At 68.3% G+C, this 47,971-nt stretch carries 37 protein-coding genes and 5 pseudogenes; 25 read left to right on the top strand and 17 right to left on the bottom strand.

The window, feature by feature from the left end:
- Positions 1 to 161 (bottom strand): ATP-binding cassette domain-containing protein (locus AC1DWC_RS22190; RefSeq protein ID WP_477911531.1); only part of this gene is annotated, 161 nt, incomplete at its 3' end.
- A 1,183-nt stretch (positions 162 to 1,344) separates the two neighbouring features.
- Here AC1DWC_RS22190 and AC1DWC_RS22185 point away from each other — a divergent pair.
- The 4 genes and pseudogenes from AC1DWC_RS22185 to AC1DWC_RS22170 all read left to right on the top strand — a co-directional run bounded on the left by AC1DWC_RS22185 (position 1,345) and on the right by AC1DWC_RS22170 (position 6,226).
- Positions 1,345 to 2,861: pseudogene (locus AC1DWC_RS22185) on the top strand (MFS transporter).
- A 198-nt stretch (positions 2,862 to 3,059) separates the two neighbouring features.
- Positions 3,060 to 3,923: an alpha/beta fold hydrolase gene (locus AC1DWC_RS22180; RefSeq protein WP_072846139.1), complete on the top strand. Its 864-nt coding sequence runs from the start codon at positions 3,060 to 3,062 to the stop codon at positions 3,921 to 3,923.
- A gap of 207 nt (positions 3,924 to 4,130) precedes the next feature.
- Positions 4,131 to 4,823, top strand: coding sequence for a PaaI family thioesterase (locus AC1DWC_RS22175; protein ID WP_477911521.1), 693 nt, complete (start codon positions 4,131 to 4,133; stop codon positions 4,821 to 4,823).
- 230 nt (positions 4,824 to 5,053) lie between these two features.
- Positions 5,054 to 6,226, top strand: coding sequence for an NADH:flavin oxidoreductase (locus AC1DWC_RS22170; protein WP_477911519.1), 1,173 nt, complete (start codon positions 5,054 to 5,056; stop codon positions 6,224 to 6,226).
- Between the two features lie 3 nt (positions 6,227 to 6,229).
- Here the strand turns inward: AC1DWC_RS22170 and AC1DWC_RS22165 are convergent, their stop codons facing one another.
- The 3 genes from AC1DWC_RS22165 to AC1DWC_RS22155 are packed head-to-tail and all read right to left on the bottom strand — an operon-like array spanning position 6,230 to position 8,693.
- Positions 6,230 to 6,907, bottom strand: a complete 678-nt coding sequence (locus tag AC1DWC_RS22165; RefSeq protein WP_477911517.1) for an SDR family oxidoreductase — start codon at positions 6,905 to 6,907, stop codon at positions 6,230 to 6,232.
- A gap of 47 nt (positions 6,908 to 6,954) precedes the next feature.
- Positions 6,955 to 7,716, bottom strand: a complete 762-nt coding sequence (locus tag AC1DWC_RS22160) for an ABC transporter permease (RefSeq protein ID WP_072846125.1) — start codon at positions 7,714 to 7,716, stop codon at positions 6,955 to 6,957.
- A complete protein-coding gene (locus AC1DWC_RS22155) occupies positions 7,713 to 8,693 on the bottom strand; it encodes an ATP-binding cassette domain-containing protein (RefSeq protein WP_477911515.1) in 981 nt (326 codons plus the stop codon). Before AC1DWC_RS22155 ends, AC1DWC_RS22160 begins: the two co-directional genes overlap by 4 nt.
- A gap of 384 nt (positions 8,694 to 9,077) precedes the next feature.
- On the opposite strand from AC1DWC_RS22155, the gene AC1DWC_RS22150 reads away from it, so the two are divergent.
- The 3 genes from AC1DWC_RS22150 (at position 9,078) to AC1DWC_RS22140 (ending at position 11,670) form a co-directional block, all read left to right on the top strand.
- Positions 9,078 to 9,404, top strand: coding sequence for a hypothetical protein (locus AC1DWC_RS22150; protein ID WP_477911513.1), 327 nt, complete (start codon positions 9,078 to 9,080; stop codon positions 9,402 to 9,404).
- A 102-nt stretch (positions 9,405 to 9,506) separates the two neighbouring features.
- Complete coding sequence (gene ggh, locus AC1DWC_RS22145; protein WP_477911511.1) at positions 9,507 to 10,844, top strand: glucosylglycerate hydrolase; 1,338 nt, start codon at positions 9,507 to 9,509, stop codon at positions 10,842 to 10,844.
- 76 nt (positions 10,845 to 10,920) lie between these two features.
- Positions 10,921 to 11,670, top strand: a complete 750-nt coding sequence (locus AC1DWC_RS22140) for a glycoside hydrolase family 25 protein (RefSeq protein WP_477843617.1) — start codon at positions 10,921 to 10,923, stop codon at positions 11,668 to 11,670.
- A 4-nt stretch (positions 11,671 to 11,674) separates the two neighbouring features.
- On the opposite strand, the gene AC1DWC_RS22135 is transcribed toward AC1DWC_RS22140, so the two are convergent.
- From AC1DWC_RS22135 to AC1DWC_RS22115, 5 genes are all read right to left on the bottom strand, one after another.
- Positions 11,675 to 11,854: a hypothetical protein gene (locus tag AC1DWC_RS22135; protein ID WP_477911509.1), complete on the bottom strand. Its 180-nt coding sequence runs from the start codon at positions 11,852 to 11,854 to the stop codon at positions 11,675 to 11,677.
- A gap of 24 nt (positions 11,855 to 11,878) precedes the next feature.
- Positions 11,879 to 13,957: a PhoX family protein gene (locus AC1DWC_RS22130; protein WP_477911507.1), complete on the bottom strand. Its 2,079-nt coding sequence runs from the start codon at positions 13,955 to 13,957 to the stop codon at positions 11,879 to 11,881.
- Between the two features lie 125 nt (positions 13,958 to 14,082).
- Positions 14,083 to 14,823, bottom strand: a complete 741-nt coding sequence (locus AC1DWC_RS22125) for an amino acid ABC transporter ATP-binding protein (RefSeq protein ID WP_477911505.1) — start codon at positions 14,821 to 14,823, stop codon at positions 14,083 to 14,085.
- A 3-nt stretch (positions 14,824 to 14,826) separates the two neighbouring features.
- Positions 14,827 to 16,569 (bottom strand): ABC transporter substrate-binding protein/permease, encoded by a 1,743-nt coding sequence (locus tag AC1DWC_RS22120; RefSeq protein WP_477911529.1) that lies wholly within the window; start codon positions 16,567 to 16,569, stop codon positions 14,827 to 14,829.
- Positions 16,570 to 16,643: 74 nt separating this feature from the next.
- Positions 16,644 to 17,438 (bottom strand): LLM class F420-dependent oxidoreductase, encoded by a 795-nt coding sequence (locus tag AC1DWC_RS22115; RefSeq protein WP_477911503.1) that lies wholly within the window; start codon positions 17,436 to 17,438, stop codon positions 16,644 to 16,646.
- 287 nt (positions 17,439 to 17,725) lie between these two features.
- Here AC1DWC_RS22115 and AC1DWC_RS22110 point away from each other — a divergent pair, with 287 nt between their 5' ends.
- The 7 genes from AC1DWC_RS22110 to AC1DWC_RS22080 all read left to right on the top strand — a co-directional run bounded on the left by AC1DWC_RS22110 (position 17,726) and on the right by AC1DWC_RS22080 (position 25,299).
- A complete protein-coding gene (locus AC1DWC_RS22110) occupies positions 17,726 to 18,799 on the top strand; it encodes an ABC transporter ATP-binding protein (RefSeq protein ID WP_477843606.1) in 1,074 nt (357 codons plus the stop codon).
- A 136-nt stretch (positions 18,800 to 18,935) separates the two neighbouring features.
- Positions 18,936 to 20,222, top strand: a complete 1,287-nt coding sequence (locus AC1DWC_RS22105) for an ABC transporter substrate-binding protein (protein ID WP_072846115.1) — start codon at positions 18,936 to 18,938, stop codon at positions 20,220 to 20,222.
- Positions 20,223 to 20,292: 70 nt separating this feature from the next.
- On the top strand, positions 20,293 to 21,303 hold the full coding sequence (locus AC1DWC_RS22100) for a carbohydrate ABC transporter permease (protein WP_477911527.1): 1,011 nt from the start codon (positions 20,293 to 20,295) through the stop codon (positions 21,301 to 21,303).
- Entirely contained in the window at positions 21,303 to 22,247 is a 945-nt protein-coding gene (locus AC1DWC_RS22095) for a carbohydrate ABC transporter permease (RefSeq protein WP_477911525.1), read from the top strand. Before AC1DWC_RS22100 ends, AC1DWC_RS22095 begins: the two co-directional genes overlap by 1 nt.
- Positions 22,248 to 22,260: 13 nt before the next feature.
- Complete coding sequence (locus AC1DWC_RS22090) at positions 22,261 to 22,449, top strand: hypothetical protein (RefSeq protein ID WP_477843600.1); 189 nt, start codon at positions 22,261 to 22,263, stop codon at positions 22,447 to 22,449.
- Positions 22,450 to 22,747: 298 nt separating this feature from the next.
- Positions 22,748 to 23,170, top strand: a complete 423-nt coding sequence (locus tag AC1DWC_RS22085) for a hypothetical protein (RefSeq protein WP_477911501.1) — start codon at positions 22,748 to 22,750, stop codon at positions 23,168 to 23,170.
- Positions 23,170 to 25,299: a transglycosylase domain-containing protein gene (locus AC1DWC_RS22080; RefSeq protein WP_477911499.1), complete on the top strand. Its 2,130-nt coding sequence runs from the start codon at positions 23,170 to 23,172 to the stop codon at positions 25,297 to 25,299. The genes AC1DWC_RS22085 and AC1DWC_RS22080 overlap by 1 nt, the downstream gene beginning before the upstream one ends.
- Positions 25,300 to 25,390: 91 nt before the next feature.
- Here the strand turns inward: AC1DWC_RS22080 and abc-f are convergent, their stop codons facing one another.
- The 3 genes from abc-f to AC1DWC_RS22065 all read right to left on the bottom strand — a co-directional run bounded on the left by abc-f (position 25,391) and on the right by AC1DWC_RS22065 (position 28,975).
- Entirely contained in the window at positions 25,391 to 27,037 is a 1,647-nt protein-coding gene (abc-f, locus tag AC1DWC_RS22075; RefSeq protein WP_477911497.1) for a ribosomal protection-like ABC-F family protein, read from the bottom strand.
- Positions 27,038 to 27,324: 287 nt separating this feature from the next.
- A complete protein-coding gene (locus AC1DWC_RS22070) occupies positions 27,325 to 28,422 on the bottom strand; it encodes an inositol-3-phosphate synthase (RefSeq protein WP_477843592.1) in 1,098 nt (365 codons plus the stop codon).
- A complete protein-coding gene (locus AC1DWC_RS22065; RefSeq protein WP_072846135.1) occupies positions 28,415 to 28,975 on the bottom strand; it encodes a PadR family transcriptional regulator in 561 nt (186 codons plus the stop codon). Before AC1DWC_RS22065 ends, AC1DWC_RS22070 begins: the two co-directional genes overlap by 8 nt.
- A 368-nt stretch (positions 28,976 to 29,343) precedes the next feature.
- On the opposite strand from AC1DWC_RS22065, the gene AC1DWC_RS22060 reads away from it, so the two are divergent.
- The 3 genes from AC1DWC_RS22060 (at position 29,344) to AC1DWC_RS22050 (ending at position 34,129) form a co-directional block, all read left to right on the top strand.
- Positions 29,344 to 29,769, top strand: a complete 426-nt coding sequence (locus AC1DWC_RS22060) for a DUF5318 domain-containing protein (protein WP_477843589.1) — start codon at positions 29,344 to 29,346, stop codon at positions 29,767 to 29,769.
- A 527-nt stretch (positions 29,770 to 30,296) separates the two neighbouring features.
- A complete protein-coding gene (locus AC1DWC_RS22055; protein WP_477911523.1) occupies positions 30,297 to 32,468 on the top strand; it encodes a transglycosylase domain-containing protein in 2,172 nt (723 codons plus the stop codon).
- A 47-nt stretch (positions 32,469 to 32,515) separates the two neighbouring features.
- Positions 32,516 to 34,129: a glycosyltransferase family 87 protein gene (locus AC1DWC_RS22050; RefSeq protein WP_477911495.1), complete on the top strand. Its 1,614-nt coding sequence runs from the start codon at positions 32,516 to 32,518 to the stop codon at positions 34,127 to 34,129.
- Between the two features lie 13 nt (positions 34,130 to 34,142).
- Here the strand turns inward: AC1DWC_RS22050 and AC1DWC_RS22045 are convergent, their stop codons facing one another.
- Complete coding sequence (locus AC1DWC_RS22045; RefSeq protein WP_477911493.1) at positions 34,143 to 35,546, bottom strand: glycosyltransferase 87 family protein; 1,404 nt, start codon at positions 35,544 to 35,546, stop codon at positions 34,143 to 34,145.
- Positions 35,547 to 35,731: 185 nt separating this feature from the next.
- On the opposite strand from AC1DWC_RS22045, the gene rpsF reads away from it, so the two are divergent.
- From rpsF to dnaB, 5 genes are all read left to right on the top strand, one after another.
- Positions 35,732 to 36,019 (top strand): 30S ribosomal protein S6, encoded by a 288-nt coding sequence (gene rpsF, locus AC1DWC_RS22040; protein WP_072846106.1) that lies wholly within the window; start codon positions 35,732 to 35,734, stop codon positions 36,017 to 36,019.
- A 65-nt stretch (positions 36,020 to 36,084) separates the two neighbouring features.
- Entirely contained in the window at positions 36,085 to 36,609 is a 525-nt protein-coding gene (locus AC1DWC_RS22035; RefSeq protein ID WP_072846105.1) for a single-stranded DNA-binding protein, read from the top strand.
- A gap of 63 nt (positions 36,610 to 36,672) precedes the next feature.
- Positions 36,673 to 36,915 (top strand): 30S ribosomal protein S18, encoded by a 243-nt coding sequence (gene rpsR, locus AC1DWC_RS22030; RefSeq protein ID WP_072846104.1) that lies wholly within the window; start codon positions 36,673 to 36,675, stop codon positions 36,913 to 36,915.
- Positions 36,916 to 36,928: 13 nt separating this feature from the next.
- On the top strand, positions 36,929 to 37,384 hold the full coding sequence (rplI, locus tag AC1DWC_RS22025; protein WP_072846103.1) for a 50S ribosomal protein L9: 456 nt from the start codon (positions 36,929 to 36,931) through the stop codon (positions 37,382 to 37,384).
- A gap of 567 nt (positions 37,385 to 37,951) precedes the next feature.
- Positions 37,952 to 39,343 (top strand): replicative DNA helicase, encoded by a 1,392-nt coding sequence (gene dnaB / locus AC1DWC_RS22020; RefSeq protein ID WP_072846102.1) that lies wholly within the window; start codon positions 37,952 to 37,954, stop codon positions 39,341 to 39,343.
- 165 nt (positions 39,344 to 39,508) lie between these two features.
- Here dnaB and AC1DWC_RS22015 read toward each other — a convergent pair whose 3' ends face one another.
- A complete protein-coding gene (locus tag AC1DWC_RS22015; protein ID WP_477911491.1) occupies positions 39,509 to 40,303 on the bottom strand; it encodes a bactofilin family protein in 795 nt (264 codons plus the stop codon).
- 589 nt (positions 40,304 to 40,892) lie between these two features.
- On the opposite strand from AC1DWC_RS22015, the pseudogene AC1DWC_RS22010 reads away from it, so the two are divergent.
- Positions 40,893 to 41,948, top strand: a pseudogene (locus AC1DWC_RS22010) (IS256 family transposase); the annotation flags it as partial.
- A gap of 13 nt (positions 41,949 to 41,961) precedes the next feature.
- Here AC1DWC_RS22010 and AC1DWC_RS22005 read toward each other — a convergent pair.
- From AC1DWC_RS22005 to AC1DWC_RS21995, 3 genes and pseudogenes are all read right to left on the bottom strand, one after another.
- A pseudogene (locus AC1DWC_RS22005) lies at positions 41,962 to 42,249 on the bottom strand (integrase core domain-containing protein); the annotation flags it as partial.
- A gap of 4 nt (positions 42,250 to 42,253) precedes the next feature.
- Positions 42,254 to 43,666 (bottom strand): IS30 family transposase, encoded by a 1,413-nt coding sequence (locus tag AC1DWC_RS22000; protein ID WP_477911489.1) that lies wholly within the window; start codon positions 43,664 to 43,666, stop codon positions 42,254 to 42,256.
- Between the two features lie 64 nt (positions 43,667 to 43,730).
- Positions 43,731 to 44,605 (bottom strand): annotated as a pseudogene (locus AC1DWC_RS21995) (IS3 family transposase); the annotation flags it as partial.
- A 31-nt stretch (positions 44,606 to 44,636) separates the two neighbouring features.
- Between AC1DWC_RS21995 and AC1DWC_RS21990 the strand changes: the two are divergent.
- Both AC1DWC_RS21990 and AC1DWC_RS21985 read left to right on the top strand, forming a co-directional pair.
- Positions 44,637 to 44,867: pseudogene (locus tag AC1DWC_RS21990) on the top strand (IS256 family transposase); the annotation flags it as partial.
- A gap of 1,164 nt (positions 44,868 to 46,031) precedes the next feature.
- Entirely contained in the window at positions 46,032 to 46,679 is a 648-nt protein-coding gene (locus tag AC1DWC_RS21985) for a flavin reductase family protein (protein WP_174914123.1), read from the top strand.
- Positions 46,680 to 47,971 lie beyond the last annotated feature (1,292 nt).

The following is a 47,971-nucleotide window of genomic DNA, read 5'->3' as shown; positions in this document are numbered from 1 at the left end:
TCGCCCTCGCCGGCGAGGATGCGCAGGGTGGTGGTCTTTCCGGCGCCGTTGCGGCCGACGAGACCGATGCGGTCGCCGGACTGGACGCGCAGGGCGGGGCCGGGCGCGGAGAGGAGGGTCCGCACACCGGCACGAACTTCGAGGTCGGTAGCGGTAATCAATGAAATCTCCTGTAAGAAAGTGTATTTGCCACGGCGCGCGGACGCAGCGCACCATCTCGTGGACCGGGCCTGGCGGTCCGTCCGCGAACGGTGCGGATGTTCGTGTCCGCGTCATGAAGCGGGAAGGCCGGATACGACTCGGTCGTTTCCGGAAGGGCGCGTCGCGACGGCTACCGCCGAATCCTCGTACCGTTCTCCGCCGGCCGGGCGCCGCAGATCACGGGATCGACCAAAGGACGGAGTACGGCCGCGTTTACGAGCCGTTGAATGCATGCACCGTCGCGAACAGTGCTGAGAATGGGTTCTAGCGCTGCGTTCTCTGTACCCAGATCAGGCCGGCGGGAAGCCGGCCTCGGGTCTTCGCAATGGAGCGGACATGCATGACGACGGACAATACGAGATGGCGCCCACCCTGTCAAAGGGTGCGGCAACGGTCCCGGCGGCGTGGTGGACGCAACGGGCAGCGCGACGAACGAGTCGGGTTGCACCTCATCGCGGTGGGTGAACACCGTTCGCGACTTCACCGACGAACGGCAGTTCGACATCGAACAGTGCACTCGTCACGGTCGCAGCGTTCGATCGTGTTGTGGACGAATCAGCCAGCGGTTCAAAGAATTTCACGCCTTCGCTGGCCACCGATTGGGTGACCGGCGCCGCGATCGCACTCGACGGCGGCGCACACAGGCGTCGGGCACACGTGGCCTGCGGCGGGTGTTCGGTGACGAGCCCGTAGTCGCACTGCTCGCCGGCGGGATGGCACCTCCCCGGCGGGTCTGCGGTACCTCGACCGCGCCCGGTGTCCGCCTGACTGCCTCTGGTCCCGGACCCGAGCTCATGGCCGGGTCGGCAGGAATGTGCTACCCGGTCCCCGGCGCGAAACTTGCCGCGTCTGCCGGGTGAGGTTCGGGAATCGCGGTTCCCGCGAGTCGGGTTCGCCCGTTTTGAACCTTCTCCCCGGGCAATCTTCCCGCTCACCGGAACGATGTCTGTTCTCACAGTTTGAGGTGTCCTGTGATGTGGCTTACATATTCGATCCTGACAGCTCGGATATGTCGCACCATCCACGTCGTCCGCGCCGACCCTGCCGGATGGCCCTATCCGTGCCCGAATCACATTGGGCCTGAGATTCATTGGTATCCCGGAAGGACCCACCACGATGGTCACTACCCGTTCCGGCGGCGAGATGTCGCCGCCTCCCGGCGCTCACGGTCCCGCGGCCGCCGCTGAAAAGTGGACGCCGCGCCTGATCTTCTCGCTCGCATCGATCGTGCTGCTGCTCGAGATGCTCGCGGTCAGCTACATGATGATCTCGATGGCCCTGCCGGCGATCTCGGCGCACTACCAGACGACTCAGGGTGCCTGGATGCTGACGTCGTTCCTGCTTCTGGGTGCGGTGGCCGCGCCGCTTGTCGGCAAGCTCGCCGACATGTACGGCAAGCGCCGCCTCCTGCTGGCGTGCGTCGCGATCGCCGCGCTCGGTTCGTTCCTCTGCGCGATCGCCGGCAGTTACGCGGTACTGATCGTCGGCCGGGCGTTGTCCGGCATGCTCGTGCCCTGCCTGTTCCTGAGCTACTCGCTGATCCGTGACGTGTTCCCGCCGAAGACCATCGCGCTCGCGGTCAGCATCGCGACCAGCGGCATGGGGCTGATCGCGATTCCCGCGCCGTTCCTCACGGGCTGGCTGATCGACAACCACGGCTTCCGCAGCATCTTCTGGTTCTTCGTGATCGGGCTCGTTGTGCTCGGCGCGATGATCGTTGCGTCCACCGACGAGTCGTCGGTGCGACTGCGGTCCCGTCTCGACCTCCTCGGTGCCGTGCTGTTGGGCGCGGGTATCGCCGGCATCCTCGTGGCCGTGAGCTTCGGGCCCGCCTGGGGCTGGACGAGCGGATCCACCCTCGCCTACCTCATCGGGGCGTGGTGCTCCTGCTGGCGTGGATCGCCTCGGCGAAGGTGGTGCGCGAGCCGCTGATCGACCTGGACGTGCTCGGCAAGCGGCCGGTGCTCCTGACCACGATCGGTGCCGGATTCGTCTACGGCTCGAGTGGGCTCTTCACGATCCTGCTCCCGATGATGGCGATGACCCCCGCCGTGCTCGGCCTCGGCTACGGATTCGGTGTGAGCGCAGAGGGATTCGCGATCTTCCAGGCGCCGATCGGCGGAATGGTCGTGATCGGTGGCCTGATCGTGGGCATGCTGGTCGGGCGCAATGTGCGTCCGCGACTGCTGCTGGTCACCGGTCTGCTGCTGATGGCGGCCGCGTTCGCGGCGGTCGCGATGGTGCACGACGACAAGGCGCTGCTCATCGCGTTCGCAGGCGTGTTCGGCCTCGGCATGGGCCTGGGCTACGCCTCGATCCCGAACCTGCTCATCGAGGCGGTGCCCCCGCAGCTGCAGGCATCCACCGCGAGCATCGTGGGTGTGTTCCAGAGCGTGTTCCCGGCGGTCCTGCCAGTGATCGCGTTCACGGTGATGAACAACTCGTACATCGCCCCGATCCCGCTGGAGATGACGCAGGGCGCGATCCTCTACACGGACAAGGGCTTCCAGGTCGCCTTCCTGATCGGTGCCGTCGGTGCGGTCATCGGCGCGGTGGTCGCGTTGATGCTTCCGCGCAAGATCCGGCAGCTGCAGGTTCCCGGTGCGGCGCAGAGCGCGCCGGACGCTACCGACGAGGGCGCAGCGATCTTCGCTCACTAGGCGTACAGGGTCGGCCGTGTGAAAGGTGCGCGGCCGACCCTGTGGCATCCGACGGACGAGAGAAGCGGGCAACTGCCTGTCCCGTGCCGCGCCAGGTTTCCATCCACTGACCGGAACGGCATCTGGGATGCGGCCCACCGAGATGGCACGTTGGTCGGAAAAGGCGGATCCGGCCGCAATCGAAGAGTGAGGCGAATGATGACATCGGACCTGAGCTACGAGGGAACCCTGCGGGAGATCTCCACCGAGGCAGGCGTCCTGCGCTACCACGAGGCGGGAGACGGGCCGCCGTTGCTGCTGCTGCACGGCTCGGGACCGGGCGTGACAGGTTGGCGCAACTTCCGGGGCAACCTCGGGGTGTTCGCCGAGCACTTCCGATGCCTGGTGCTGGAGTTCCCCGGATTCGGCGTCAGCGACGACTTCGGCGGCCACCCCATGGTCACCGCGCTGGACTCGGTGGTGAAGTTCGTCGACGCTCTCGGCCTCGACAGCGTCGACATCATCGGCAACTCGATGGGCGGCGGGGTCGCGATCAGCTATGCGATCAACCACCCGGAGAAGGTGCGTCGCCTGGTCACGATCGGCGGCATCGGCAAGGCCATATTCAGCCCCGGCCCCGGTGAGGGCATCAAGCTACTGCAGGAGTTCACCGAGGCGCCGACCCGTGAGCGCCTGATCCAGTGGCTGTACTCGATGGTCTACGACCCCGAGATGGTGACCGAGGAGCTGATCGAGGAGCGCTGGACTCAGGCCACCGATCCCGCGACCCTCGACAGCGCCCGCCGGATGTACGGCAAGGCCGCCTTCGCGCAGATGGTGAAGATGATGGACGCCTCCGATGCGCCGCCGCCGTGGGCGATGATGCACAAGGTGAAGGCGCCGACCCTGCTCACCTGGGGTCGTGACGACCGCGTCAGCCCGCTGGACATGTCACTGGTTCCCATGCGGACCATTCCGAAGGCGGAGCTGCATGTGTTTCCCAACTGCGGGCACTGGGCGATGATCGAGCAGAAGGAAGCATTCGAGGCTACCGTCCTGAGCTTCCTGCTCCGGAAGGACTAGGTCCCACGCCCGCTCGGCACCGTCGGCGCGGGCCACGACGGGAACCAGCGGCTCACGCGAGGTGCAGTGAGCCGCGGGTTCCCGTCGGTCGTTGGGGCCGCGGCCGTCGTCGGTACCGTATGTAGAGTGCATATCGCACCTGTATCGCCGGGCACCAGGGCCGATGCCCTACTGCCCGGTGTCGACTTCCCGCACCAGTGAGGCCCAGTGACCGAATCGATCGCCCGCCAACAGTCGCTCTACGTTCAGGACGGGCTCTCGGACGAGGAGATCGACCGACAGTCCGAGTTGTACGGACCGCTGACCGACAGTGTCCGGGACCTGATCGAGATCGCGCTGCTGACCGAGGTCGAGGACGAGGCCGACCTGCGGGCCGCGCAGGAGCACCTCGAGGCGGCCAAGCAGATCCTGCGTAAGCGCATGAACCCCGGACCGTACGGGGTTCGCTGGGGCGCCTCCGGTCAGAAGCGGGCGTGGGGAAACGCCGCCGCCGGGCTGCGCAACGCGGTCGCGCCGCCGGTGGTGCTGCAGCACGATCCGGACGGGCGCGCGTGGTGCGACCTCCACCTGGGGTCGCAGTACGAGGGTCCCGCCGGGTTGACGCACGGCGGTGTGTCCGCGCTCATCCTCGACCAGGTCCTCGGCTCGGCCGCGGAGTTCGGCGGGGCCCCGGGAATGACCGGCACCCTGACCCTGCGCTACCGCCGACCCACCCCGCTCGGCGCGTTGCACGCAGAGGCGCGGATCGATCGCATCGAGGGGGTCAAGACCATCGTGGTCGGCCATCTCGCCGCCGCCGACGGCGTCTGCGTGGAGGCCGAGGGAGTCTTCATCCTGCCGAAGTGGGCGCGAAGCCCGCGTCCCTCGACGATCGCTGAGCCGGCGCCGGACGGTTTCTGAGGACGCGCCTGCCCGCCGGGGTGCCCTGCGACGGGCAGGGTCTACCGCGATCGGGCCAGGCAGAATCCGATCCTCCCTGAAATTTCCTCTGTACCAATCGATCTAGTCGATGTCGCGGTACCGGTAGGCGGTGCTCCCCACCGTGCGTGCCTCCCGCTCAGCGGCCGGTTCCGGATCCGGGCGGGCCGTTCACGTCCTACCATCGGCCAAATCGAATCGGAGGATGACCCGTGACCAGTCCCGACGTACTCGCCCCAGCATCGCTCGGCCCAATCACCCTGCGCAACCGCATCATCAAGTCCGCGACCTTCGAGGGCAAGACGCCCGACGCGCTGGTCACCGACGAGCTCATCGAGTTCCACCGCCGGCCGTCCGCGGGCGGGGTGGGCATGTCCACGGTGGCCTACTGCGCGGTCGCGCCGGAGGGCCGGACCGAGCGCGGCCAGCTGTGGATGCGTGACGAGGCGGTGCCCGGTCTGCGCCGGCTCACCGATGCCATCCACGCGGAGGGTGCGGCGGCGTCCGCACAGCTCGGTCACGCGGGACCGGTCGCGAACGGCAAGTCCAACGGGCTGCCGGCGTTGGCGCCGTCGCCGTCCTTCAACCCGATGTCGATGCGCCGCATCCACACCGCGACGGTCGCGGACATCGAGCGGATCACCGCCGCGCACGGCACCGCAGCGAAGATCGCCGTCGAGTCCGGGTTCGACGCCGTCGAGATCCACTTCGGCCACAACTACTTCGCGAGCTCGTTCCTGAGCCCCAAGCTCAACCACCGCAAGGACGCCTACGGGGGCTCGCTGGAGAACCGGGCCCGGGTGGTCCTGGAGACGGCCCGGACGGTCCGCGAGGCGGTGGGCGGCCGTGTGGCGATCCTCGCCAAGCTCAACATGGACGACGGGGTGCCCGGCGGGTTCCGGGTCGACGAGGCCATCCAGGTGGCCAAGTGGCTCGAGGCCGATGGCAGCCTCGACGCCCTGGAGCTGACCATGGGCAGCTCGCTGCTCAACCCGATGTACCTGTTCAAGGGCGACGCCCCGATCAAGGAGTTCGCCGCGGTGATGCCCCAGCCCGCGCGTCTCGGCGTGAAACTGATCGGCAAGAAGTTCCTGCGCGCCTACCCCTACCAGCCGCTGTTCATGCTCGACCAGGCCCGGCAGGTCCGGGCCGCGGTGAACCTGCCGCTGGTGCTGCTCGGCGGCGTCACCGACCGTGACGGCATGGACACCGCGATGGCCGAGGGCTTCGAGTTCGTCGCGATGGCGCGGGCACTGCTGATGGAACCGGACCTCGTCAACCGGATCGCCGCCGACGCGCGGACGCGGTCGCGCTGCACGCACTGCAACCAGTGCATGCCGACCATCTTCACCGGCGCTCGCTGCGTCCTCGTCGAGGGCCGGTAACCGCTACCGCCCGGTGGGCCGCAGCACGATCTCGGTGGGATGCCCGTCGGGTGCGGTGTCGATCGCGGCGTGCACGGCGCGGGCCACGGTCTCCGGGGAGAGGAACTGGTCCGCGTCGAACGTCCCGCCCTCGCCCTCGACGATCGCGCGCTGCATGTCGGTGGCGATCCGGCCCGGGTGGATCGAGGTGACTCGAATTTTCGGCTCCTCGAGCCGGAGGGCGTCGCCGAACGCGCGGAGCGCGAACTTGCTGGCGGCGTAGGGACCCCATCCGGCGTTGGCGCGCAGTCCCGCACCGGAGTTGATCAGCACCACGTGGCCGCCCGCCTTGCGCAGCGCCGGCAGCAGCAGCCGGGTCAGCTCCGCGACCGCGATGACGTTGGCCTCCATGGTGTTCCGCCACACCTCGGCGGGAGTGTCCGCGACGGTGCCCAGGTCGGCGACGCCGGCGTTGTGCACCAGCACGTCCAGCCGGTCGATGCCCTTGACGGCCTCGGCGACCGCGGCGTGGTCGGTCAGGTCCGCCGGGAACGGCTTCGCGTCCTCGATCTCCGTGAGGATCTCCTTCAGGGCGTCCTCTTTGCGCGCGCCGAGCAGGAGGTTGTGGCCAGCGGCCAGCTCGCGGGCAATGGCGGAGCCGAGGCCGCGGCTGGCCCCGGTGATCAAAGCAGTCGGTCGCATGTTGTCGAGGTTATCGGAGGGTGGTGTCGGACCTCACAGCCGACCGCTCAGGCGTTCTCCTTCGCGAAGGTACGGGCACCGATCAGGCCCAGAACCAGTGCCAGGGTGAGGGTGATCGCGGTCCCGACATAGACGTCGGAGGAGCCGAAGTCGCCGCGGAAGAGTGCGCGGGCCGCGTCGACCGTGTGCGAGAGCGGGTTCAGCCTGGCCAGGGTCTGCAGCCAGCCCGGTCCCAGCGTCATCGGCAGCAGGATGCCGGAGAGCAGCAGCAGCGGCACCGACACCATGTTCAGCACCGAGGCCAGCGAGTCCTCGGAACGGGTCGCCAGCGCCAGTGCGTACGACGCCGACGACATGCCGGCCGCGATGATCGCGACCAGGATCAGCGTCAGCACGAAACCGAGCACGTTGGGCCGCAGATCGAAGAACACCACCGCGACCAGCACCAGGATGGTGGCCTGCACCATCAGCACCACCATGTCCTTGAGCACCCGGCCGAGCAACAGGGCACCGCGGCTGGCCGGGGTGACGCGCTGCCGTTCGATGATCCCCGCCCGCAGTTCGTAGACCATGGCGAAGCCGACGAACATCGAGCCGAACAGGCCGATCTGCATGATCAGGCCGGGAGTGAACACCAGCCACGGGTCGGTGCCCGCGCCGAGGCCGGCGCCGACGCCCTCGAGCAGCGGGCCGAACAGCACCAGGTACAGCACCGGCTGACTCAGCCCGATCAGCACCCACAGCGGGTTGCGCAGGTTCGAGCGCAGGTGGGCCCAGAAGATCAGGCCGGTCTCGTCGAGAAATCTCATGGCTGGTCTCCATCCCGGAGCGAGCGGCCCGTGACGGTGAGGAACACGTCGTCGAGGCTGGGGCGTTTGACGGTGAGCGAGCCGGGCACGATCCCGGCGGCCTGCAGCGCGTGCAGCAGCGGCACCACGGCGGCGTCGCCCTTCTCCACCGTGAGGTGCACCAGGTGCCCCTCGGTGAACTGGGAGCGCAGCTCGAGGGTGTCGGCCGCCACCTGCACCGCGCGGGCGGCGTCCTCGGCCCCGATCTCGAGGCTGATCACATCGCCGGAGATGCGGCGCTTGAGCTCGTCGGGGGTGCCCTCGGCGACGATCTCGCCGTGGTCCATCACCAGGATCCGGTCGCACAGGGCGTCGGCCTCGTCGAGGTAGTGGGTGGTCAGCACGATGGTGGTGCCGGCGGCCTGCAGCGACCGGATGTGGTCCCACAGGTTGGCCCGGCTCTGCGGGTCCAGACCGGTGGTCGGCTCGTCGAGGTAGATGAGGTTGGGCTGGTGCACCAGGCCCAGCGCGATGTCCACCCGCCGGCGTTGGCCGCCGGAGAGTTGCTTGCACTTGCGCCCGCCGAGGCCGTCGAGGTCCAGCGTGGTCAGCAGCGACTCCGCGTTCGCGATCGCCTGACGTTTGCTCAGCCCGAACAGCCGAGCCTGCAGCACCAGTTCCTCGATGACGAGTTCCTCGTCGTTCGTGGAGCCGCCCTGCGCGACGTACCCGATCCGGGACCGGACCAGGCGTGGGTCTCGGCGCAGGTCGGCCCCTGACACGACGGCATCCCCGGCGGTCGGCTCGATGAGCGTGCTGATCATCCGCAGCGTGGTGGTCTTGCCGGCCCCGTTCGGGCCGAGCAGGCCCAGGATCTCACCCGGACGCACCTCGAAGTCGATGCCCTTGACCGCCTGCACGGGGCCGGTCTTGGTCTGGAAGGTGCGCGCGAGTCCCCTGACACTGATCATCGCGGTCGTGGTGGTGGGTGGGCTCATTCTCCTGACGATAAGCAGACCCACCGACATCCGCAGGGTGTCCGCGAGTGCGGCGACGTCTCGGCGAGTCGACCGGTCGATCGACTGCGTGCGGGCGCGGGATGTCCATACACTGGACCCTGCGGTGAGATGTGCATCACAAATGCCTGCATTCTCCGACGCGCCTGGGCGTGGCCGTGGCCAGCGCCGGGAGCGGCATTGACCGACATCTGGGGCCCGCACGAGTGCGGGGCGGACCGGAGAGGGGGCGACCGCCGAGATCGGCCGACACCAGCATCGTCGGCTACATTCTAGTTACGCATCTCGTGCCATCTCGACGTTCCGAGCGGCCGGCGACCAACCTTCCGCCCGGAACGGCCTATGAAGGAAGGAAGTGTCGCGAGCATGAAGACCGACAACGGAAGCAAGGCCTCGGGGGCCAAATCAGAGGGCACGACGGACACCGGCAAGGGCGGCGCCCCGAAGACTGCCGCAGGCAAGGCCGAGCCGGCCCTCGCGGTCGGAGACAAGGTGCTGACCAGCGCGGATCCCGGTCCGAGCGGGAAAGCGTCCAAGGACGAGCCCGGCGTCATCGTCGACGACTTCGCGGCCACTCTGGTCGAGGGAGCCGACTACGGGCGGGACTGGGCGCTGGCCCGTCGGTGGGCCATCCAACTCGACAACGGCCGGCTGGTGTTCCGCAGCACCGACGAGCTGCGTCGCGCCGGCTGACCCCGGCCACGTCCGGCGGGTGACAGGAGCCGGACCCCCGACAGACCCGCCCGGCAGCGCGTCCGGCGGGCGAACTTTCGTGTGTGGTCGCAGACTGGGTGGATGGCCGACCCCGGATTCACCCCGACCCAACTCTCGGCCCGGGCCGCCTACCTGCTGCGCGGCAACGACCTCGGGACGATGACCAGCGCCGCGCCGCGGCTGTACCCGCACATGTGGAGCTGGGACGCCGCCTTCGTCGCGGTCGGGCTGGCCCCGCTCAGTGTTGAACGCGCCGTCGTCGAACTCGACACGCTGCTCTCGGCGCAGTGGCACAACGGGATGATCCCGCACATCGTCTTCGCCGAGGGCGTCGACGGCTACTTCCCCGGCCCCGACCGTTGGGCCTGCACCGACCTCGCCTCCGCGGCGCCGCCGGGCGTGCGGACCTCGGGGATCACCCAGCCACCCGTGCACGCGATCGCGGTGCAGCGGATCCTCGACCACTCGCGCAGGCACGGCCGCAGCACCCGGGCGGTGGCCGAGGAGTTCCTGGACCGTCGCTGGACCGACCTGGTGCGCTGGCACCGTTGGCTGGCCGAGTCCCGTGACCCGGCGGGCGTCGGCCGGATCACGCTCTACCACGGGTGGGAGTCCGGGATGGACAACTCGCCGCGGTGGGACGCCGCCTACGCGAACGTGGTGCCCGGACCCGTCCCGCCCTACCGCCGGGCGGACACCGACGTGGTCACGGACCCGTCGCAGCGGCCCAGCAACGCCGAGTACGACCGCTACCTGTGGCTGCTCGAGGAGATGAAGCAGGCCCGCTACGACGACGCCGGGCTGGTGTCGGCAATGAGCTTCGCCGTCGAGGACGTGTTCGTCAGCGCCGTGTTCGCCCTCGCCTGCGACGTCCTGGCCACCATCGGCGAGGAGCACGCGGCGCCGAAGTCCGACGTCCGAGACCTGCACGAGTGGTCGGCACGGTTTCGTAACGGCGTGGTGGCGACCGCGGACCCGCGCACCGGCGCCGCGCGCGACCACGACCTGCGGACCGGGCGGTGGATCGGCACCGAGACCCTGGCGATGTTCGCGCCGCTGCTCTGCGGTGGGCTCGGCCGCGACGCGGAACGTGCGCTGCTGCGGACCTTCGAGGGCCCGCGGTTCTCGGGACACCCGGACCTGCGGTTCGCGGTGCCGCCGTCGACGTCGCCGGTCTCCGGCGACTTCCGGTCCCGGGAGTACTGGCGCGGCCCGGTGTGGCCGGTGATGACGTGGCTGTTCTCCTGGGCCTTCGCCCGTCGGGGCTGGGCCGAGCGGTCCCGGCACCTGCGCGCGGAGGGGCTGCGGCAGGCCAGCGACGGCAGCTTCGCCGAGTACTACGAACCCTTCACCGGCGAACCGCTCGGCAGCATGCAGCAGTCGTGGACGGCCGCGGCGGTCCTGGACTGGCTGGGCTGACCGGGTTCGTGTCGGGACCCGGAACGGGTCCGCTCGATACCGTGCCGAACGTCACGTCACGGTTTAGTCTCGGATCATGACACCGAAGAGCCGAGCTCGTGTCCGAACCGTGGCCCGTCTGGCGCCGGTGCTGCTCGCCGGTGTGATGGCGTTCGCGGCACCCGGTGTGGTCAACGCGAACCCGGTGAACGGCCCCGATGTGGCGTCGTGGCAGCACCCGGGCGGGTCCGGGATCGACTGGTTCGCGGTCCGCGGGGCGGGCCACGAGTTCGCGATGGTGAAGGCCACAGAGGGCCTCGGTTACATCAACCCGTACTTCGTGCAGGACGCCCTGGGCATGCGAGCGGCCGGCATCGCCCGGGGCGCCTACCACTACGCCGACGTGCGGCTCTCCCCCGAGGCGCAGGCGTCCTACTTCGCGACGACTGCGGTCGCCGTCAACGGCCCGGGCGGGCTGCCGCCGGTGCTGGACCTCGAGGACGCCAAGGGCCTGCCGCCTGCCGCGGTCATCGACTGGACGCACCGCTACCTGAACACGGTCCAGGCGATCACCGGGCGCCAGCCGATCATCTACACGTATCCCCACTTCTGGCGCACGGCGATGGCGAACACCGCCGAGTTCTCCAACTACCCGCTGTGGATCGCCGACTACAACGGCCAGAACGCGCCCGGCCCGCTGCCCGGCGGCTGGCGCAACTGGGCGTTCTGGCAGTACACCAGCACCGGCCGGATCGCCGGGGTCAACGGGAACGTCGACCTCAACTTCTACAGCGGCTCGATGGGCCCCATCGGGTTGTACTCGAACAGCCTCTTCGGGAGCAGCTGACCGGTCAGCCGGCCAGGTCGTCCGGCCCGACGCCGTCGGCGACCCACTCGGCGCGGCTGAGCGCCTCGTCGGTCCGGAACCGGGTCACGGCCCGGCGCAGGCCGAGGGCGACCAGCACCGCGACGGCCGCGGCGACCAGTAGCCGCCGCGGCCGCAGGGACGGGGTGGCGCTGAGGGTGCTCATCCCGGCGATTCTAGGTGGGCGGCGCTACGTGCCGATCCGTCCGCCGCCGGACTTCCACACCGCCACCACCGAGGGCCGCGGCTGGCTGTCGCCGCCGTCCGGCCAGTGCGAGGCCGGGGCGTCGGCGCTCGCGCCGTCCAGCTCGCCCGGGTGCTGCACACACACCACGACGCGCGACTCGTCGACGATCGGCCCGCACGTCTCGCCCCCCTTGGGCACGGTGAGGAACTGCTTGGTCTCGCCGCGGCGATCGCCGTCGAGGACGACGCTGAACAGGCCGTCGTTGGACTTCAGGGCGTTGCCGTCGGTGGAGATCCACAGGTTGCCGTAGGGGTCGAAGGCCAGGTTGTCCGGGCACGAGATCGGGCTGACCTGGGACTTGTCGAAGCCGCCGAAGTAGGTGTCCGCGGCGGCCGGGTCGCCGCACACCAGCAGCAGGTTCCAGGTGAACGAGGTGCCGGCGTGGTCGTCCTCGAGCTCGAGGACCTGACCGTTCTTGTTGTTGTTGCGCGGGTTCGGGGCGTCGGCGGGGGCCTTGCCCTCGGTGCCGCGCTTGCTGTTGTTGGTCAGCGCCACGTACACCTTGCCGGTCTTCGGGTTGGGCTCGAAGTCCTCGGGGCGGTCCATCTTGGTGGCGCCGACCTTGTCCCCGGCCTGCCGGGTGAACACCGCCACCTCGGCGGCGGACATGCCCGGCACCAGCGACTCGGCGCGACCGTCGACGTTGGTGCGCAGCAACGGGATCCACTTACCGGTACCCGCGAACCGGCTGCCCGCGGGCAGCGTCCCGGAGCCGTCCACCTTCGCGGGTTCGTCGCCGCTGAGCTGCGCGACGTACAGGGTGCCGGCGTCGAGCAGGGTCAGGTTGTGGCGCATGCTGGCCTGGCCGTTGCCCTGCATCATCTTTCGCGCGGAGACGAACTTGTACATGTAGTCGAAGCGCTCGTCGTCGCCGCTGTAGGCCACCACGGTCCCGTCGCCGGTGACGTGGATGGTCGCTGCCTCGTGCTTGAACCGGCCCATCGCGGTGTGCTTGATCGGGGTGGACTTCGGGTCCCACGGGTCGACCTCGACGACGTAGCCGAAGCGGTTCACCTCGTTCGGTTCCTGCGCGAGGTCGAAGCGGCGATCGAAACGCTCCCACTTGCGCTCGCTGGCGCCGCCCTCGACGCCGTACCGCTTCAGTCGGGCCGAGACCGTGGGGTCGGTGACCAGTTCGGCGTTCGCGAAGTACTGGTTGAAGTTCTCCTCGCCGGAAAGCACTGTCCCCCAGGGGGTGATCCCGCCGGAACAGTTGTTGAGGGTGCCGAGGACCCGGGTGCCGGTGGGGTCGGCCGAGGTCATCAGGAATTCGCTGCCCGCGGCCGGCCCGGTCACCAGGAACTCGGAGTTCGCGGTGATCCGTCGGTTGTTCGGTCCGAATTCCGGTGTCAGTGAACCGGTTCCGGGTGCACCCTTGACCTGGACGACGGACATGCCGTGCGCGGCGAGGGCGGTCTGGAACTGCTCGACGGTGGGGTTCTCCGGGTCGTAGGCCTTGAACATGAACGGCTCGGTCGTGTACTCGTGGTTGACCACCAGCAGGTAGGCGTGGGGTTGGCCGTCGACCGGCAGCAGCCCGGCGAAGTCGTTGTTGAAGCCGAACTGCATCTCCTGGGCCTGCGGGCCCTGCTTCTCGAAGTCGAACGCCGGGGCGCCGGGCAGTACCGCGTCACCCCAGCGGATCACGACGGCCTGCTCGTAGCCGGCCGGGACCACGACGGCGTCCTGGGTGTTCGGGGCGACAGGGGCGAAGGCGGTGCCGGTCGGGGCGCCGCCGCTGCCCGCCGTCGTCGTGGATGCGTCGGCGACGCCGCTGCCTGAGTCGTCGGCGCAGGCCGTCAGCGCGCCGCCGGCACCGACCGCGAGCACTGCGACCGCACCCGACTTGAGCATGCCGCGCCGCGACATCGCGGTGCGCACGATGTCGCCGAAGTACTCGCCGCCCGAGGTGTTGGGCACCGCATGCGAGCACGCGTCGCCGCACTTGTACCGGCAGGTGATCGACGCCCGGGACGACTTTCCGTCGTGGCTGACGAACAGGGCGAGGGGCTTGAGTTTCACGTGGAACTTCCCGGTCGGAGGGTCAACTCCGGTGACCGTAGAAGCCGCAAGCGAGGGCAAAGAGAAGGCAAAGTAAACAGCGGGACAACGAGGTCACCCTAACCCCGGGGCGTCTCACGCAGCCCTCAGAGCACCTGCGACAGGAACGCCTGCAGGCGGTCGGTCTGCGGGTCGTCGAACAGTGCGTCCGGTTTCCCGGTCTCCACCACCACGCCCTGGTCCATGAACGTCACGGTGTCGGAAACCGAACGGGCGAAACCCATCTCGTGGGTGACCACGATCATCGACATGCCGCTGGAGGCCAGGTCGGCCATCAGCGCCAGTACCCCCTTGACCAGTTCCGGGTCCAGCGCGGAGGTGGCCTCGTCGAAGAACATGATCTCCGGCTTCATCGCCAGCGCCCGGGCGATCGCGACCCGCTGCTGCTGCCCGCCGGACAGGTTGGCCGGCCGGGACTGCGCCTTGTGCGCCAGCCCGACCAGTTCGAGCTGCTCGACCGCGGCCGCGCGGGCCTCCTCCTTGGACAGCCCACGGAGTTTGCGCGGACCGAGCGCGACGTTGTCGAGCACGGTCCGGTGCGGGAAGAGGTTGAAGTGCTGGAACACCATGCCGATTCGTTGTCGCAGCGCGTCCGGGTTGTCGCCGAGCACCGACCGTCCGTCGAGCAGGATGTCGCCCTGGTCGGGCTCGTGCAGGCGGTTGAGCACCCGCAGCAGCGTCGACTTTCCGGAGCCGGACGGCCCGATCACCGAGGTGGTGCCGCCGGCGTCGACGTGGACGTCCACCCCGCGGAGCACCTTGTTCTTGCCGAACGACAGGTGCAGCCCGGTGCCGGTGAGCGATCCGGAGGCCGCGGGTGCGGTCATCGCCTACCCCCTCTCCACGACGATGGCCTGCTCGAGCGGGTCGAGCGTGCCCGAGGTGTCGGCCTTGCCGGTCCGCAGGCGCTTGTCGATGTAGTTCACCAGGTGCGTCAGCGGAATCGTCAGGGCCAGGTAGAACAGGCCGGCCGCCACCAGCGGCGACAGGTTTCCGGTCTGCGCGTTGAGATCTCGTCCCACCGCGAACAGTTCGCGCTGGGTGGCCAGCAGGCCGAGGAAGTAGATGAGGGAGGAGTCCTTGATCAGCGAGATGAACTGGTTCATCAGCGCCGGCAGGACGCGGCGGACGCCCTGCGGGATCACCACCAGGTTCATCGCCCGCCGGTGGCTGAAGCCGATGGCCCGGGCGGCCTCCAGTTGGCCCGGCTCCACGCTCTGGATGCCGGAGCGGAAGATCTCGCCGATGTACGCGGCCGCGAGCAGGGACAGCGCCGCGGCGCCGAGCCAGTACGGGTTGTTCCCGGTCAGCCCCTTGACCACCGGCCCCACCCCGAGCCCGACGATCAGGATGATGACCACCGCCGGCAGGCCGCGGAAGACGTCGGTGTAGACGCGGGCCGGCCAGCGCAGCCACCGGGTCCGGGAGATGCCGGCGATGGCGAGCAGCATGCCGAGCACGGTGCCGACCACGCCGGAGGTCAGCGCGAGGATCACCGTGTTGGGCAGTCCCGTGGTCAGCAGGTCGGGGATCGCCCGCCGGTACAGCTCCCAGTCGAAGAAGGTCTCGCCCAGCTGGGCCAGCGTCGACTTCTGCTGGGCCTGCTCGGTGCTGCCCTCCGGCGCCTTCTCCGCCGCCAGTGCCGCGAAGTCGGGCAGCTGCGGCTCGGGCGCGGCCTTGCTGCCCGGCTTCCAGCCCTCGGGCAGCTGGCGCGGCACCCACTCGGAGTAGAGCCGCGACCAGGTGCCGTCGGCGATGACGGCGTCCAGGCCGGAGTTGAGGGCGTCGACCAGCGCCTGGTTGTTCTTGTTCACCGCCCAGCCCACGTAGTTGTTGAGGCTGAAGGTGTTCTGCACGATCGACGTCGGGTCGCCGGGCTTGATCGCGCCCTCGGCCTGCTGTGACGGCGCCACCCAGGCGTCGATCTGCCCGGACTTCAAGTTCGCGTACGCGGTGTTGTAGTCCGGGAACTTCACCGGGTCGAGGCCCAGGGTGTTGACGACGTAGTCGTCCTGCACGGTGCCCTGCACGACGCCGATCCTGGTGCCGGCGTCGAGGTCGGCGAAGCCCTTCACCGGGCTGTCGTTGCGCGTCACCAGCGAGAAGTAGCCGAAGTCGTAGCCGTTGGTGAACCCGACGGTGCGGCGTCGGTCGTCGGTGGTGGTGATCGAGGACGAGCCGACGTCGAAGCGGTTGTTCGCCACCTGGGAGAGCAGCCCGGCGAACTCGGTGCCGGAGAACTCGACCTGCAGGCCCAGCTTGTCGGCGATGGCGCGCAGCAGTTCGTTGTCGAAGCCGGTGAAGGTGCCCGACGAGTCGACGCAGATGCTCGGCGGCGCGTCGGAGAGGGTGCCGACGCTGATCTTGCCGGGGGTGATCAGGCCGAGCGCGTTCACGTCGATCTGGTCCAGTGGCTTCGTGGTCGGCGTGGTGTAGCGGTCCTCGGCGGCCGACGCGGCGGCGGTGTCGAGGTTGGTCGGTGCCGCGGCGGCGGCACCGACGCCGGGCGGCGAGCAGAGGTCCGTCGGCGTACTGGTCCGGCCGCAGCCGACCGCGACGACCGCCAACAGCATCGCCAGCAGCGTGAGGACCCACGCCCTCACCGCACGAGACCCGGACACGGAGGTGAGCCTCACGGGACCGGAGTTCAGGCCAGTCCCGCGAGCGGCTCGGGCATCCGCTCGTCGCGCCAGCGCACCGCCTCGGCGAGGGTGTCCAGATCGAAGTCGGGTCCGCTGGCGCTCGCCGTGAACAGGGTGACCCCGGCGTCGACGAAGGCCTGCGCGGTCTCGGTCCCGGGCCAGGGCACGGACCGGGCGATCCGGCCGGGGTCGCGGCCGACGTCGCCGCAGTGCCCGGCCAGCACCTGCGACTTGTGGACGAGGGCGTCGAGGTTCGCGAAGCTGTGCCACACGTCGGCGTACTCGGCCACCAGTCGCAGCGTCTTGCGCTCGCCGCCGCCGCCGATCAGGATCGGGATCGGCCGGGTGGGCGCGGGGTTCAGCTCCCCGAGCCGGGTGGTGATCCTCGCCAGGTTCTCCCCCAGCAGCCGCAAACGTGTTCCCGCGGTGCCGAACTCGTAGCCGTACTGGTCGTAGTCCTTCTTGAACCAGCCACCGCCGATGCCGAGGATCAGCCGGCCGCCGCTGATGTGGTCGACGGTTCGGGCCATGTCCGCCAACAGGTCCGGGTTCCGGTAGCCGCCGCCGGAGACCAACGCGCCGATCTCCACCCGCTCGGTCTGCTCGGCCCAGGCCCCGAGCATCGTCCAGCACTCGAAGTGGGCGCCGTCGGGGTCCCGGACCAGCGGGTAGAAGTGGTCCCAGTTGAAGACGATGTCGACGCCGATGTCCTCGGCCCGCAGCACCGCGTCCCGGATCAGTGCGTAGTCGGGGGCGTGCTGCGGCTGGAGCTGGACGCCGATGCGCACGGGAACGGTCATGCGTACTCCTCGTGTGAAAGGAAGGCACTGACTGACGAAGCCACGGTCAACGGTAGTCCGAAGTAGGTACGGTCGCCTCGGGTTCGGCGGCCGACCGGCGCGTCCTTCCTCGTCGCGCACCGCTTTTGTTTTCGGCGTGCCCACATTGCACGGCGAAGGGTGTGCGTCGACGACAGAACCTGTGCGCCGCCGGTGAAGGGGCGGCTCTGCGATACTGTGCCGCGCACCACCCCTCTACTCGGATCGTCCGGCACGTTCGAAGCCGGTGAAGGGATCGACGAACACCCATGGCGACAGTCACCTACGACTCCACCACCTGCCTGTTCCCCGGATCGGACTCCCCCGCGGTGAACCGGCTGGAACTGCACATCGAGGACGGCGAGTTCCTCGTGCTGGTCGGGCCGTCCGGGTGCGGCAAGTCCACTTCGCTGCGGATGCTCGCCGGCCTCGAGGAGGTGCACTCCGGGCGCATCCTGATCGGCGACCGCGACGTCACCGGGTCGGAGCCGAAGGACCGCGACATCGCGATGGTGTTCCAGAACTACGCGCTGTACCCGCACATGTCCGTCGCCGAGAACATGGGCTTCGCGCTCAAGCTCGCGAAGATGCCCAAGCAGGAGATCCGGCAGCGGGTGGAGGAGACCGCGAAGCTGCTGGACCTCTCGCCGTACCTGGACCGCAAGCCCAAGGCGCTCTCCGGCGGCCAGCGGCAGCGCGTCGCGATGGGCCGGGCGATCGTCCGGCAGCCCCAGGTGTTCCTGATGGACGAGCCGCTGTCCAACCTCGACGCCAAGCTCCGCGTGCAGACCCGCGCCCAGATCGCGCAGCTGCAGCGTCGCCTCGGCACCACCACCGTGTACGTCACCCACGACCAGGTCGAGGCCATGACGATGGGTGACCGCGTCGCCGTGCTCAAGGACGGCGTCCTGCAGCAGTGCGCGTCCCCGCGGGAGCTGTACTCGCGCCCGGCCAACGTGTTCGTGGCCGGCTTCATGGGTTCGCCGTCGATGAACCTGTTCACGCTGCCGATTACCGACGGCGGGGTGCTGCTCGGTGACACCGTGATCCCGGTGCCCCGCGACACCCTGGCCGGCGCCACCGGCACCGAGGTGGTGCTGGGTGTGCGGCCCGAGCACCTCGAGTTGGCAGACCGGGGCCTGCCGATGGAGGTGGACGTGGTCGAGGAGCTCGGTTCCGATGCCTACATCTACGGCCGCACCAGCCTGGCCGGGGTGGGTCAGGAAATCGTCGCCCGGGCCGACTGGCGTCGCCCGCCGGCGAAGGGTGCGCTGGTCAGGCTGCATGTCGACCCGTCGGCGGTGCACCTGTTCTCGGCAGCTGACGGCTGCCGGCTGGGGTGAGCCTGACCGATCCAGTGCGGGGGTAATGAGGGAAATCACCCTCGCCCCGTGCCAAAGTAGGCGACGACATATGCCTCGGTCCGGTGGAGCTCGCGCCCGGCAACGGCCGTAGATCGTCTCTTTCGAAAGGTGGACCATGCGTTCTTTCAAGACGCGTTCGCGGATTGCGGTGGCGGCTTCGGCCGTGGCACTGCTCGCGCTGACCGGATGTTCGAGCAGCGACGGCGGTGGCGGCGGCAACGTCGACGAGGCCGCAGGCCAGAACCTGGACGGTCGCGGCGCGATCTCGTTCGCGATGGGCAAGAACGACACCGACAAGCTGCAGCCGGTGATCGAGAAGTGGAACGCCGCCCACCCGGACGAGAAGGTCGAGCTCAAGGAGCTCCCCGGTGAGGCCGACGACCAGCGCAACAAGCTGGTCCAGTCGCTCGAGGCCGGCAACGCCGACTACGACGTGATGGCCCTGGACGTGGTGTGGACCGCGGAGTTCGCGGCCAACGGCTGGCTGCAGCCGCTCGAGGGCTCGCTCGCCCTCGACACCTCCGGCCTGCTGCCCGCGACCGTCGAGTCCGCCACCTACCGCGGCAAGGTCTACGCCGGCCCCCAGAACACCAACGCCCAGCTGCTCTACTACCGCACGGACCTGGCCCCGGCCGCCCCCGCGGACTGGAAGGCGCTGACCGACAGCTGCGCGGTCGCCACCGAGAAGGGCGTCCAGGACTGCCTGGTCACCCAGCTCAAGCAGTACGAGGGCCTGACCGTCAACAGCACCCAGTTCATCAACTCCTGGGGCGGCGCGGTCGTCGGAGCGGACGGCAAGACCCCCGAGGTCGAGTCCCCGCAGGCCAAGGCCGGCCTGCAGGCGATGGTCGACGCCTACACCGGCGGTCAGATCGCCAAGCGCTCCACCAGCTTCACCGAGGAGGAGACCAACCTGGCCTTCGTCGGCGGCGAGTCGATGTACGCCTACAACTGGCCGTACATGTACACCAACGCCGAGGAAGAGGGCTCCGCGGTGAAGGGCAAGGTCGGCGTCGCGCCGATCGTCGGCCCGGCGGGTGCCGGCGCGTCCACCGTCGGTGGCTACAACGACGGCATCAACGTGTACTCGAAGAACAAGGCCACCGCGCGTGACTTCATCGCCTTCATCCAGAACGAGGAGAACCAGATGTCCTTCGCGGACGCCTCGTTCCCGCCGGTGCTGAAGTCCGTGTACGACAACCCGGCGCTGGTCGCGAAGTACCCGTACCTGCCCGCGCTCAAGTCCGCACTCGAGAACGCCAAGCCGCGTCCGGTCACCCCGTACTACAGCGCGATCTCGAAGGCCATCCAGGACAACGCGACCGCCGCGCTCACCGGCAAGGCGACCGTCGACGAGGCGACCGCCAACATGTCCGCCGCCATCGTGCAGGCCGCCAAGTAACACCCGGCCGGCACCATCCGGTTCGGCAGACCGCTTTCGAGACGAGGACCAGGTAAATCCGGCCGGAGTGATCGACTCCGGCCGCGGCGTCCCCGTCGTGGACCCCCCGACGCCCGACGGCGTGCCCCCCGCACCCAAGCGGAAGCGCGACCTGCGGGCGGTGTGGCTCATCGCCCCGACGATGGTGATCCTGGCCGTCGTCATCGTCTACCCGGTGCTGCAGGCGATCTACCTGTCCTTCCAGAAGAACAAGGGCGTCGACCCGGACACCGGACGCTTCGTGGAGGGCGGGTTCGCCGGGTTCGACCACTACCTGATGTGGTTGACGGGCAACTGCGGATCCGGTGCGGGCACCTGCCCGCCCGGCACCCTCGGCGCGGACTTCTGGCCGTCCGTCGGGGTCACCTTCTTCTTCGCCGTCGTCACCGTGTCCATCGAGGTGCTCCTCGGGCTGTGGATGGCGACGATCATGGGCCGCAACTTCTTCGGCCGCTCGCTGCTGCGTGCCAGCGTGCTGATCCCGTGGGCGATCCCCACCGCGGTCACCGCGAAGCTGTGGTTCTTCATCTTCGCCGAGAACGGCGTCGCGAACAGCCTGCTCGGCACCTCCATCGCCTGGACCACCGACCCGTGGGCCTCGCGGTTCGCGGTGATCGTCGCGGACGTGTGGAAGACGACGCCGTTCATGGCGTTGCTGATCCTCGCGGGCCTGCAGATGATCCCGCAGGACGTCTACGAGGCCGCCCGGGTGGACGGTGCGACCGCCTGGCAGCGGTTCAAGTCGATCACGCTGCCGCTGGTCAAGCCGGCGCTGATGGTCGCGGTGCTCTTCCGCACCCTCGACGTGCTGCGCATGTACGACCTGCCGGCGATCCTCGCGGGCACCTCCGGCGGGACCCCGACCACGACGTGGTCGATCCTGGCGATCGCCGACATCCGTCAGGGCAACCTGCAGAGCGCGTCGGCGTTGTCGACGCTGATCTTCCTGGCGATCTTTGCGGTCGCCTACATCATGGTGAAGTTCCTCGGTGCCAACGCGGTGCGCACCCAGGACGAGCAGCGCAAGGGAGCCAAGTCGTGATGGCGGGACGGCACCGCAGCGACGAGCGTGCGAAGTCGCCCGTCAACATCGGCGACGAGCGTGCGAAGTCGCCCGTCAAGCCCAGCGACGAACCGGCGCGCGTGCGTAGGCGGGGCCGGGTCGCCCCGGCGGCACGCACCTACCTCGGCGTGATCGTGATCCTGTTGTGGGGCCTGGCCCCGTTCTACTGGATGGTGGTCACCGCGCTGCGGCCGGTCGCCGACACCTTCGACACCTCGCCGTGGCCGACGACGCTGACCCTGGACAACTTCCGGGCGGCCCTGGCCACCGACAAGGGCAACGACTTCCTCGGCGCGATCGTCAACAGCCTGATCATCGGCGCGGCCACCACCGCGGTCGGCCTGCTGCTCGGTGTCTTCACTGCGTACGCGCTGGCGCGCATCGAGTTCCGCGGCAAGTACCTGGTCACCGGGATCATCCTCGGCGCCTCGATGTTCCCCACCGTCGCGCTGGTGACCCCGCTGTTCCAGCTGTTCGGCAACCTCGGCTGGATCGGCCAGTACCAGGCGCTGATCATCCCGAACATCTCGTTCGTGCTGCCGCTGACCATCTACACGCTCACCTCGTTCCTCTCGGACCTGCCGTGGGAGCTCGAGGAGGCGGCCCGTATCGACGGCGCCTCCCGGGGCCAGGCCTTCCGGCTGGTGATCATGCCGCTGGCCGCGCCCGCGCTGTTCACCACCGCGATCCTCGCGTTCATCGCCACCTGGAACGAATTCATGCTGGCCAGCCTGTTGTCGACGGAGGCCACCGAGCCGGTCACGGTCGCGATCGCACGCTTCGCCGGGGCCAACTCGTGGGAGCAGCCGTACGCGGCGATCATGGCCGCGGGCACCCTGGTGACGATCCCGTTGGTGATCATGGTGCTGCTGTTCCAGCGCCGGATCGTCTCGGGCCTGACCGCGGGCGGCGTCAAGTCGTGACCGGCGTCGGGTCGTGAACCGGGCGCGCCGGCGCCAGCAGCTCGAGATGCTGATCGGGCTGCTCGGTTTCTTCACCGTGATGACGTTCCTCGCGGTGGTGGTCGGAATCGTACGCGGGGAGCCGGGGGCGACGCCGTCGCTGGTGCTGCTGGGTCTGGTGGTGGCGCTGGCGCTGGCGGTGCGCGCACGGAATCGCACCTGACGGACTCGGTCGCGTCTGGGTGCGTGTCTGGGTGGATTGTCCGGGCTGGTGGTGTGAGGATGCGAAGACGAAGCATCATTTCCTGACACCAGGAGACTGAATGTGAGCTCCCCCCCCGACGAGACCTCGGAACATCACCAGCCGCCCCCGGACACCCCGGGCGGCGACGGTCCGTCGGGCGGGTCGCCCCCAGGTGCGCAGCGCGGGTCGCCTCCGGGTGCGCAGCGCGGGTCGCCCCCAGGTGCGCATCGAGTCGTGCCCCAATCGGGGCAGCGTGATTCGCCCCCGGGGACATCGGGTGGCCGTCCTCCGGGCGAGCAGTCCCAAAGCGGGCGTCCCCCGGGTGCTCAGCCTCCGAGCGGTCGTCCCCCGGGGGGTCAGCCGCAGGGAGGACGCCCTCCGGGCGCACCAGGTGCTCAGCTCCCAGGTGGTCGTCCCCCCGGTGTGCGACCTCCGGGCGCACGAGGTGGGCCTCCCCCAGGTGGCCCGCCCCTGCGCGGGCGCCCGCCGGCCGGTCAGCCGCCGGGTGGACGGCCTCCGGGTCCCCCGGGTGCTCGGCCCCCGGGCGGTCAGCCTCCAGGCGCGCATTCCCCCGGTGCTCAGCCGCCGGGTGCTCAGCCGCCGGGCGGAGACTCCCCGGGTGGAGGCTCGGGTCGACCCCCGGACGGGCCGGGCGACGAGCCCACTCCCCCGCCGGGCGGGAGGCGCCGCAGACTGCTGATGTGGTCCGCGGTGGCGGCGGTGCTGCTGTTGGTCGTCCTCCCTGCCGCCGCGTTCGCCATCGGGTACGGCCTGGCGGTGGTGCCCCGGCCGGCCGACATGCGCACCAACCAGGTGGCGACCATTCTCGCCACCGACGGCTCGACCATCACGAAAGTCGTCCCGCCGGAAGGCAACAGGACCGAGGTCGAGCTGACCGACATCCCCGAGCACGTGCGGACTGCGGTGCTCTCCGCGGAGGACCGCGACTTCTACTCCAATCCCGGCTTCTCGGTGTCCGGCTTCGTACGGGCGGCCCGCGACAACGTCCTCGGCAAGGCCAGTGCGGGCGGCGGCTCCACCATCACCCAGCAGTACGTGAAGAACACCCTGGTGGGAGCCGACCGGAACCTGGTCCGCAAGATGCGTGAGCTGGTGATCTCCTCGAAGATGGCGCGCCAGTGGTCCAAGGACGACATCCTCGCCGCGTACCTCAACACCATCTACTTCGGTCGTGGCGCGTACGGCATCGCCGCCGCGTCCAAGGCGTTCTTCGACAAACCCGTCGGGGAGCTGACCGTCGCCGAGGGCGCGGTGCTGGCGTCGGTGATCCAGAGTCCGTCCCGACTGGACCCGGAGACCAATCGGGCCGGGCTGGAGTCGCGGTGGAACTACGTGCTCGACGGGATGGTGGGCCTCGGCGCGCTGAGCGCGTCGGACCGGGCGGCGACCGAGTTCCCGGTGGTGGTGCCGCTCGCACAACTCGTCGACGCCAACGCGGCACGGGGACCGGAGGGGCTGATCCGCGCCCAGGTGCTCGAGGAACTGGCCGCGTCGGGGATCAGCGAGCAGGAACTCAACACGGAGGGTCTGCAGATCACCACCACCATCGACGCGACCGCGCAGGCCGCGGCGCTCGACGCGGTGGCGACCACGATGGACGGCGAGCCACCCGAGCTGCGGGCCGCGGTGGTCTCGGTGGACCCACGGACCGGCGGGGTCCGGGCGTACTACGGCGGCGCGGACGGTGCGGGCTTCGACTACGCGCAGGCGCCGCTGCAGACGGGGTCGTCGTTCAAGGTGTTCGGCCTCGCCGCGCTGCTCGAGAACGGCCAGGGGCTGCAGACGATGTACAACAGCGCCCCGCTCACCGTCGGCCGGGTGGAGATCACCAACGTCGCCGGCGAAAGCTGCGGGACCTGCACCATCGCGCAGGCGCTCAAGCAGTCGCTCAACACCAGCTTCTACCGGATGACCCGGTCCTTGGAGAACGGCCCGGAGCGGATCGCCGATGTCGCGCACCGGGCCGGCATCCCGATGCAGATCCCCGGCCTCGAGGGCCCCACCCTGAGCCAGGACGGGGGTCCGCCGGAGGACGGAATCGTGTTGGGGCAGTATCAGACTCGTCCGATCGACATGGCGTCTGCGTACGCCACGCTCGCCGCGTCGGGGGTGTACCGGGCACCGCACTTCGTGCAGCGGGTGGTCACCGCCGACGGCCGGGTGCTGCTCGACCGTGCGCCGGACCCGGGCGAGCAGCGGATCGACCCGGCGGTCGCGGACAACGTCACCCAGGCCATGTTGCCGATCGCGTCGTACTCCAACGGGCACGCGTTGGCCGGTGGGCGACCGTCGGCGGCGAAGACGGGCACCGCTCAGTTCGGTGACACCGGGCAGAACAAGGACGCCTGGATGGTCGGCTACACGCCGTCGCTGTCCACCGCGGTGTGGGTGGGTGGCGCGCAGCCGCAGGCCATCGTGACCAGATGGGGCGGCTCCGTCTACGGGTCGGGGCTGCCGTCGGACATCTGGAAGGGGACGATGGACGGGGCGCTCGACGACACCGACTGGGAGTCCTTCCCATGGCCGAAGCCGATCGGCGGCCAGGCCGGGGTGCCCGCCAATTCGGGCAGCGGGTCCGGCGGTTCGACGAATGCGAACGCGAACGCGAATGCGAATGCGAACGCGGGCATGAGCGCAGGCGCCCCGGCCGCGGTGGCGCCACCCCCCACGCCCGCGCCCGCCCCGGTCCTGGAGATTCCGGTGGTGCCGCCGCCGGTGGTGCCGCCCGTCATCGTCCCGCCGCCCCCGCCTGCCGGTCCGCGGACGGTGGAGATCCTTCCGGGTGTGGTGATCCCGCTGCCCGGCTGAGGCCGGCCAGCCGCGTGGCGGTGGGCGGGTCTTCGGACTCGACCACCGCCACAGGTGTTTTCGGGCCAACTTCGACGCAACCCGAACCGGGCTAGGTCCCCCCACTCCCCCTGCCGGCCGCACCTCCGAGGGGGAGGACCTCGCCGCGGAACCGTCGGCGCATCCGCCTGTCGTGGGTCACCAGGACGACGGTGCCCGCGAACGAGTCGAGGGCCTCTTCGAGTTCCTCGACCAGCGCCGGCGACAGGTGATTTGTGGGCTCGTCCAGCAGCAGCAGTTCGGCGCCCGAGGTGGCCAGCAGCGCCACCTCGAGCCGCCGGCGCTGCCCGAAGGACAGTTCCGCGAGCGGCCGATGCAGGTCGTCGGGGCGGAACAGGCCGAGCGAGAGCAGTTCCGCGGCAGCGTCGTCCGGGCAGCAGCCGGGCCGCCGCGCGGCGAAGGCCTCCGAGAGCGTCACCGCCGCGGGCCACGTACCGCCGGACTGCCGCAGGAACCCGACGTGGGCCGGTGCACACACCTCGCCGCTGTCGGGCACGATCTCGCTCGCGATCACCCTCAACAGCGTCGTCTTGCCGGCGCCGTTCGGGCCGGTCACCAGGAGTCGACCCCCGGCCGGTATTTCGAGTTCGGGGACCGTCAGCCGGGAGCCGACGCGCACGTCGTGCAGTCGCACCAGTGGGCCGTCGGGCGATCGCGGGACCTGTGCGGACAGGGAGGCGGTTAACCGCAGCGGATCCGGTGGTGGCGCTACGGCATTGCGTGTGAGTCGTTCGATCCTCTCCTTGGCGTTGCGGATCCGTCCCATCGCGCCGTGGTCGCGGCCCCGGGCCCGGAACGCCCCGTGGCCGAACCCGGCCTTCTCCTGCCTGCGGGGGATCGCCTCGAGCCGCGACGCATTCGCCGCGACGAGTCGTGCGTTGCGCACGAGTTCGGACCGCCACTCCTCGTACTGCTGCAACCGCTTCCGGCGCTCGTCGGCCTGCGCCGCAAGGTATCCGTCGTAGCCGTTGCCGTAGCGCCGCACTCCGCGCTCGGCCACCGCCAGGATCACCGGCGTCAGGCGCGCCAGAAACGCGCGGTCGTGGGTCACCGTCACGACCGTGCCGCGGTGGGTGAGCAGGCGTTCCTCGAGCCACTCGACGGCCGTGTCGTCGATGTCGTTCGTGGGTTCGTCGAGCAGCAGCAGTTCGGCGTTCGAGGCCAGGCTCGTGGCGAGCGCCAGGCGGGCCTGTTCCCCGCCCGAGAGCGTGCCGAGGCGGCGAGACCGGTCGAGGCCCGGCAGGCCGAGGGCGTGCAGGCCGCTGTCGACCCGATCGTCGACGGTGTACCCGTCCATGCTCTCGAAAAGGACTGTGGCCGACGTGTATTCGGTGAGCAGCGCATCCAGTTCGTCCGGGGCGGCAAGGGAGAGGCGCTGTTCAACGTCGCGGATACGTGCCTCGAGCGCGCGCACGTCGCGGAGGATGTGGTCGATCGCGGCCCGGACGGTCGCGCCGCCGGGCAGGTCCAGTGACTGCGCGGCGTGCGCGATGCCGCCCGGTGCGACGACGCGGACCTCACCGTTGTCGGGAGGGGTGCGTCCGGCGAGCAGCGCGAGCAGGGTCGACTTGCCGGAACCGTTGTCGCCGACGACACCGACCTTCTCGCCCGGCGAGATCGACAGATCCACGCCGTCGAGGACGACGCGGTCGCCGAAGCGCTTGGACGCGGAACGGAGGGAGAACTGAGAGACGGGCATGGGTGCGGTCCTTGTCCCCGGAAGCTTCCGGGTGATCGAGAGGAATGAGTCCTCGCACGACCGACCCCGCCGAGTCGGGAGGGGTGGTGCGCTCAGGACCCGCCGCGGAGCATGCTCGACGCGGCGTCCCGATCTAGGAATTGAGTGTGCCCATGTCGACGACGGTAGCAACGGCGACCGGTGCCGTCCACAGATTTTCCGGCTGCGTCGAAGTTGGCCCGAAAACACCTGTGGCGGTGGGTGAGTCCGAAGACCCGCCCACCGCCACAGTGTGCAGCTGAGTGCTTTTACTCGGCGCCGATGATGAAGGCCTCGAGGTCGGCACGTGCCTTGTCGTCGGCCATCTGGATCGGCGGCGACTTCATCAGGTAGGCGGAGGCCGGGTAGACCGGTCCGCCGATGCCGCGGTCCAGCGCGATCTTCGCGGCGCGGACGGCGTCGATGATGATGCCGGCGGAGTTCGGCGAGTCCCAGACCTCGAGCTTGTACTCCAGGTTCAGCGGGGCGTCACCGAAGGCGCGGCCCTCGAGGCGGACGTACGCCCACTTACGGTCGTCGAGCCACTCGACGTAGTCCGAGGGGCCGATGTGGACGTTGCGGTCGTGGACCTTGCCGGCCAGCGAACCGGTCAGGTTCGACGTCACGGCCTGGGTCTTGGAGACCTTCTTGGACTCCAGGCGCTCGCGCTCGAGCATGTTCTTGAAGTCCATGTTGCCGCCGACGTTGAGCTGGTACGTGCGGTCCAGCACCACGCCGCGGTCCTCGAACAGCTTCGCCATCACGCGGTGGGTGATGGTGGCGCCGACCTGGCTCTTGATGTCGTCACCGACGATCGGGACGCCGGCGTCCTTGAACTTCGCGGCCCACTCCGGGTCGGACGCGATGAACACGGGCAGGGCGTTGACGAACGCGACACCGGCGTCGATGCAGCACTGCGCGTAGAACTTGTCGGCCTGCTCGGAGCCCACCGGCAGGTAGGAGACGAGGACGTCGACCTTGGCGGCCTTGAGTGCGGCGACCATGTCGACGGGCTCGGCGTCGGAGACCTCGATGGTCTGCGCGTAGTACTTGCCGATGCCGTCGAGCGTCGGGCCGCGCTGGACGGGGACGTCGAGCGGCGGCACGTCGGCGATCTTGATGGTGTTGTTCTCGCTGGCGAGGATTGCCTCGGACAGGTCGAACCCGACCTTCTTCGCGTCCACGTCGAAGGCGGCGACGAACTCGACGTCGCGCACGTGGTACTGGCCGAACTTGACGTGCATCAGACCGGGGACGGTCGCGTTCTCGTCGGCATCCTTGTAGTACTGCACGCCCTGGACCAGGGACGAGGCACAGTTCCCCACGCCCACAATGGCTACGCGCACCGCGGTGCTGTTCTCACCCATGGTCGGGTTCTCCTTCTTTCTTGAGTGCTGCAGTTGATGTGTTCTCGGCCGCGATCAGCTCGTTGAGCCAGCGGACCTCGCGTTCACTCGACTCGAGTCCGAGCTGGTGAAGCTGGCGGGTGTACCGGTCGAGTGAGCCGCTGGCCCGCCCGATCGCGTCGCGGAGGCATTCCCGGCGCTCCTCGACCTGGCGCCGCCTGCCCTCGAGGATCCGCATCCGCGCCTCGGCGGGGGTGCGACTGAAGAAGGCGAGGTGGACGCCGAATCCGTCATCGGTGTAGTTCTGCGGTCCCGTGTCGGCGACGAGCTTGGCGAACCGCTCCCGGCCTTCGGGGGTGAGCGCGTACACACGCCGGGCGCGTCGAATGACGGTGCCCGTCGGACCGGTGTCCTCGGCGATCGACCCGTCGGCCTGCATGCGTCGCAGCGTCGGGTAGAGGGAGCCGTAGGAGAAGGCGCGGAACGCCCCCAACAGGCCGGTCAGCCGCTTACGCAGCTCGTATCCGTGCATCGGCGACTCGAGGAGCAGCCCGAGAATCGCCAGTTCGAGCATCGCCACACCTCCTGAGTCGTCGAAACCTAACCGCATGATGCGATTACAAACTATATCGCACCGATATATACGGACACACGAACAAAGTTGTGTTGTCCGTGACGTGTCGTGCCCGGACAGTGTCGCCGGATCGACCGAACGTCACACCCGTTCGGCCTGTGTCGGCGAACGAGGCATCGGTGACGTCGAGCGCGGGTCGGATCGGACTGCGGAACCGGCCGGGAACCATGGGTGTGCGTGACGTCGATCGAGATTGTGGGAACCGTCACGCCGCATGCCCCGATCTTCTTGGCGATTTGCCCGGCGTGTCGCCTCGAAATGGCCGTCCGACCCGAGACCGGGCGGCCTTGCCCACGTACGCTGGTCACGTGCGATTGCAGCGGCAGGTGGTGGACTACGCCCTCCAGCGGCGATCCCTGCTGGCCGAGGTGTACTCCGGCCAGACGGGCGTCAAGGAAGTGTGTGACGCCGATCCCTACCTGCTGCGCGCCGCGAAATTCCACGGCCGGCCGTCTGACGTCACCTGCCCGATCTGCCGGAAAGAGCAGCTCACGCTCGTATCGTGGGTGTTCGGGGACAAGCTGGGTGCGATCTCGGGATCGGCCCGGACGTCCGAGGAACTGGTCCGACTGGCGACCACGCAGGAGGAGTTCTCGGTGCACGTCGTCGAGGTGTGCCGAACCTGCAGTTGGAACCACCTGGTGCAGTCGTACGTTCTCGGATCGATCCCGGTACCCAAACAGACCCGCAGTCGACCGCCCCGATCCCCGAGCAGGCGCACCGCGAGCGAGTGAGCCCGAAGCCCTTGACCGAAAGCCATGTGGCTGACACCGAGTGACACAGCCGTGTCAACGCGAGCACTGGAGATTCCTACGTGAGTTCCCCCTACGACAACGGGCAGGGTGGTCGACCCACCGGATTGCCGCGGCCGAGTGGCCCGCCGCCGGGCGGGCGCCAGCCTGGGTACTCGCAGCCCGACTTCGCCCGGCAGCCGCACCCGCAGGCAGGCCAGGGCCGGCCCAACCCGGCCGGGTACCCGCAGGCCGGTGCGCCGCGTCCGAACCCGCAGCCGAACTACGCGCAGCCCAGCAACGCGGTGCGCGGGCAGCCGCCGCGCCCGGCGGCTCCGCGTCCCGCCGCGCCGCGGACCGCCCCCGGTGGTGGCAACGGGCCCGGCGGTCGCCCGCCGACCGGCCCGCCGCCGTCGGCTCGCCGGTCGGGTGGCACCGGTGGGCAGCCGCCGAAGCCGCCGAAGAAGAAGGCCGGTTCGAACCGTTGGAAGATCGTCCGGCGTACGGCGTACGGCCTCGTCGCGCTGGGGATGGTCATCCCGATGCTGGCCTTCATGATCTCCTACCTGATGGTCGACGTGCCCAAGCCCGGCGACATGAAGACCAACCAGGTCGCGACGATCTATGCCGCCGACGGCAGTTCGGTGCTGAGCAAGATCGTGCCGCCCGAGGGCAACCGCACCGACGTGTCCATCGACCAGATTCCGGTGCACGTGCGCAACGCGGTGCTCGCCGCCGAGGACCGCGACTTCTACACCAACCCGGGCTTCTCGGTGTCCGGCTTCGCCCGCGCCGCGCGCGACAACGTGCTCGGCAAGGAGAGCGCCGGCGGCGGCTCGACCATCACCCAGCAGTACGTGAAGAACGCGATGGTCGGCAACGAGCGCTCGATCACCCGGAAGATGCGTGAGCTGGTGATCGCGGCGAAGATGGCGCAGCAGTGGTCCAAGGACGACATCCTCGCCGCGTACCTCAACACCATCCCGTTCGGCCGGGGCGTGTTCGGCATCGCGGCCGGGTCGGAGGCGTACTTCGGCAAGCCCGTCGAGGAGCTGACCGTCGAAGAGGGCGCCGTGCTGGCGTCGAGCATCCAGCAGCCGTACGGACTGGACCCGTCGACCAACCCGACCGGCGCACAGACGCGCTGGGGCTACGTGCTCGACGGCATGGTCGATGCGAAGACCCTGCCCAGTAGTGAGCGCTCGGGGATGGTCTACCCCCACGTGGTCCCGCTCTCCGAGTCGGACACCGGCGCCGAGGGCAGCGGCCCGGCCGGCCTGATCCGCGGACAGGTGCTCCAGGAACTGACCGCCAACGGCATCAACGAGCAGGTCCTCAACACCGAGGGCCTGCAGATCACCACCACCATCGACCAGCAGGCGCAGGAGGCCGCGGAGAACGCGGTCGCCAAGAACATGGAGGGCGAGGACCCGGACCTGCGGACCGCAGTGGTGTCCGTCGACCCGAAGACCGGCGGGGTGAAGGCCTACTACGGCGGCACCGACGGATCCGGGTACGACTTCGCGCAGGCCGGCCTGCAGACCGGTTCGTCGTTCAAGGTGTTCGGCCTGGCGTCGGCGCTCGACGAGGGCATCCCGCTGTCGAAGATGTACGACAGCGGTCCGCTCACGCTCGGCGACATCACCATCACCAACGTCGAGGGCGAGTCCTGCGGGACGTGCACCATCGCGGAGGCGATGAAGCGGTCGCTGAACACCAGCTTCTACCGGCAGATGATGTCCATCGAGGACGGCCCCGACAAGATCGCCGACATCGCTCACAAGGCCGGCATCCCCAAGGAGATCCCGCCGGTGACGGGTACCACCCTGCAGGAGCCAAACGGCCAGTCCGAGTACGGCATCGTGCTGGGGCAGTACCAGTCCCGGGTGATCGACATGGCGTCCTCGTACGCGACGCTGGCCGCGTCCGGCGTCTACCGCACCCCGCACTTCGTACAGAAGGTCGTGACCAGCGACGGCACCGTGCTGCTCGACCGCGGCACCGTCGTTCCGGGCGAGGCCCGGCTCAAGCCGGCGGTCGCCGACAACGTGACCTCGGCGTTGCAGCCGATCGCCGCGTACTCGCGCAACCACGGCCTGGCGGGCGGACGGCCGTCGGCGGCGAAGACCGGCACCGCGCAGCTCGGCGACACCGGCCAGAACAAGGACGCCTGGATGGTCGGCTACACGCCGTCGCTGGCGACCGCGGTCTGGGTGGGCACCGAGCAGGGTCTGCCGCTGCAGAACAGCTGGGGCGGGCTGATGTACGGCTCGGGGATGCCGTCGGACATCTGGAAGGCGACGATGGACGGTGCGCTCAAGGGCACCGAGGTCGAGTCCTTCCCGACGCCGGAGCCGATCGCCGGCCAGGCCGGTGTGCCGGCCTACACGGCGCCGTACACCCCGCCGAAGACCACCGCGGCGGCGCCGACGACGACGCCGCCGAGCGCCTCGCCGCTGACCATTCCGCCGGTCGAGGTGACCACCCGTCCGGTGGAGATCCTGCCCGGCGTGACCATCCCGATCCCCGGGCTCAAGCCGGCCCCGACGACCGCGGCCCCGACGACGGTCCCGCCGCCCGCGCGGTCACCGGGCCAGCCGCTGGCCGGTGAGGACGACGACGACACCGGCGCCGGCACCGGCGGAGGCACCGGAACCGGCACGGGTGGCGCCGGTGGGGGTGTCCGACAGGCCACCCCGTAGGGACGCAACTGACCCCGGGGAACTGGCCGGTCGGTAACGTCGCCACGGTGGCCGAGGACTCAGAGGGACAGACCGCCGTGGACGACGCGGGGGTGGTGTCGCCGGCACCGCTGGCAGCCGACGTCCGGTCGGTGCCCGGACGGGACCTGCCGAGCCGCACCGACCCACTGACCACCCAGCTCAGCGGGGTCATCGGCGGTCCGGTCGGCCGGCACGCGCTGATCGGCCGGACCCGGTTCCTCACGCCGCTGCGGGTGATCCTGCTGCTGGCGCTGGTGTTCCTGGCGATGGGGTGGTCGACGAAGGCCGCCTGCCTGCAGCAGGCGCCGAACGGCCCGGACGGCGCGCTCGGCCTGGACTGGAGCGGCAGCCGTCAGTACACGGCGCTGTGCTATTCGGACACCGTGCCGCTCTACGGGGCGGAACGGCTCAACGAGGGCGCGTTCCCGTACAAGAAGTCGTGGGAGGAGACCAACGCCGACGGCTCGGTGACCACGCGGTACATGGAGTACCCGGTGGTCTCGGGCCTGTACCAGTACGGCTCCATGGCGGTGGCCAAGGCGTGGGACTCGGTCCACTGGCTGCCCGGCGCGCTGCAGGTGGTTGTGTACTTCAACGTCGTCGCGTTCGGCCTGGCGCTGGCCTGGCTGGTGACGGTTTGGGCGACCGTGCTGCTGGCCGGCCGCCGCATCTGGGACGCCGCCCTGGTCGCGTGCTCGCCGCTGGTGGTGGTGCACGCCTTCACCAACTTCGACCCGCTCGCCACGGCCTTCGCCGGCGGCGGCCTGCTGGCCTGGGCGCGGCGCCGGCCGGTGCTCGCCGGGGTGCTCCTGGGCCTGGGCGGCGCGGCCAAGCTGTACCCGCTGCTGCTGCTGGGCCCGCTGCTGGTGCTGTGCCTGCGGGCCGGCCGGATGGCGTTCTGGTGGCGCGCCGCCGCGGCCGCCGCGGCGGCCTGGCTGGCGGTGAACCTTCCTGTCGCCGCGGCGTTCCCGGACGGCTGGCGGGAGTTCTTCCGGCTCAACTCCGAGCGCGGCGCGGACCCGGATTCGCTCTACAACGTGGTCAGCTCGTTCACCGGGTGGACCGGGTTCGACGGTGCGCTGGCGCGGGGTGAGGCACCGACGAACCTGAATGCGGTGTCGCTGGTGCTGTTCGTCGCGGTGTGCGTGGGCATCGGGTACGTCGCCCTGACGGCGGCGCGGCGGCCGCGGGTCGCGCAGCTGTGCTTCCTGCTGATCGCCGGCTTCCTGTTGACCAACAAGGTGTGGAGCCCGCAGTACTCGCTGTGGCTGGTGCCGCTGGCCGTGCTGGCGCTGCCGCACCGACGAATCCTGTTGGCGTGGATGACGATCGACGCACTGGTCTGGGTCCCCCGGATGTACTACTACCTCGGGGTCGGCAACAAGGGGCTGCCCGAGCAGTGGTTCACCGCGACGGTGGTGGTCCGCGACCTCGCGGTTCTGGCGCTGTGCGTCTTGGTGATTCGGCAGATCTACCGGCCGGCGACGGACCTGGTGCGCCGCGGCGGGGTGGACGACCCGGCGGGCGGGGTGCTCGACGGCGCCCCGGACGCGCACCCCGGCTGGCTGCCGGGCTGGCTGCGACCGCCGGCCAGGCCGGTGGCATGGTCACAGGCCCCGATTCCGGTCGCCGCCGGCTGACGGCGGAGGGGCGTCAGCGCGGGTCGGCGGCCAGCGCCCCGACCGGCACGGGGGCGCGCTCGGGGGCCGGCGGCGGGGGCTCGGCCTCGTCCGGCTCGGTCGGCGGGGGCTCGAGGCGCAGCGGCGCCCGCAGGAACAGGAAGAACAGCGCCAGCAGCAGCGCCGCGCGTCCCCACACCCCGGCCTGCACGACGAACTCGAGCGTCGTCGCGTCGGTCCCGGTGTAGAGCGCGTCGAAGTAGCGGAACACCCCGATCCCGACTGCCAGGTCCGCGACCAGGTAGGCGCCGACCAGCGACCAGGGCACCCGCAGCAGCACCAGGAACGGGAGCAGCCACAGCGTGTACTGCGGCGAGTGCACCTTGTGCAGTTCCATGAACCCGCACAGCATCGCGGCGCTCACCGCCACCCACGGGTAGGTGCCGTCGCGGCGGTAGCGGCGGTGCCCGAGCCACAGGGCGAGGGCGAAGGCCGCGAGGACCAGGGCGGGCGATGCGACGGAGACCACCTGCGCGTACGTGCTGTCCGGGCCCTCCGTCGAGGTGAACAGCGGCCGCAGTCCCCAGTACCAGATCGAGTTGGTGGTGATGTCGGCCTCGCGCACGGACTGGAACGTGAACGACGCGCGCCAGCCCTGGTAGCCGGCCAGGGCGAACGGCAGGTTCACCGCGACCACCGTCCCGACGGCCGCCGCGGTCACCGCCAGCGCACCCCTCGGGTCGCGGCGCCCCGTCGCGGTGACCGGGAGTTCGCGCCCGCCGCGTCCGCCCGTGTAGACGTACGCGATCAGCGGCAGCAGGAACGCGCCCGGGTAGATCTTCAGGCACAGGCCGAGCGCGAGCAGGACCGCGGCGACGACCCCCCGGGTCCGCAGCGGGACCCGCTCGTACCGGGCAACCACGAAGACGGCCGCGGTCGACGCCGCGACCACCGGCAGCTCCCAGTTGTGGAAGCCGTAGAGCACGAGCGGCGGGCTCGCCGCCCACAGCAGCGCCGGCCAGCCGGCGAGCCGACCGAGCATCCAGGCGGTGGCCAGCCCGAACGGCAGCAGGATCAGCGCGGAGTGCATCAGGAACTGGGCGTCGGTGTTCGCGCCGATGCCGCCGAACCACATCAGCAGCCCGCTGAGCACCGGGTACTCGACGGTGCCGCCGGTCAGCCGGCCGGCGGTGATCGCGCCGCCGATGTACGGGAACAGGTGCTGGTCGATGCCGCGGTCGAGCCAGAGGAACTGGATGTCGGAGTAACAGACGGTGCTGTCCTTGATCCGGTCGAAGACCAGGCTGCGCCCGGAGCTCTCGAAGGGCGCCCCCGCGCAGCGCGCCTTGTTCAGGTACGCGAGCAGCAGGGTGAGCAGGCAGGTGAGGGTGATCGCCACCACCGCCGGTGTCGTGATCGCCCGGCCCCGACTCCCCATGACTGCCAGCGTAGGTGCCGGTCGCCCGCGGTTCCCGCACCCGACCGTCGCGGTTCCGCGGGAAACGGGCGATTTCCCAGGTCAGGGCCGGGGCGTGTACCCTGCAAAGGTTGCTGACGCAACGACCCTCCTGTCACGGACAGCCCGTGACCGTTTCACTAGTCCATAGGAGGTGATGAGGTCTTATGCGTCATTACGAATTGATGGTCATCCTTGACCCCAGCCTGGACGAGCGCACCGTCGCTCCGTCGCTGGATACGTTCCTCAATGTTGTTCGCCAGGAAGGCGGCAAGGTCGACAAGGTCGACGTCTGGGGAAAGCGTCGTCTCGCCTACGAGATCGCCAAGAACAGCGAAGGCATCTACGCGGTTGTCGACATCAGTGCCACCCCGGCCACTGTTGCAGAGCTGGATCGCCAGCTCGGCCTGAACGAGTCGGTGCTCCGCACCAAGGTTCTGCGCCACAACAAGTGACGTCTGTCTGTGTCGAGTCATAGGCTCGACGCAAGTCAGATTCCACCCACTGCAGGAGGAGCCACATGGCAGGCGACACCGTGATCACCGTCATCGGAAACTTGACGGCTGATCCCGAGCTTCGATTCACCCCCGCGGGCGCGGCCGTTGCGAACTTCACCGTCGCATCGACACCCCGCACCTTCGACCGTAATTCCAACGAATGGAAGGACGGCGAGGCACTGTTCCTGCGCTGCAACATCTGGCGCGAGGCAGCAGAGAACGTCGCCGAGTCCCTGACTCGCGGTTCTCGGGTGATCGTCAGCGGCCGGCTCAAGCAGCGGTCCTACGAAACCCGTGAGGGCGAGAAGCGCACTGTCGTGGAACTCGAGGTCGACGAGATCGGCCCCTCGCTCCGCTACGCAACCGCGAAGGTCAACAAGGCCAACCGCGGTGGTGGCGGCGGCGGAGGCGGGTTCGGCGGCTCCTCGGGTGGCCAGGGCGGTTCCCGCCCGGCCGCCAACACCGGTGGAGACGACCCCTGGGGCAGCGCGCCCCAGGCGTCCGGCTCCTTCGGTGGCGGTGGTGGAAACGACGAACCCCCGTTCTGATCTCAGCTCCTCGCGAGCGTGGGTTCGAACGCGAACGAACATTGAGAAGTACGGAGAAGACCAATGCCGAAGCCGCCGTTGCGCGACAAGGTGATGAAGAAAAAGGTCTGCGCGTTCTGTAAAGAGAAGAACACGCTGATCAACTACAAGGACACGACGCTGCTGCGTAAGTACGTCAGCGACCGCGGCAAGATCCGCGCGCGGCGTGTCACCGGCAACTGCGTCCAGCACCAGCGGGACGTGGCAGTTGCCGTGAAGAACTCGCGTGAGGTCGCACTGCTTCCTTACGTCTCGACGGCTCGCTAAGGAAAGGGAAGACATGAAGCTGATCCTCACTGCAGACGTGGACAACCTCGGTGTCCCCGGCGACACCGTCGAGGTCAAGGACGGTTACGGCCGTAACTACCTGCTGCCCCGCGGTCTCGCGATCGTCGCCACTCGTGGCGCCGAGAAGCAGGTCGAAGGCATCCGCCGTGCGCAGGAAGCCCGCGCCGTGCGCGGACTCGACCACGCCAAGGAGATCAAGGCCGCGATCGAGGGCCTCGAGGGTGTCTCGCTGACCGTCAAGACGGCCGGCGACTCGGGCAAGCTGTTCGGCTCGGTCACCGCCGCCGACGTTGCCGCCGCCATCAAGGCAGCCGGTGGCCCGGTTGTCGACAAGCGCAGCCTCGAGCTGCCGAAGGCGCACATCAAGGCGACCGGCAAGCACGCCGTGGTTGTGAACCTGCACCCCGACGTCGTTGCCAAGTTCCACCTGAACGTGGTCGCCGGCTAGTCCGACCCCACGCTCGACGAAGGGCCCCGCAGACTCCGGTCTGCGGGGCCCTTTTCTTGTCCGGGGAGCGGACCGCTGGGGTGCCGCGGAACCGGTTCCCGAGCCTGACCAGGAGATTGTGACGGCAACCTAAACGAGCGTCCAGTTTGTGTGATATGTCACTGTGTGCCAAATCATGTGTGAGAAGGTTCAAGTCGGCGCCACGCCCGGCCGCTCGCCCCCGGCGACACGCCGAACGACTTTCCATTCACAGGGGTGTGAACGAAAAAACGGCCCGCTACCTGCAGGGATCCGAGATGTGATACTCGTTATCCTCAGGTTGTCCCCAGGGCATCAACAACCCGTTCCTGTGCATTCCACAATTTATCCACAGCTGTGCACACAGTCGGTGTTGTCCCCGGGCTGGTCTGTGCATAACCTCGAGCGGGCGCGTCCGCCGACAGCCGTGCGGGACCCCTCGGGACCCGGCTGGATTCAGATGTCGGTGGGTGCGCGTATCTATTGCGTGCAGGGTGATCCGGAAGCAGCTGCGGACGGCGCCCGAACTGTGGGGAAGGGCGTATCGCCGTGGCGGTTGTCGATGATCGTGGACACTCGGACTATTCGGGACCGCAGGAACCGGCGCCGGGTGAAGACTTCGGTCGTCAGCCCCCGCAGGACATGGCGGCCGAGATGTCGGTGCTCGGCGGCATGCTGCTGAGCAAGGACGCCATCGCGGACGTCCTGGAGCGGCTCCGGCCCGGCGACTTCTACCGGCCCGCCCACCAGAACGTCTACGACGCGATCCTGGACCTGTACTCCCGCGGTGAGCCGGCGGACCCGGTGACCGTCTCGGCGGAGCTGGAGCGCCGCGGCGAGCTGCGCAGGGTGGGCGGTGCGCCGTACCTGGTGACGCTGACCCAGACCGTGCCCACCGCCGCCAACGCCGGCTACTACGCGGAGATCGTCGCGGAGAAGTCGATCCTGCGCCGGCTGGTCGAGGCCGGCACCCGCATCGTGCAGTTCGGCTACGCGGGCTCCGAGGGCCAGGACGTGGCCGAGGTGGTGGACCGGGCCCAGGCCGAGGTCTACGAGGTCACCGAGCGCCGCACCTCCGACGACTTCGTGCCGCTCGAGGAGCTGCTGCAGCCGACGATGGACGAGATCGACTCCATCGCCACCCGCGGCGGCATCTCGCTGGGCGTGCCGACCGGCTTCAGCGAGCTCGACGAGATCACCAACGGCCTGCACCCCGGGCAGATGATCATCGTGGCGGCGCGGCCCGGTGTCGGCAAGTCGACGATCGGCATGGACTTCATGCGGTCCTGCTCGATCAAGCACGGCATGCCCAGCGTCATCTTCTCGCTCGAGATGGGCAAGACCGAGATCGTCATGCGACTGCTCTCGGCCGAGGCGAAGATCAAGCTGTCGGACATGAAGTCGGGAAAGATGACCGACGAGGACTGGACCAAGCTGGCTCGGCGGATGAGCGAGATCAGCGAGGCGCCGATGTTCATCGACGACTCCCCCAACCTGACCATGATGGAGATCCGGGCGAAGGCCCGCCGGCTCAAGCAGAAGCACGACATCAAGCTGGTCGTCCTCGACTACCTGCAGCTGATGACGTCCGGCAAGAAGGTCGAGTCACGTCAGCAGGAGGTCTCGGAGTTCTCCCGCTCGCTGAAGCTGCTGGCGAAGGAACTCGAGGTCCCGGTGGTGGCGATCTGTCAGCTGAACCGTGGTCCGGAGCAGCGGACGGACAAGCGCCCCCAGGTCTCCGACCTCCGTGAGTCCGGCTCGCTCGAGCAGGACGCCGACATGGTCATGCTCCTGCACCGGCCCGACGCCTTCGAGCGGGACGACCCGCGTGGCGGCGAGGCGGACATCATTCTCGGCAAGCACCGTGGTGGTCCCACCGCGACAATCACTGTCGCACACCAGCTTCACTACTCGCGGTTCGTGGACATGGCGCGGGGTTAAACCACCACGCCAGAATAAGAATAAATAAAGCGACGGCAGTCGTTAGATAGATAGGGAGCCTTCGCAGGATCAGCGTGCAGGACGGGTAGCCAGGACTGGTTGATGGCGGTTGGCTGACGTATCCGATCGGCTCGCTCACCGGAGTCCCGCTCTGTTTGCTGATCGTTAAACAGGACAGTCAGTAGCAGGGCCTTCGTCCGTGCGCTTCCACCCGGCGATACGAGCCCGGCACAGCGCCTCCAGCGCCTCGTGCTCGGCGCGCCAGCGGGCATGATCTTGCGTTGTTCCTGGCCACGTCTGTGAGCGCCGATATACCTCGGCAGGGAGTGTGTCGATGGTGCCGCCATGCCAACACCCGACCGATAAGTTGTGGCCGGCGGCGGTGCGGGTGAGAGTCGCGGCGACGGACTGGGAGCCGATAGGGTAGACGACGAGGATGTCCTGGCGCTCGGTGACAGTTGCTCGGCCGTGCACCTCCGCCCGGCCGGATACCCTCGCGTCGCCGGACACGTCCGCGTTGCCGTACACGCTGGCATTGCCTTCGACCTCCGCGTCGCCGAATACCCTCGCCTCGCCATGCACCGTCGCGTCTCCGGACACGTCCGCGTTGTCGTACACCTCGGCGTCGCCGTACACCTCGGCGTCGCCGTATACCCGCGCGTCTCCGGAGACCTCCGCATTGCCGGACACCCTCGCGTTGCCGGACACGCTCGCGTTGCCTGAGGCCTCCGCATTGCCTGAGATCTCCGCGTTGTCGGATACCCACGCGTCGCCAAACACCCTCGCGTCGCCTGACACCCACGCGTACCCGGACACATTGCGCTCGCATTCGACCCACCCTCCGACGTCGCCCTTACGGACGCCGTACCGCGGCATGTCGCGTGTGGCACGGATGCGATGCAGGTTGTGGCCGAAGTAGTTTCGCGTTTCGTCGGTCAGCTCGAAGTACTTGCCGGTCATGTCGTCCTTCGCTTCTGGTCTCCGTCCACACACAGCCGAGGCGCAAGACGGCTCGCTGTATGAGGAGGCTGGCGGCGAACATTCTCCCCTGGGCCTCCATTCCGAAGCTCTCGAACCAGTGTCGGGACGCCGCCCGCACCGTGGAGACACCACCGCGTGAAGGACACCTCGGATAACGGGGCGGGGCACGAAGAGTGAGGCATCTCCCGCGCACCGGCGACTACATCAAGGACACGCATTACCCCGGCTCAGGGGAACGTCGGCCCGAATGCGCGCCGCCATGCCATCAAGCCGGAAGCCGGCGCGTTTGCGCCGATCGCCGGGCTACCTGAGGCCCGGATGGGGTGACAGGAACCGGTACCGAGTGCCGGCGGCGTCCGCGATGGTGGTTTCTTGGAGCTGCGGAAGGGTGGCGGTGGAGACCGAGAGTCAGCGTGGCTGCGATGAGCTGGCTTCGGCTCGGACCAGGGCTGTGGAAAGGGACATCTTCGCACGGAATTTCGTGGACAAGTGTCGCGGAAGATCTTGGAAATCCCAGGCGGCTCGGACAAGTAGGCCCGGAACCTACAACGGCCGGCCTAGGCGTCGTCTGGACACGCTCAAGGGCGCCGATGTGGCGTCCGTGTTCGCCGAACTGATCCGCGCCGGCCTGCAGGAGCTGATCGAAGCCGAGGCCACCGAGGCTCTCGGCGCCGGCCGCTACGAACGCACCGACACCCGATCCACGCACCGCAACGGACACCGCAGCAAGACGATCTCGACCACCAGCGGCGACGTCGAGGTCAAGATCCCCAAACTGCGGGCCGGCTCGTTCTTCCCCTCGCTGCTCGAACGCCGCCGGCGGATCGACAAGGCCCTGCATGCGGTGATCATGGAGGCCTACGTCCACGGCGTCTCGACCCGCAGTGTCGACGACCTCGTCGCCGCGTTGGGCGTGAGCTCTGGAGTGTCGAAGTCCGAGGTCTCCCGCGTCTGCGCAGGCCTCGACGCCGAGATCTCCCGATTCCACGACCGCACTCTCACGCACACCACGTTCCCGTACGTGTTCCTCGACGCGACGTATTGCAAGGTGCGGGTGGTGCGCACGTGGTCTCCCTGGCCCTTGTCGTGGCGACAGGGGTGTCGATCGACGGCACCCGCGAGGTCCTCGGCATCGCCGTCGGAGACAGCGAGTCCTTGGAGTTCTGGCGCGAGTTCCTGATCGGATTGAAGGCCCGAGGTCTGTCGGGAGTGCACCTGGTCGTCTCCGATGCCCATGCTGGCTTGAAAGCCGCTGTCACGCAACAGTTCACCGGTGTCGCATGGCAGCGCTGCCGGGTGCACTTCATGCGGAACTTACAAGGCGCCGTGCACTCGAAGCACGTGCCGCCCGTGATTTGCCGCGGTCAAAACTATCTTCGCGCACACCGACCCCGTCGAGGTCGCCGCCCAGTGGGACCAGGTCGTCGACACCCTCACCTCATCGTTCCCGAAGGTCGCGGCGATGATGGAATCCGCGAAACACGACGTGCTCGCGTTCACCGCGTTCCCGCGGGCGCACTGGCAGAAGATCTGGTCCAACAACCCGATCGAACGCCTCAACAAAGAGATCAGACGCCGAGCCGACGTCGTGGAGATGGGACTGCCCCCACTTCGGTTGACTCGTGGGGTTGAGTGGTTCAGGCCGCGTGTGCGGTCTGGTTGATTGTCTCAAACTCGACTGGCGTGAGCTTCCCGAGGCGGCGTTGCCGGCGCTTGCGGTGGTAGGTCCGCTCGATCCAGATGACGATCGCCAGACGTAGTTGTTCCCGCGTGGACCAGTGCTGCCGATCCAGGACGTTCTTCTGCAGGAGTGCGAAGAACGACTCCATCGCAGCATTGTCGCCGCATGCGCCGACTCGCCCCATCGAGCCCTGTAATCCGTTGCAGGACAGTTCGTGAACGAAGCTCCGTGACCGAAATTGGGCGAGTTCAACCGGTCGATGCAACACCGGACTGTTGAAGTGAGCGTAGCTGTTCGTCGAAGACCTCGGCGGGGGTCTTCCAGCCGAGGATCTTGCGGGGTCGGTTGTTGACAGCGAATGTGACGGCCTCGAGTTCGTCCGCAGACCACCGAGACAAGTCGGTTCCCTTCGGGAAGTACTGGCGCAGTATCCCGTTCGTGTTCTCATTCGTGGGTCGCTGCCAAGGGGAGTGCGGATCGGCGAAGAACACCTTTGTGCCGGTATCGAGCGTGAACTGGGCATGCCCGGAGAGCTCTTTCCCGCGGTCCCAGGTGAGGGTCTTGCGGAGCTGTCCGGGGAGCCTCGCCATCGAGGCCGCCAGAGCGGCGTTCATCGCGACGGCGCCGTAATCGCCGAGCGACGTACCGTTCTTCACGGGTGGTTTCTCTCCCCAGCCTTCCAGCCGAGGAAGATGAACGAGAAGGATGGATCGGCTGCTGCGCTCGACGAGCGTGCCGATCGCGGACCGGCCTGTCCCGATGATCAGATCGCCCTCCCAGTGACCGGGGACCGCGCGATCAGCAGCTTCAGCCGGGCGTTGGGAGAGAACGACATCCGCGGTGACATGCCCTTGTGGCTTGTTCTGCGACCGTGCCCGAGGCTCCCGCAGCGCGCGGCCGGTACGCAGACAAGTCACCAGTTCGCGTTTGAGCGCGCCACGGCCCTCGATGAACAGCGACTGGTAGATCGCCTCGTGACTGATGCGCATGGACTCATCATCCGGGAAGTCGACCTTCAGTCGTTGCGATATCTGCTCCGGGCTCCACGCCATCGCCCACTTCCTGTCCTGCCGATGCGGCTTGTTCAACCCCTTCCACACTGGTGTCACCGGGCCCGTGACAACGCTCCCGTCGGGGCGCCGAACGCTGCCGACGAGCCGTTCCTGCACGTACTCATGCAACCTGTCGTTGCCCACAAGCTTCGCGGTCTTCGGACGCTTCGCGGTCTGCTGCGCCTTCCACTGCGCCACCAGGGCCCGGTAGACCTGCTTGCCGCTCCGGGTCGCCGCGTTGCGGCGCAGCTCGCGTGAAATCGTCCCCGGGTCGCGTCCGATACGGCGGGCGATCTCGCGGACGCCGATGTCCTGAGCGCGCAGTAGCGCGATTTCCTCGCGCTCCGCGAATGACAGGTAACGGCCCGTGGGCTCGTCCAGACTGATCGGTGGCATCCCGCCAGCGTGACGGAACCAGCGGGAGCCGACCGGCCATGACACGCCAACAGCTTCCGCCGCCTGCACCGTCGTCACGCCCGAGGCGATCCGCCGCCAGAAGTCCCGCTGCACCGCACGCGACGGCTCCGGCCGGCCCGGTGAACGCATCGGCGGCCGCAACGCCCGATCCGCCGCCCACTGCCGCCGCGCACCCGAAGGCGCCTCCGGCATCTGCTTCCCACCACATCCCATCGCACACCTCCGTGATCGAGGTGTTGCGACGACCGGTTGAATCCGCCCTGACTCCCTCTGTCGGAATGCACGATCGTTCCGGCCGGGTCGCGTTGATCGACTGCATTACGCAACGCCGACACCGCCAACGACGCCCTCATGCGCGAGTCGATCGAGTAGCCGACGATCTTGTTCGAGTACACATCCTTGATCGCGCAGAGGTAGAGCTTGCCTCGTCGGTGCGGTGCTCGGTGATATCGGTCAGCCAGACCTCGTTGGGCCGCCCAGCGGCGAACTGGCGGTCGACGAGGTCGTCGTGGACCGGCGGGCCCGCCCTTCTGTTCAGGCCTCGCTTCTTCGAGAACACCGACCAGATGCGCTCCTGCGAGCACAGCCTGGCGACACGGTTCTCGCCGGCGGCGATGCCATATTCGGGCAGCTCGTCGGCGATGAAACGGTAGCCGAATGCGGGATCGTCGGCATGAATGGCACGCGCGATGTTGATCAGATGTGCGTCGTCCCAATCACGTTGTGTGACTGGATCTTTCTTCCATTTGTAGAACGCTTGGGTGGAGAATCCGAGAACCCGGCAGGTCACCGTGACGGGCACTCCGTCAGCAGCGAGGTCAAGGACCAGCGGGAACATCATTTTGGGTTGACGTCCCGGGACAGATAGGCGACGGCACGGCGCATGACCTCGGCTTCTTGCTCGAGGAGCTTGATCCGTTTGCGGGCTTCCCGCAGCTCGGCAGACTCGTCTGAGTCGGTGGACTTCCCGCCGGTGCTGACGCCGTCCTCGCGGTCGGCGATCTTCAGCCAGCGGTATAGGCATCCTTCGGAGATTCCGAAGTCCTTGGCGATCTGACGCAGCGGGGCCTCGCCCTTGCGGGCGACCGCGATGACGTCGCGGCGGAACTCGTCGGGGAACGGCTTCGGCATGGGGAGCATCCTTCCATCGTGAGGAGTGATCCTCACAGATCAGATGTCAACCAAACCGGGGGCAGTCCCGATCTTCCCCAACCCGGCCGCGTTCCTACGCCTGGCGACCGCGGTGGTGATCGAGCAACACGACGAATGGCAGGTCACCCGCCGCTACGTCTCCGACGTCAGCATGGACGAACTCCGAGCCGTGATCGCCACGAAGGAACACGCCGCCACCACACCCGCCGAGAGGATGTCGACCACACTCGAAATCAGTTAGCATTCAACCTGACTCGTTGATCACTATGCGATCTCGAACCTGATCCGAAGTCCACCACCCCGCGGGGCACTATCCTCACCCACAGTCACTCGTGGGTTTCTGTGGGTGACCGTCGATAGATGTAGTTATCGCACCCAGCATCGGAAGATGCCCGGTCCAGGTAGCCCCGACCTGAAACGCGTGTGACTCTCGGGAGAGCGCAGCCTCAAGCTCGAGCTGCTCGTGTGAATCCAGACTCTCGTAGATCCGAACGATCTGCCTACATTGAAGAAGGCCACCGCGCCGTCGCCCGTTGTTCGGCTCTAGCGATGTCAATCTTCCTGATCCTTACGCTGCGCTCGCTGCTTCCCCGATGAGACGAGGGGGCTCCTCCGTGGTGCGCCTCATCTTTGGCCAAGCGTCTTTGAGACCCGTTGCCGGTGCCCCTGTGATGTCGCCGGTCCGCCACTGAGGTTTGTCGATTGGTTGGTCGCGGCGAAGCTTTGCCCCTCGAACACGACTACCGTGCATTGGAAGTCGCACTTGGTCTGAGTCCCACCTGTGAGCTCCAGGTCACTTCAATAACAGTATCTACTTCTGAGTGCGGGCGTTTGTCGATCAGAGTGACCGTCAGCGACTCCAAGACCCGGTTGAGGCCCGCCGACCCACCGACGACCTGGTTGCGCGAGGCTCCGCCGCGCACGCGCACCGAACGAGCTGCGACTGGCCGACCTCACCGGAAACCGCGCCGTGAAACGCAAGCTCTACCGCTGCGCCGTCGCGGACAGTGAACCGGATTGGGGACTACTTCTGACGACTCGATGGTCAAGCCCCACTGGTTATTTGAAGGGCTGGATTCCGCGCCGAAACGGCGGTGATGAACCTAGTCAATTCATCGCGCCCGGCCAGTGAGTTCATTCATCCATCCCGCCTGTCTTCTCATCAACACCTCAGTCATCGGGGTGTCGCGACGATCGACTGCATTCATTCAGTTTCGGTCGGGAACGTTCGTTCAGGCCCAGCCGTCGCCATATGGTCGGATCCGTTGGGTCGCGTGGACGCCTGTGCTGAAGAGTTAGCTTTGCGCGCTTTGTTTAACATCGAACGACTGATGTCGCTACTCTGCTACAAATACTGAAGTTAGCTGGTTGCTGGCATGGTGCCGGTTTCGGACAGGAGATGCAGATGTTCTACAGGCCGGAAGTCGAATCGAGCGGACTGCCGTACAACCCATTCAAGGCGTCCTGTGTGCCGCGACCTATCGGCTGGATGTCGACGGTGGACGCGAACGGAGTGCCGAACCTAGCCCCTTACAGTCAATTTCAGAACGTGACGTGGGACCCGCCGACGATCTCAGTGGCGGTGAACTGCCAACCGGACGGTCGCCCGAAGGACACCGCCGCCAACGCGATGGCAACCGGCGAACTGGGCTGGAGCATGGCCACCGAGCGTCATTTCGACGAGATCGTCATGACCAATCATGACCTCCCCCCTGCCGTCAGTGAGTTCGACTACGCAGGGCTGGAGTCCGTCCCGTCGACGCTAATCAAGGCTCCGCTCGTGGCCGGAGCCCCGGTGCAGTTCGAATGCAAGCTTCAGCAATCGATCTTCCTGCCTGGTGCCACACCTGAGTCGTCCACCTACCTGCTGATCGCCCAGGTGATCGGAATCCACATCGATGAGAACTTCCTCACCGACGGTATGCTCGACATCGAGAAGATGCGTCCGCTTGCACGCCTGGGATACCTTGACTTCACGGTTGTCGAGAAGACAGTTCACCCCCCCACCGCGAGCATGAGAACGCCAGAGTCCATCGCCTTCATGTCCGAGTAGATGATCTATGGGCCAGAGTGATGGTACTCATGGTTAACCATCACTCGGCCCCGTCTTGCAGTTATCGCGACCCAGTCGCGGAAGTTGTCTGGTCGTCCGCGGGAGTGTCGGTGTGACCGTCAAACCTGCTCGGGTAATGCTGCGCGACACCGATGGTGGTGACGACCCCAGACAGGGGCTGGTGGCGGTCAACACCACCGCAAGTGCACCTGCGGTGGTGTTGACCGCCGAGTCCGCGCTGGTGGGTCGGGCGGTGGGGGCGTCGAAGTCGGAGAACACCCGGCGGGCGTACGTGTCGGATTGGCGACGCTTCGAACGCTGCTGCTCGGCGTGGAGATATCAGGTGTTGCCGGCGGATCCGTTGGTGGTGGCCCGTATCTCGCGGAGGCTGCGGAACCGCGCGACGAGGCCGGTGAGCGGGTGTCTGCGCCGACGATGCCGGGCACGTCCACTCCGTCGTGGAGGGAGTAGACCTCGCGCAACTCCTCTGTCCACGGGGTTGTCGTCCTCTCCGCTTCTTGTCGATCCAGCAGGCCCTGTGGCGGGCGAACAGCCGCCGCAGTAGCCAGTGCGACGTCACGAAGGAGCGGTATATACGCACGCCATACCTCGGTGAAGGTCGTCATCGCCCGAATGTACCGGGCTAGTGATCGTTGTCGGTCGGTCGCACGGCTGCCCGAAACCACGATGCTTGGCACGAACCGGCACCGAGTGCCTGCAGCGTCCGCGGTGACGGTCTCTTGCGGTCGCGGAGCGGTGACGGTGGAGATCGCGAGTAAGCATGGCTGCGATGGTGTGGCATCGACTCGGACCAGGGCTGTGGCAATGGACATCTTCGCCCGGAATTTCTGGGACAAGTATCGTGGAAGTTCTTGAAAGTCGCAGGTCGATCGGACAAGTAGATCCGGAACCTACACCACCGGTTCGGTTGTCGACTTGCAGCGAAGATTAGCGAAACGCGACGCTAGTTTAACTAGCGCGGTTCGACGCGATCCTGGGCTCTACCTGCGATGTCTACGGTCAACTGGCGTCCGATGTCGGGCGAGGAGTACTGCCGGATCCCTGCAGTGTCCGGACACGAACGCGCCGTGTTCCTGGTGTGGGACCGACGGTCGCCGCCGTCACTCCATCTGGCTCCAGGGACGTGGCTCCAGCAACCCGACCATAATCGAGTCATGAGTGTCCCCGCGCCTGAATCCCCCTCGTTCGAGCATGTCGACTTCGAGGCACTCGATTCGTTCCGTTTCCCGGACGGCGGCGGGTACCCCCAGAGCTACCGCGAGTTTGTTCGC

This window comes from Rhodococcus sp. P4_C10 (genome assembly GCF_056402135.1).
Note: the sequence above shows the minus strand (reverse complement) of the source record. Positions and strands in the feature narration are given on the sequence as shown.

Bases quoted from the DNA above. Each gene is read 5' to 3' on its own strand.
- AC1DWC_RS22035 (WP_072846105.1), top strand. From the start codon at position 36,085: ATGGCAGGCGACACCGTGATCACCGTCATCGGAAACTTGACGGCTGAT.
- AC1DWC_RS22135 (WP_477911509.1), bottom strand. From the start codon at position 11,854: ATGAGCACCCTCAGCGCCACCCCGTCCCTGCGGCCGCGGCGGCTACTG.
- AC1DWC_RS21985 (WP_174914123.1), top strand. From the start codon at position 46,032: ATGTTCTACAGGCCGGAAGTCGAATCGAGCGGACTGCCGTACAACCCA.
- ggh (WP_477911511.1), top strand. From the start codon at position 9,507: ATGGCCGACCCCGGATTCACCCCGACCCAACTCTCGGCCCGGGCCGCC.
- AC1DWC_RS22165 (WP_477911517.1), bottom strand. From the start codon at position 6,907: ATGCGACCGACTGCTTTGATCACCGGGGCCAGCCGCGGCCTCGGCTCC.
- rpsF (WP_072846106.1), top strand. From the start codon at position 35,732: ATGCGTCATTACGAATTGATGGTCATCCTTGACCCCAGCCTGGACGAG.
- AC1DWC_RS22105 (WP_072846115.1), top strand. From the start codon at position 18,936: ATGCGTTCTTTCAAGACGCGTTCGCGGATTGCGGTGGCGGCTTCGGCC.
- AC1DWC_RS22065 (WP_072846135.1), bottom strand. From the start codon at position 28,975: ATGCTCGAACTGGCGATTCTCGGGCTGCTCCTCGAGTCGCCGATGCAC.
- abc-f (WP_477911497.1), bottom strand. From the start codon at position 27,037: ATGCCCGTCTCTCAGTTCTCCCTCCGTTCCGCGTCCAAGCGCTTCGGC.
- AC1DWC_RS22055 (WP_477911523.1), top strand. From the start codon at position 30,297: ATGGTCATCCCGATGCTGGCCTTCATGATCTCCTACCTGATGGTCGAC.
- AC1DWC_RS22015 (WP_477911491.1), bottom strand. From the start codon at position 40,303: ATGACCGGCAAGTACTTCGAGCTGACCGACGAAACGCGAAACTACTTC.
- AC1DWC_RS22155 (WP_477911515.1), bottom strand. From the start codon at position 8,693: ATGAGCCCACCCACCACCACGACCGCGATGATCAGTGTCAGGGGACTC.
- rplI (WP_072846103.1), top strand. From the start codon at position 36,929: ATGAAGCTGATCCTCACTGCAGACGTGGACAACCTCGGTGTCCCCGGC.
- AC1DWC_RS22120 (WP_477911529.1), bottom strand. From the start codon at position 16,569: ATGCTGTTGGCGGTCGTCGCGGTCGGCTGCGGCCGGACCAGTACGCCG.
- AC1DWC_RS22150 (WP_477911513.1), top strand. From the start codon at position 9,078: ATGAAGACCGACAACGGAAGCAAGGCCTCGGGGGCCAAATCAGAGGGC.
- AC1DWC_RS22000 (WP_477911489.1), bottom strand. From the start codon at position 43,666: ATGCCGGAGGCGCCTTCGGGTGCGCGGCGGCAGTGGGCGGCGGATCGG.
- AC1DWC_RS22110 (WP_477843606.1), top strand. From the start codon at position 17,726: ATGGCGACAGTCACCTACGACTCCACCACCTGCCTGTTCCCCGGATCG.
- AC1DWC_RS22180 (WP_072846139.1), top strand. From the start codon at position 3,060: ATGACATCGGACCTGAGCTACGAGGGAACCCTGCGGGAGATCTCCACC.
- AC1DWC_RS22115 (WP_477911503.1), bottom strand. From the start codon at position 17,438: ATGACCGTTCCCGTGCGCATCGGCGTCCAGCTCCAGCCGCAGCACGCC.
- AC1DWC_RS22160 (WP_072846125.1), bottom strand. From the start codon at position 7,716: ATGAGATTTCTCGACGAGACCGGCCTGATCTTCTGGGCCCACCTGCGC.
- AC1DWC_RS22080 (WP_477911499.1), top strand. From the start codon at position 23,170: ATGTGGTCCGCGGTGGCGGCGGTGCTGCTGTTGGTCGTCCTCCCTGCC.
- AC1DWC_RS22125 (WP_477911505.1), bottom strand. From the start codon at position 14,823: ATGACCGCACCCGCGGCCTCCGGATCGCTCACCGGCACCGGGCTGCAC.
- rpsR (WP_072846104.1), top strand. From the start codon at position 36,673: ATGCCGAAGCCGCCGTTGCGCGACAAGGTGATGAAGAAAAAGGTCTGC.
- AC1DWC_RS22095 (WP_477911525.1), top strand. From the start codon at position 21,303: ATGGCGGGACGGCACCGCAGCGACGAGCGTGCGAAGTCGCCCGTCAAC.
- AC1DWC_RS22070 (WP_477843592.1), bottom strand. From the start codon at position 28,422: ATGGGTGAGAACAGCACCGCGGTGCGCGTAGCCATTGTGGGCGTGGGG.
- AC1DWC_RS22140 (WP_477843617.1), top strand. From the start codon at position 10,921: ATGACACCGAAGAGCCGAGCTCGTGTCCGAACCGTGGCCCGTCTGGCG.
- AC1DWC_RS22045 (WP_477911493.1), bottom strand. From the start codon at position 35,546: ATGGGGAGTCGGGGCCGGGCGATCACGACACCGGCGGTGGTGGCGATC.